This window comes from Pseudorhodoplanes sinuspersici (assembly GCF_002119765.1).
Classification (GTDB): Bacteria; Pseudomonadota; Alphaproteobacteria; order Rhizobiales; family Xanthobacteraceae; genus Pseudorhodoplanes; species Pseudorhodoplanes sinuspersici.
The window spans coordinates 3,627,460-3,685,130 of the sequence record NZ_CP021112.1; the positions used below are offsets into that span (position 1 = coordinate 3,627,460).

Sequence of the window (57,671 nt, forward strand, 5' to 3'; positions counted from 1 at the left end):
GTTCAACACGCATCTGTTCGATGTTGTGCAGGGCTGGATCTATTTCTTCGGCGTGGGTGTGGCTGGGGGCTGGATGCTGAAGCACTCGAAAGACATGGCGGAGCCGGCCACTGCAGCCGATAAAATTCCGGCGGCCTGAGACAGTGCTTCAGCCGCTTGCACTACCATCTCGTCCACGCATTCTGGTGATTGCGCTGCGACGATTGGGCGATGTTCTTCTGACGACGCCATTGATCCGGAGCATGCGGAGGGCATGGCCGGACGCACACCTTGAAGCGATGGTGTTCGAGGACACCGCTTCTATTCTCGAGGGCAATCCGGATCTCGATGCCGTCGTGAAAGCGCCATCGCGAGCGAAGCCTTCGCAAGGGCTGCGTCTCGCGGGTGAGCTATGGCGGCGCTACGATCTTGCGATCAGCACGCAGCCGGGCGACCGCCCGACATCCTTCGCGATCCTTTCGGGCCGCAAAAGCGTCGGCATGATCGATGACAATTTCAATGGCCGGGTGAAGGCGATGCTGCTCGGCCGGTATGCGCGGTCGCGGAGCGATCTGCATCGGGTGGACGAGACTCTCCAACTTGCGGATGTGATCGGAATTCCGCGTGTGCCAGAGATCGTGGCGCCGCGCGCTGCTGCGCCGTCGCCCCTGCAGCCGGACGTGCCCTATGCCGTCGTGCATGCGGCGCCGTTCTTTCGCTACAAGCAATGGCACCGCGATGGGTGGCGGCGGCTGGCGGGGCATTTGCTGGGCAAAGGATTGCGGGTCATCGCAACAGGGGGGCCGGGGGCGGCCGAGCGGGCTTATCTTGATGGTATCTGGGAAGGGCTCGACGTGGTGCGCGCCGACGGAGCGCTGACCTGGCCGGAACTGTCTTCGCTCATGGCCGATGCTCGGGTTTTTGCGGGCCCGGATACCTCCGTGACGCATCTGGCGGCCGCCGTCGGTTGTCCGACCGTGGCGCTGTTCGGTCCGACTGATCCGCGGCGCTGGGGGCCATGGCCTGCCAGCGGGCTTGCGGAGCCCTGGGAAGCGGCTGGGACTATCCAGCGGCGGGGAAACGTCTGGCTGGTCCAGAATCCGCTGCCATGCATGCCCTGCCAGCTGGAGGGGTGCCTGCGCCATGTGCAAAGCCACAGCCTTTGTCTGGATGAAATGCCGGCCGAGCCGGTGCTCCGTGCGGTCGACGAGGTTCTGTCCTCGTCCAAGGGTGGCGCCAGGGGTGGCGTCATGGCAAAAACGCCGCTATTCAAACCGTCTCCATCCATTGCCCCCTGACCGATGTTGCATTTGCGCACCATGACCACCCGCAAGGCCTTGATCGTCTTGCACGATCTCCTGGCCACGGCCGCGGCCCTGCTGGTCGCCTTCTACATCCGCTTCGAGGAGCAGCGGCTGTCGGTGCGCGTCGATCTGCTCTGGATGATGCTGCCGGGGATCATGATCTACGCCGGCATCGTCTATCACTTCTTTCATCTCGACGATGCCAAATGGCGCTTCGCCTCGCTGCCCGACCTCTGGAACATCTTTCGGTCGGCAACGGTGCTCGCGATCACCTTGCTCATCCTCGACTACATCATGGTTGCGCCCAACGTTTACGGCGACTTCTTTTTCGGGAAGGCGACGATCCTGATCTATTGGGTGCTGCAGATGTTCTTTCTGGGCGGCCCGCGGGTCGCCTACCGGTATTTCCGTTATTCCCGCGCACGCATCAAAGCGACCAAGAACGAATCCGCGTTCATTCTTATTCTCGGTCGGGCGGCGGATGCCGAAGTGCTGCTGCGCGCTGTCGAAAGCGGCGCGGTGAAGAAGGTCTGGCCGGTCGGGGTGCTGTCGCAGTCGCCGTCGGATCGCGGACAATCGATCCGTGGCATCCAGGTGCTTGGTAATTTCGACGACCTCGAACGGGCGATCTCGGATCTTGCCGCGCGGGGCACCAACGTCCACCGCGTCGTCCTGACGCCATCGGCTTTCGAGCCGGGGGTTCCGACCGATACACTGCTGATGCGTGCACGCAGGCTTGGATTGTCCACGAGCCGCTTGCCCTCGCTCGATGACAGCGTCGAGGCGTTGCGGCTGGCGCCGGTCAATGTCGAAGACCTGCTGCTGCGGCCCAGCGTAAAGATCGATTACCGGCGGCTGGAGAATTTCATCAAGGGCCGCTCCATCGTCGTCACCGGCGGCGGCGGTTCGATCGGCGCGGAGATCTGCGACCGTGTCGTCACCTTTGGTGCGTCGCGCATTCTGGTGATCGAGAATTCCGAACCCGCATTGCATGCGGTGCTGGAAGCACTGAAGAGCAAGCAGGCGGATGCAGAAATCACCGGCCGCCTTGCCGATATCCGCGATCGTGATCGTATCATGCGCCTCATGTCGGACTTCAAGCCCGACATCGTGTTCCATGCGGCCGCATTGAAGCATGTGCCGCTGCTCGAACGGGATTGGGGTGAGGGCGTCAAGACCAATGTCTTCGGCTCGGTCAATGTCGCCGATGCGGCTGCGGCATCGGGTGCGACGGCGATGGTGATGATTTCCACCGACAAGGCCATCGAGCCTGTTTCGGTGCTCGGTGCGACCAAGCGGTTTGCCGAAATGTATTGTCAGGCACTGGACGGACAATTCGCGCGCAAGGCTGGACCAGGTATGACGCCGATGCGGTTGATCGCAGTTCGCTTCGGTAATGTGCTGGCATCGAACGGGTCGGTGGTGCCGAAGTTCAAGGCACAGATCGAAGCCGGCGGGCCGGTGACGGTCACGCATCCGGACATGGTCCGCTACTTCATGACCATTCGCGAGGCCTGCGATCTCGTCGTCACGTCCGCCACTCATGCGCTCGGACCGGAACGCTCGGATGTTGCCGTCTATGTGCTCAATATGGGTCAGCCGGTGAAGATCGTGGAACTTGCCGAGCGGATCATCCGGCTTTCCGGCCTTGAGCCTGGTCGCGATATCGACGTGACCTTCACTGGCATTCGTCCGGGCGAGCGATTGCACGAAATCCTGTTCGCGCGTGAAGAGCCGACCGCCGAAATTGGCGTCGCCGGCGTTGTTGCGGCACGGCCATTGTCGCCGTCTCTCGAGACGATGCGGGCGTGGCTTGCGACGCTGGAGCAGGGATTGGTGCGCGACGACAAGACCGCGATCTATCGCGTGCTGCGCGATGCTGTTCCCGACTTCAAGGGCGAGGCGGCCTGATCATCGCTGCGAGGGCCTCTGGTGTGTCTACAGGCGTTTTCCAGCCAGCGTCCCGGAGCTTGGCGGCATCGGCGACGAGGCTGCCACCAATCCTGTCCCAGATATCGGCCTTGCCAGCGGCGCGGAGTGCTCTGCCGATCCAATCTGGCGGGATGGAAATCATTCCTGGCGATCGGCCATTCGCCTTGCGCATGATGGAGATCATGTCGGCCACCGATACCGGTGTCTGATCGGCGACCACGTAGGTTTCGCCCGCAGTAGCGGGCTGTTCCAGCACAAACTGGATTGCCGATATCATGTTACCGAGCGCCAGCAGCGAGCGCTTGTTGCTGAACGCGCCAAACGGCAGCGGAAACGGCAGGGACGCGATCTTCATGAGCTGTGCCACGTTGGCGCGCGCTTGCGACCCAAAGATCACGACCGGACGCAAGATGGTCGCCGGCACACCATAACCGCCGACAAAGCTTTCAGCGGCGAGCTTGGAGCGGCCATAGGCATCTGTCGGTGCCGGTGTATCGCTCTCGGTTAGGACATGATCGGCCGAGGGGCCGGTCTGTGCGCGGATGGACGAAATAAACACGAGACGCCGGATGTTCGGCGTCATCGATGCCGCCAGGGCCAGCGATTTGGTCGCGAGCCGGTTGACCTTGTCGTATCGCTCCTCAGTGATCGCGTTCGAAACATGCGCAATGCCGGCGAGATGCACCACGGCATCGACGTCCCGAAGCAGGGGACGCCAGTCGACCGGCTGTGAAAGATCAGGAAGCGGAACCGTTTCGATATTCACGTCGAGCTTGATGGAGGACAGGTTGCGCGCAGCCGCGCGCACGGCATAGCCTGCCTTTGACAGCGCCTGTATCAGTTCGCATCCGACAAAGCCGCTCGCGCCTGTGACAAGGACACGCATCATGTGCGCCTTCGTGAGAAGCGAGCCAGTAGCCATCCCACAATCACAACGCCTGCTGCGAGGGCGGCGATTTCGGCAGTCGGGGTGTTGAACTGCACACAGAGCAGGGCGAGAGCCACCAGCAGAACATTCACGCCAAACACATGTGCGACGACCTGCTTCACGGTGAAACCGTTGTCAGTCGCGCGCTGGTAGAAATGGCTGCGATGCGCCTGCCAGACGCGCTCACCTTTTGCCAGGCGCCGCAGCAACGTGACGGTGGCGTCCATCAGATAGTAGAGCGGCAGCAGCAACGCCGCGGCAAGATGTCCTTTGTTGGCCAGCAGGGCCAGCAGCCACCCGACAATCAGGCCGAGCGGCAGGCTGCCGACGTCGCCGAGAAACAGCCGCGCGACCGGCCGGTTGAACGGAGCAAATCCAAGCAGCGCGCCAAGCAGGGCCAGTGCACAGACGACGGCATAAGGAGGCAGAACATCCAGCGCACCCAACAAAACAAGTCCGCCTGCCACCGGCACCATCTCCGCGACTGTCATCCAGTCGAGGCCATCCATGAAATTGACGAGGTTGACGAACCATATGCCCGCCAGGACCAGCAGAGCGCGCTCCAGCCACCAGGGCAGAAAAGGCGTCATCTGAAAATTGGCTGGCAGGACCGCAATGACGCTTGCTACCGCGATGAATTGAAAGAGCAGGCGAGGAACGACGCCCATCGGCTTGATGTCGTCGACAGCGCCAAGCACCGCGATCAGGATCGTCGCCGCAAAAACTGTGACAATGCTGAACGCGATTTGGTTCGACCATGTACCGGTCGCGGTCATGGCCGCACCTGAAACGACAATCCAGGCGGTGACGATGGCGATGCCGCCGCCCTGCGGAGTCGGTGTCGTGTGCGAAGACCGCGCATTCGGCCGCGCCATCGCATAGCGGATCAGCCACGGTCGCAGCCATACGATCAGGATGGACGTGAATGCGGCCGCGCAAATGACGATCGTCAGCGCAGCCAAAGTCCAATGCCGGAATGGCTCGAGCGCCGCACTCATCGTCTGTACGTTCAGGCGGCGCCGATACGCAGCAAATCGTGCAGATGCACGACACCGACCGGACGATTGCCTTCCACCACAAACATTGCTGTGATTTTCGACGCGTTCAGCACTTCGATGATTTCACTGACGAGTTGGTCCGGCCGGCAGCATTTCGGGCTTGGTGTCATGATTTTGTCGACCGTGGATTCGGTAAGGCCAGGACCCATGTGGCGACGGAGATCGCCGTCGGTGATGATTCCGCTGAGCTGGCCATGCGCATCGACGACGCCGATACAGCCGACGCCTTTCGCCGTCATCTCGATCACGGCCTCCGACATGGGCGAGCCTGAGGTCGCGATCGGTAATGCTTCGCCGGTCCGCATCACATCGCGGGCAAATTTCAACAGCGCGCCGAGTTTGCCACCCGGATGCAGCACATGGAATTGCTGCGCGGAGAAGCCGCGCGCTTCGAGCAGGGCGATGGCGAGAGCATCGCCCAGCGCGAGCTGCATCAGCGAGGAGGTCGTCGGAGCCAGATTATGCGGACAGGCTTCGCGGGCCTGCGGCAGCGCCAGCACCACATCGGCCGCGCGGCCAAGAGTCGAGGCTGCTTCCGACGTCATGCCGATCAGGGAGATCCGGTGCCGCCGCGAATAATCGATGAGGTTTTTTAATTCCGCGGTTTCGCCGGACCACGAGAGGGCCATGATCACATCGTCCTTGGTGATCATGCCCAGATCGCCATGGCTCGCCTCGCTCGGATGCACGAAGAAAGCCGGCGTGCCGGTGGACGCGAAGGTTGCGGCTAGCTTGCGGGCGACGTGGCCCGATTTTCCCATGCCGGTAACAATCAGGCGCCCCTGCGAGGCGCCGATGGTCTCCACCGCTGCGACCAGCGTCCGGCCAAGGCCGTCCCGCAGCGCCGCCGACAAGGCCCCGACACCGCCCGCTGCGGCATCCAGGGTCCGCAGGGCGGAATCGATCAGAAGCGCCTCGCGAGCAGGCTCACTGGCTTCCATTTTCTTTTGAGCTCCACCCACGGCGGCCTCCTTCATCAAATCCCCGAAGTGATGCGGGATTTGCGGCAGTTGTGCATGCACGAAAGGCCAGAAACATGCTAGCCTAGTTAGCACAATTCCACCGCTGAGCAGCGGGATTCAAGAAAATATTCTTATTTTACAAGGGGTTGCCCCGTCCCTCCCCAGAGGAATCCACACGGCTCCCCTTGCTAGGATAGGCTCGAAAGGGCTATGCCGACCCCCGGCAAATCCCCAGCTGTGCGGATCGTCGATGCCATGTCCTTACCGGATTTCAGAAGCGATTTTCCTCACCATTCCAGGTTTCTGCTGTGGTGACCGAAGAATGACGACGGCCGCCACCGAATGCCTCTTGCCGCGAAGCTGCGTGACGAATCGTCGATGATTGACCGCACATGACTGAGCGACATTGGCTCATCATCCCGATCGAAACCAAGGCTCGGGAGCTAGATGCAAAAACCTATCTTGCTTGCGCCGCTGCGGAAGCGGGGTTCCGGGTTCTCCTTGGTGATCAGAATTCTTTGTTGAGGCGGCTGGCCTTGCTTCCGCAGGGCTTCTATCTCGACAAGAGCGTGGCGCGGCTGAAGGTAAAAAGCTTCCAGCGCCTCGAGGATTTGGGTTTCAACATCCTCGCATGGTGCGAGGAAGGGCTCGTTTATCGCGACCGCGACGCCTATCTGCATGAGCGGGTTGCGCCGGCTGCCTTTGAGAAGGTCGATGCGTTCTTTGCATGGGGCAGGGTCCAGCATGACGACATGCGCCTGGCCGTGAATGATGGCGTCCGGAAGATATATGAGACGGGCAATCCCCGGTTCGACTTGCTGCGGCCGGAATTGCAGGGATTGTATCGGGCTCCGGCGGAGGCACTGAAGGCACAGCACGGCAATTTCATTCTGATCAACACGAATTTCGGCCGCTACAATCACTTTTACGGAGCGACCGGAGTGATGGACACTCTTCGCAAGCGCGGATCCATCCGTCATGCGGCTGATCAAGCGTTCTTCGCACAGTGGATCGAATATCTCGGCAAGATCTATCATGCCTTCCAGGACATGGTTCCTGAGCTTGCACAGGCATTCCCGGATCGGACGATTGTGGTGCGCCCGCATCCGTCCGAGGACCATGACAATTGGCGCCACCTGGCTGAAGGGCTGCCGAATGTGAAAGTCATCTATGAGGGCGGTGCCATTCCCTGGCTGCTCGCCGCGGCTGTTTCGATCCATAATAGTTGTACGACCGGCCTTGAAGCGGCGTTGCTCAACCGTCCCGTTATTGCCTACCAGCCGCTGAAATCTGAGACATATGACAGCTTCCTGCCGAATCGAGTCAGTGTCGAGGCGACGACTGCGAACGACCTGATTGATCAGGTCAGGCGTGCGTTTGATGGAAGGTTCGATGCCCCGCTCGCAGTCGACGAAGCGGTGCAGGAAGATGTAAAGCGCTATGTCGCTTCAATAGACGGGCCGCAGGCGACTCATCGCGTTGTTCAGCAGCTGCTGGCATTGAAAGCGAGCGGCACTGCCGTGCGTCGCCGTAAGCTGGTTGCAGTCGTCCGCGATCAGAGTGAGCAGTGGGCTCGGTCTGTTGCGCGCACCGCGCTTACGCCATTGCGACCGACGCAAGCTTATAGCCGGCAGAAGTTTCCAGGGCTCGACCGCGAAGAGCTGGAACGATTGGTGGAAAACTTCCGCGCGCTGACCGGGCGATTTGAGAAGGTGCGCATTCTTCCCAGCGCGAAACATTCCTTTATCGTGACGACCTGAACTGTATCGAAGCCTTGTCGGACGAGCGGGTGATTTACACACCTCTGCCGATGGCTGCGAGGATCGCACGACGTGTCCGCTCGCCGGCGCATCCGTCCACGTTCCCAGTCCAATGTTCGAGCGTGGCCGTCTCGTTGGCTCCCAATTGCGCCGGCACCGGGCGTGGCGATCGCGCATATTTGATCAAGAGATCATGCAGTTCGACCGGACTGTGCACCACGTCGCCAAGTGGCCGCAGGTCGATCACGTATGGATTTACGTCCGCGCGTTCAGCTTCCGCGAACCACGGCAAGACAACCGGCTTTCCGGCGGCAACGGCTTCGAGCAATGCCGTGGAATTGAAGCCGCAGACCACAGATGCCTCTGCTATCAGCGGCAGCACGTCGCCGCTGTGAATGACACGAAGGTTGGAGAGAACGGGCTGCTCGTCATTCAGCCCGAACGGACGAATGCTTTCGACGATATCGCGCTGCCGGCCTTTGGTTTTTACTACGACCTCGATATCCGGGTTCTCGCGCGCGAGTTTCAAAATCGTAAGGCACGTCTCCGTGCAAAGCGTGTCCAGCGAGATCGAGTTTTCGCCTTCTTCGATACCGTCATCTTCGAGATAAACCTCGCCCGTCGTTGCACCCTTTCGCACAATGCGCGGCATGCCTGTCAAAGGGGAGAACAAGAAGAAAAGGATTTTTCGCGGTGCCGTGGTCCCGGTATTGCTGCGGCGCCAGCTATGGATTCTATCGAGGCGCGGCATTCCGATGATTTGAATTTGCGTCGTAGCCGCGACGCCTGCGCGGAGCTGCAGGTCTTTCTCGATCTGATTATAGACGAGAATGCTGTGGCCCGTGAAAGCGCCGCGCCTTTCTTTGTAAATATGTTCAAAAAAGGTTACGCGGCCCGGTGTCTTCAAGTTTTCTTTGTGCAAGGCGATGAAAGGAATGCGCAGCTCGGACATTGCGGTCGCAAGCTCGCGTTCGGCGCGATAACCGAAATTGCCAGTTACGACGGCATCGATCTGCCTAAAATGCGAAAGCGCCTTGAACAGTCTTCGAAGGAAATCCCTATAGCGTAACTTGGCGTGATCAAACGTGCTGCCTGCGGACGCATAATTATTGTCATCAATGGAGTTGGGAAGGAAGGTACGAAAGATCTCCCGCAGGATCAGTCGCGGCATGGCGAGCACTTCGACATCGTCTGCACTGTCGAGGGCGCTCATGACGTCTTGGGTGAAGCCATCTTTCGGCAATATCCAAACAGTGTATCGCTTTTTTGATTCAGCGCGCTTCAGCCGTTTGATGAATGGTAAAACCAGGGCTGCGGAAATCCACGCCAAGCCGAGCCTCGCAGTTCCTCGTAGGGCTGCTAAATAGACGGATTTGACCTTAACGGCGATGGAACTCATGGTCACTCAGCACCCGGTCGACCTCATTGGTATTGATGCGGTCGAGAGCAAACGGCGTATGCTCCGGCTGCACCCATTGTCCGGTTAAAGTCACGCCCACCGAGAAGCCGTGGCGCTTGCAGAACTCGGCCGGATCAGCTGGAAGAGCCCAATCACGGCCATAAGGATATGACACCCAGTTCGGCGGCCGGCCAGTTGCTTCCGCGAGTGTAGCGATATTGAGAGCCATATGCCGGTCTTCGTCATCGCCGAGACGGGTGACCGCGCGATGATCATGCGTGTGTGCACCAATGCAATGTCCACGATCCTCAAGGCTGCGAAGGGTGCGTCCATCCATATAAGTTTCAGCGCAGAAGGCGCGCTCATCGATGCCGCGGTTTTCGAGCATTGTGCTGGTCACCTGATCAAGCACGTCTTCCGGCAGAAGGGAGTTGAGCAGATACTTGATCTCGCCATGCTCCGGCCGGTCGTAGATATAAGTCCGCGCCGCTGACGCGCGCTCTTCCGCCGTCAGTTGCCGGATTCGCCATTCCGGCGGCAGCGCGGCCAATAGTTCGTTGCGAAAGCGGCTAGGCTCGGTCATCGCCCGCAGATAGTGAACCTTGTGGACGGCCAACGCACGGTGTTCCGTCAACGGACGGGAGCAGACGAAAAACACCGCCTTGATACCCATCGGGTCGAGGATATCCATTGCGGTCCTCTCGTGATCGACAAGGCCGTCGTCGAATGTGATCAGCGCGCTCGAACGGGGCAACTCTTTTCCGTGAAGCACATAGGCTTCGGCTTCGTCCGGCGTTGCCATGTGAAGGCAGGAAGCCAATTGCTCCATCTGACGACGGAAGGCGTCAGGCGAAATCGGGTGAATACCGGGATGCGCATACAATCCCGGATCGCGCACATAGTGGAAATTGACGAGCAGCAACCCTTGCGTCATGGCGCGATCAAGCGTCACGCGTATCCGCGACCGCCCGAAGATAAACATCGCCGAAGCCGCGGCTCGCGATGGCTTCCTTGATGTCCGAGAGGTCCTTGTCGGCGAGGATGTTGCGCCAGATGCCGACACGCTGATTTGTCAGCGGCTCCTTCAGCCGCTCGAGCGTCGTCGAGGCTTTGCCGGTCGCATCGCGAACTTTGTCAAAGTCGGCCTCACGGCCGCTGAAGGTGCCGACTTGCGGCTCCCATTCCTCATTCAGGAAGCCGATCACCCGCCGCATCGCTGCGTCAGGCCCGCCGATCAGATCTTCATAGCGGATGACGAGATAAGCCTTGTCGTCCGGTTTGATCTTCGCAATCAGCTCGGATCCCGTTCCGATCGTCGAGCACCAACGGTCGGCGAATTCGTCTGCGGTACTCCACTTTCCGGCCTCGCGCAGCGATGCGAAGACGTCACGCGGATCGCGCATGATATGGATCACTTGTGCGTCCGGCCACGCAGACCAGATGCGGTCGACATGAGCGATATTGCCTGGCGTCTTCTCCGCCCAGCGCCGCTTGCCCATGTCGGCGGCGACCTCATTCATCAACGACCGGAGGAAGGCTTCCGCGCTTTGCGCCGATTGAGCCAGAGTGTTTACGCGCTCAGATGGAAGATCGAAATAGTCCGCCAGCCGCTGCAGATTGCCTTGCATCTTTGCACTGTTGCGCTGCGACCAGTCCCAGTCGAACCAGTAAGTCTCGAGGCCTGATGCGATCGCGCTATGCTGGCCCAGCATGGCCCGGAGAAGGGTCGTGCCCGACTTGAACATTCCGCCGATGAAGATGGGAGCGCTTGTCATGCTTTGCGTTCTCGGTTCAGCAGCCACTCGGTCAATTCGAGTTCGAAAGGATCGTCGATATTCACGACATGGCGGTCTATCACGACGGCCTGTGCATCGCGGTCGATGATGCGGCCATGCCCGACGAGATGAGCGCGGGTGACGGCATAGCACAACCCGTTGCGGTGATAGTAGGCCGGAATGCCCTGACGGAGACTGTGCCGAGCACCGTCGGACAGATAGAAGCCGATGGTACCTTGTTCGTCCACCGTGAGCGTCTTGTGCGGCGTGTAATGCGCCGGTGTGCGTGAGACTGTCGCCGCCGCCGGTGCATTGGTCTGCAACAACGTTTTTACCGTCAGTTCCACGTCCTCCGGCCGGCGCATCGGGCTTGTCGGTTCCAGCAACACCGAAATGTCGAACCGGCGGCCATAGTGTTGTTCGGCGGCGAGCCAGGCGTGCCGCCACATGTCGATCGAGCCGGCAGTGTCTCCGGATAATTCGTCGGGCCGCATGAACGGCGCATCGAGGCCATGCCGGACCGCCTCGTCCCTGATGTCGTGATCGTCCGTCGAAATCAGCGCGGCATCGATCCAGGGCAGAGCGCGGGCTACGCCGGCCGCGCGCCCGACAAGCGAAATGCCGCCGATTTCCTTCAGGTTCTTGCGCGGGATCGATTTCGATCCGCCTCGGGCGGGGACGACCGCAAGAACCGAGCGACCCTCAAGCATCCGCTTTTCCCGTCTGTACGGTGCACCCTTCGGCGCTGCTGGTACGGATCGCCTCTATCAGGTCCATGACCTTGATGCCATCGGCGAGCGTACAGGAGGGCTTGCTGCGTCCGGCAACGACGTCGAGAAATTCGCGTGCAACAGCCACGAACATATCGTTGCGCTCGCACGTGAACGTTTCTTCCTCCCAGACCTGACCGCTCTGCTTGCCGATTGTGATGCGATTGGGATCGGCGGACCAAAAGAGGCTGCCACCTTCGCCGATGAAGCGGATGTACTTCTCGTGCGGCCGCCCGTAGAGATCGAGATGCAACGAGACGCGAAGGCCGTCTGGATACATAGCCAGCGCATCAACGTTGTCGTCAGTCTCGATATCGAGATCGGAGATCTTCTCGACGCGTCCCGACAGTTCTGCCGGCGTGCCGAAGAACCAAGTCATTAGATCGATCCAGTGGCTTTCGTCCAGCAATGCGCCGCCGCCCTGTGCGGCGCTGGCCATGAAGAACTCCTGATAGGGTTCCCATGGATGCCAGTCCGCCAGATGCGCCGACATGTGGAACTGAACGTGACGAAGTTTGCCGATCGTGCCTTCGTTCAAGCGTGAGCGAACCTGCAGCAGAGGCGGCCACCAGCGCCATGTGTAGCCGAGAAGCACCGGCACGCCGGTCCGCTTTTGGGCGTCGTATATCGTGCGCGCTTCAGCCGCCGTTTTGGCGACCGGCTTTTCCAGCAGTACGGGCAGGCCAGCATCCAGGGCCGCGATCGTCTGTGCAGGATGAAATGCGGTTGGCGAGCCGATCACAACCCCATCAAGTCCGCCAGCGGCCAAGGCGGCTTCGATGGTAGGGTGAGAGCCGACAACCGGCGTCTCGGCAGCAAGCTCTTCGCGACGTTCCGCACGCGGATCGACGCAGGAGATGCGACAGCCCAGCGACGCGAGGTTGCGCGCGTGGCGTTTGCCGACGCTACCTGATCCGACAATGAGCATATGAGGAGCGGTCACGGTTCGATGCCTCACCGGATGCCGGCGACCATCGCCTCATAGGGCTCAGGCGCAAAGGGAATTTCGAGAAATGCGGGACCGCTCTGCGGCTGCCATGCGGCCAGAGCGGATTCGACCGCCGTGAGATTTTCGGCACGATGGCTCGGCAGACCCAGCGCCTCGAAGGCGGCGGTCCAGCCCTTGCCGTCCATCGTCAGCGGTTTCTGCGTCAGGCCGTCCTTCAAAGCGCGGGTTCGGATCGAACTGAAGCTGTTGTCGGTCATCAGGACGATCAGAAGTGGAAGGCGATGCTGTGCGGCTAGTCTTGCTTCCGCGAGATGCATGGCGACACCGCCATCACCAAAGACCGCGATGGTCGGTGTCATTGGATCATGCAAGGCAGCGCCGAGTGCCATCGGCAATCCAGTGCCCATGTAGCGGCCTTGACCCGACATCAGGCAAAGGTCGGCCTCGCGTGGGCGAAGCGCATGTTCGCCGATCGTGCAGAAGTACCCCGTGTCAAGCACGAGCCGCGCATGACGGTCGAACCTTCGCTCGATCGCATGGAAAACGGCTCCCGGCAAAAAGCCCTCCTGCATGCGCGCTTGTAAGGCGGCAACGATATGGGCGAGGTCTTCCAAGCCCCAGATGCGTTGCTGAAGCGGCGTCAGGATCTCTGCCACATGCTCGATGTGGACGCGTGCCGTCGGTGCGAAAGCCGCCGTTCCCGGTGTTTCCACCGCCTCGATGGCGAGAAACGGTACAGAGAAAGGTTGGGTTGCGAGCGCCTCGCGCGCCGTCAATCCAATGCCGACGATGAGATCGGCCTGACTGAGCAACTGATATTCAGGCGTCAACTTGAGACCGACGCCGGTGAAGACGCCTGCTGCATTCGCGGCGGTTTCGTCGATGATGCCCTTGGATGCTGCGGTCGAGAAAACCGGGAAGGGAAAGGAGGCCAGAACGTCGCGTAAGCCTGCGCGATGGGCGAGGGTGCCGGCAATGACGATAGGGCGTTCGGCGCTGTTGACCAGCTTCAAGGCCGCTTGCAGGTCGCTTTTGACGGTGGGGGCCTGAACGAAGGCGGGAGGATCCGTATCCACCTTGCCGGCCAGCGTCACGACGCTCGGGCCCGGCTCCTCGGCACGAGCGAAAGCTGCGATCTCAGAAAAGCCCGGACCGGCCTGCGTGAGATAACGCACGTCCTTTACGATCGGGCCGACGAGCGCGGCCTGATCGATGCGCTTGTGCGCCTTGGACAGAGACGCCTTGGGCGGGAAGCCTTCCGTGAAATGCACCAGCGGAAAGCCTTCGAACCAGGCCGCAGCAATGCCGGGAATGGCGTTGGTCAGTCCGGGGCCCTTAATGGACAGCGATACGCCGGCTGCATTGGAAAGGCGCCCGACAGTCGCTGCCATCAGCGCGCCCGCGCCTTCGGAATGCGTCAGGTGAAACGGCACGCCGCGTTTCTCGAGCGCATCGATTAGCGACAGTGTTTCGCCGCTGCCCGGGATGCCGAAGACATGTTTGACACCGTGCTCAGCGATGTCCTCCGACAGTCGGTTGAAGTCCGTCATGGCTCCGCGCCCTGAAGCGTCTTGCGGATCTTGCCGGCCGCGTGCGTGCAAACAAGTCTGACCGCATCCGGGCTGAAGCCGCCGCAATGCGGAGTGATGAGAAGATTGGGATGGGTTCGGGAGAGAATGACCAACGGATGATCCGTTGTGTCCGGTTCGCCCTTGAGCACATCGAGGCCGGCGCCGCCGAGATGGCCTGACTCGATCGCATCGTAGAGTGCGGCTTCGTCGACGATGCCGCCACGCGATGTGTTGATCAGGATCGCGCTGGGCTTCATCTTCTCAACCAGTTCGCGCGAAACGAGGCCTTCGGTTTCCGGCGAGAGATGAACGTGGATCGAGACGAAGTCGCTCGTCGTCACCACCTCTTCGAGGGAGCGTGGGCTGATGGTGTCGGGAAAATTCGCAAGGTGTGGGTCGAAGCCGATCACCTCCATGCCGAAGGCATTCGCATAGCGCGACATCCAGCCGCCGATCCGGCCGCAACCAACGAGACCGAGCCGCTTCCCCTTGAGCATCACGCCCGGAAAGTCCTCGCGCGTCCAACCGCCCCCGGTCACGTGGCTCACGGCAGCCGGCAGCTTGCGCGCGCAGGCCATGAGCAGCGCCCATGAATGCTCGGCGGCCGGCGTGATGTTGCGCAGGACGTTCGGGTCTTCCTTGAGCGTGCGCACCGGAATGCCGCGTGCGTCCAGCGCCGCGCGGGCGATGTGGTCCGAGCCGGTGGTCGCACAGGAGATGATTTTGAGATTGGGTGCGGCAGACACCATGTCGTCGGTGATGCGTGTCTTCATCGACGCGTCGAGCAGTCCGTCGGCAGTGCGAAGCGCGGCGGCGACGTCGGGCTGCTCAGCCGCCACGTGCTGGACCTTCGCCACGCCTTCGAGTGCGGCCTTTGTCGCTTCGTAGCCTTCCGTCGCACCAAGATAGATCACCTGTTTCATACGGGTGATCCCCTTAGTCCTTACGAACCAGCACGGCGTATAGATAGTCGCCGCTACCTTCGAGCTCCAATGCGCGGGCCCAGACCGCATCCAGCAACGGAGCATTGATATTCGGCAGCGGCTTATGGCCGCCAGGCTTCTTGTCCCGCAGCCAGATCAGCGCATTCGAGATGCCAAACCGATGCACGCAGCGCATCTGCTCGACCTCCAGGCCAGCGGATTGCGCGCAACGGGTCAGCGATGCCACATCGAAATACCAGCGGTGGACAGCGCGGTAGAAAAAAGCGGGGTAGGTGTCCGGAAGAAGGCTCATCAGCACATCTGCCCGGTTGGGCGTTGAGATGAGAACGCGGCCACCCGGCTTTACGATCGATCGGATGTCGGCGAGGAAGCTTTTTGGATCGCTGACATGCTCGATCACGCTGAACGAGAACGCCCAGTCGACAGTGCCGGCTTCGCCCATATCGGACGGCGACGCATAGACCTCGAACCCCCGATCCGAAAGCGACTGATGATATGGAATGCACGGCTCGACCGCGATCGCGCGGGCCGGCAGGCCTTTCACATGGTCCAGAAAGCTGCCGGCGGCACAGCCGATATCGGCAATGGTCTTGCCACGCAGCGTTTCGGGCCAGAGCTGCTGCAGGTTCTGCAATTGCAGTCTGTCGTGCTCAGCGAAGAAACCGGCAGCGTCAGTAGCTTCATTGAGCGCGGCCCGGTAGTCGGTGCCCTTGTAGAAATTCTCGTCCTTGGTGGTGTCCTCAGCCAAGCGCTCAACGCCGCAGCTTCCGCAACGCGCGACAACCGTTGGCTTGGTGAGCCGCCCGAACGCGCCGTCGCGAACAGGCCCGCGATAGGTCGCGTGCCAGTCCGACGAGCCGCAGATTTCGCATGCCTGAAATTGGTCAACCGACATAGGAGAGTTTTTTCTGAATGCGGAAATCGGCAACGGCGAGGATGTCGGCGATCTGGTTACCGGCGGTTCCGTTGCCAAACAATGTCGACGGTTCATATGCGCCATGCGCAAGCTGACGACCAATGGCGGCTTCAATCTTTCCAGCTTCGTAGGGCACATCGATGACGTTGGCGCCTCGCTCGCGACCTTGCTGCCGTGTGCCAATGTTGACGCACGGAATGCCCATGAACGCGCCTTCGCGAAGGCCGGACGATGAATTGCCGACCAGGCAGGCGCAGTGCTTGATGAGCCGCAAATAATCTTCGGGTGAGAAGTTTCTGTAGAAATGCAGATAGTCCGGATTGTGATGCTCGCGGAACACCCGCAGTCCTTTCGAAACATCGTCCGAGCCAGCATCCACATTGGGCCACAGCCAGGCAACCTGCATTCCGATCTTCGAAATGGCGTTCAAGGTTTCGCTGATCTGAGTGAAGCCTTGCCCGTATTCCGTAGTGACAGGGTGCTGCAACACTACGAGATATGGACGATCTGGATTGATGTCGGCGCCCACACCGGCGTAGCGCTTGAACAGATCGGGCGGCAAAGTCAGATCGGCGTCGGCAACCAGATCCATGGCCGGACATCCTGTCAGATGCACGGTGTCTTCTTCCTCGCCCATGCGCAGCAGAAATTCATGCGCCCGCTCCGTCGCCGGAAAGTGGATATGCGAAAGCTTGGTGACGGCGTGGCGGACGCTTTCGTCTATCGACCCAGTCACTTCACCGCCCTGCGTATGAGCGACCGGAATATTCATATAACTCGCCGCAATTGCCGTTGCGATCGTTTCGAAACGATCAGCGACTGTCAGCACAACGTCCGGTCGAATGTTCTCAAATTGTGAGGCAAGTTCGAGTACGCCGAGGCCGGTGGACTTGGCCATTGTCGTTGGCGTTTCTCCCTCGACGATCGAATGCACAACCGCGGTGGGTTCAAACCCGTCGTTTCGAATAATATCGATCACGCTGCCAAAGCGGTGCAACAGAGCTGAGGCGCCGACGAGAAGCTGCAGCTCCAGCCGTGGATGCTGCTGAATGGCCCGCATGGCGCTTTTGATGCGTCCGTAATTTGCGCGGCTATTGACAACAACACAGATTTTGCGGCGCTCAGGCATCAACGTCTTCCCAGGAAAGCAGATTTCTTGCGTCTACGGCACGTTTGAGCCGCTTTCCCACCAATTGGTCAATGGCGGCCGCTGGAATGCCGCTGCCGGGCTTTTTTAGTGTCAGCATATCGCGGGTCAACGTTGTTCCTACCGATGCATTACCAACCAGCGCGACGCTCTTGCCGAAAATCTGCCGAGTCGGTCGCAGCGAATTCGCCAGCATGTCCTTGTCGACCGGATGGCTCAGCATCTGGTGGAAGGCATCGCGTGCATCGGCAAGAAGAAGGAACTCATCGGGGGTGAGAGAGGCCGCTGTATCCGGGCCGAACATTCGCCGATCGAAAACGATATGTGCTTCGATCATATTGGCGCCATGAGCCATCGCGGCGAGGGCGGGAAACACGGATCCTGAATGGTCGGAGAGGCCCACGGGACAATTGAAACGCCGTCTGAATTCATCAAGGACGTTTAGGCCGACGTCCTTCAATGCAACGGGATACTGCGATGTGCATTGGAAAAGTGCTACGCTGGTGCCACGTTCGCGCAAGGACGCGACGACTTGTTCGACTTCCGCATAACTGCTCATGCCAGTGCTCAGCAGAACTGGACCACCGGCTTTAGCCATCGCGCCAAGGAGGTCGTTTGATCCAATTTCGCCGGATCCAACTTTCCAGGCGACCATGTTGATGCGAGCCAGCATCTCGACCGCTCGAACCGAAAAAGCAGAACTTAAAAATATCAGCCCCCGCGCGGTCGCGTGTTCGGCGAGCCCGGCCCACTGATCAGGCGTGAACTCCATCCGCTTCCAGTAGGCGTAGCGCGTCTCATCCTGCTTGGAAAATTTGATCCGGAATGGTTCGTCGAGGGTGGATTCGGCGTCGGCAATATGCGTCTGGAATTTGATCGCGTCGGCCTTAGCCTCGGCCGCGGCGTCAATATAGGCGTGCGCAGCACCGAGCGAGCCATCGTGGGCCTGGGCAACTTCGGCGATCAAAAAGGCAGGGTGGCCCGGTCCGATCGGACGGCTTCCTATGCTAATAACCTGGTTCACTGGAGATTGGATCTCTTGTCAAGGCAGATGCCGAACTTTATCTGCGTCCCTTTGCTATTTTCCAGCCGGAAGATTATCTGAGGCGATGGCGATAACGTCTGTCGGCCGACTAAGCCAGTTTTAGGGCTGGCTCATCATTAGTTCCCATCGACCATTTTCACAAGTCTGGGATGCCGGGCGGGGATGCCTATCTTCGAAAATCAAGGAAATTCACCGCGGATCACGCCGGCGAAGGTCTTGGCATATTCCTGGCTTATCGTTTCCAAGGCGTAATTGCGAGAAATCCGGTCGCGCGCAGCGGCGCCCAAGGCAGCGCGTTCTTCCTGAGGCAGCATTAAAATCTCAATTATGGCCTTTGCCAGTTCGTCCGGGGAATCCTTTCGGACGACTCGACCAGTATCGCCGACAATAATGGCGGAATCTCCCACGTCCGTAACAACGCAAGGGATCCCAACCGCCATCGCTTCAGCAACGGTATTTGAAAATCCCTCTGTTCGTGATGAGGAAACGCTCAAGTCAAGGGCTGACAATATGGCAGGCATATCGAGGCGCTCTCCGAGCAGGATGATCTTATCGGCTGGCACCCCCTTGGCCGCAATGGCATTACGGAACCCCGCGCTATCCGTCCCGCGCCCAGCCAACAGAAAGCGGGCCGACGGGACAGTGCTGGCTATCTTGGCGGCAGCGGCAAGAAATGTTTCGTGCCCCTTCATCGGGTCCACTCGCGCAATCAGCCCGACGAGAAGGGACTCTGGGGCGACTTTCAGCTCTTCACGCATATTCATTCTAGCGCGACTATCGGGGTGAAACTTCAGCAGATCAAATCCGTTGGGAATGGTTTGCCAGTAACGGGCGCGGTAGCCATAAGCTTCATGTGCGCGGCGCCCGGCATTTGAGTTTGTGACGATGACAGTTGCGCAGCGAGACAGCTTCGCCAAAATGCGCGGCAAAGTTCTCGTCAGTGCGCTATATTTGGAAAGGTCCATGTCTGCGCAGCGAATGTTCCAGATCAGTGGAGCGCGCACGGTAGACAAGTTTGCAAGGGTGCCGAGAAAGTCAGCATGGTAAAGCCATGTCACGATCAAATCGGGGCGTTTGGTCCTGAAAAGGCGTGCAAGTTGTACAAAGGCATTCCCGAAATCTCGTGCTCCGTTCAAACCAATCGTTGTGACAGGGATACCGTTTGCCCGGATCTCGTCCTCAAGCTTGCCGCCGCTTTTCAACGAAATGACTTGGTGTTGCATGGGAAGTGACGATGGGTTTGAAACAAGCCGCATGAGCGCCATTTCCGCTCCGCCGACATCGAGATCGGTAATGATATGAAATATTTTCAGTGCGCGATTGGTCATAATATCGATGCGGTTTCGAGCCATGCTTGACGGATTAGTGGGCCATTCCAGCGCGGCTGAAATCGGCTGGATCCAATTCCTCAGCTTTAGCGTTTTCGATTCGATAAATAGTCTTCGCTCCAAGAATGATGTCCTGTCTGTGCGAAATAACGACCACTGGATGTGTCAGTGAGAGCTGATTAATGAGGTCGTTGATTATCGTCTCGCTGTCTCGATCCAGCGCGCTAGTCGGTTCGTCAAAGATATAAAGGTCCGGATTGCGGAGTAATTCACGGGCAAGCGCAAGTCGTTGCCGTTGCCCACCGGAGAGCAAATGTCCAGCCCGCCCGAGTTCGGTCGAGTAGCCATTTTCCATAGTCGAGACGAAATCGTCGACGTGGGCCAGACGCGCGACATCGAGCATTTCTGCTTCGGTCGCATCAGGTCGTCCCATCATCAAATTCTCCGCAACCGTCCCATCAAAAAGCTGCGGTTCCTGTGACAAGTAGCCGACGCGTGCGCGCAAAGACCGTACGTCAAACTCGTTGACATCCCGTCCACTAACCAGAACACGACCATGATCAGCTTTTCGCAGCCGGACGATAAGATCGACCAACGTCGTTTTACCGCTGCCGGAGGGGCCGATGATCGCGGTTAGTCCGACAGCCGGAATTCGCATGTTAAGATGATCGAAGATGATGTGACGGCCTACCGGTTGAAGCGAGACGTTGTCGAACACAATCTCTCCGCTGAAGCCGGGGAATGGCACCGATCCAGGCAGTTGTTCAGTTGCAATCCCCATCGCTTCATTTACGGCTTGCAGCGGTGCCAAGGAACTTGCGATTTGCAATCGCTTTGAAAACAGCTGTGTGGCGCTGGCTGCAAGGCGCAGGAAAACCAGGCCGAACAGGGCAGTGGTTGGCAGCACGTCTTCGATTTTCATCTTCAGGGCCGCTGTCATAAAGAGAATGACAGCCGCGCCAACTATTACGGCAATGAGATCGATCATGTTGCCCGGCAAGCCGCTCGCGACTTCAAATTTGGTATCGACCGAGCGGTAATGCAGAAGCATCTGACGCAGCCCTTTCGCGCGTCGCGTGGCGAGATCGAGTAGCTTGATCGTACGCAGCCCCGTGATCGTCTCGCTGACAAGTTTGCTCGCGTCGCGCCGAAGTTCCCGTCTCGCCTGTCCTGCCTCAAGTGAAAAACGTTGCGCGCCTTTCCAGGATAGAGCGGACGCCAGCCCCCCCAAGATCAAGACAAAGACAGTTGTCTGCCAATTGGTGAGCAGCAACAAGAGCAAGAGCACGCCGGCCTGAATACATCGGGCGGAAAAATCTACGAGCAAAAGTACCCCACGCGCCGCTAGCTCGGTTTCTCCGATGATTGTCTGTATGACTTCTCCGTGAGGGCGAGACGCTGAGATTGAGTATGGACCCTTAAGGTAAGCCAGCAAACTTCGCGTAGTCCAATCCATCCGCAACGTATTGATAAACCATCGCGTCATCCCGGACGACGCGATGAGGCTGATGCTTTTCACCAAAAAAACGAACGCAAGCATACCGAGTAGGCCCGGAACGCGCCATTCTTGCGGCACTGATTGGCTGATTTGTGAGAATGTCAATTGAAGAAAATTGTCGCTGTTCGCAGGCGGGTTAGATGACAACAAGGTTTGCAGTAACGGGACCACGAGGGAGAAGCCGATACCCTCGACGATCGCTGTAAAGAGGAATGCAAAAAACAGCGCAACGATCTGATGCCAATGCCCTTTGAGCATTGGTGGCAACAGTTGCTTGATCGGGAGTTGCTCAGAGGCGCCGGTTGAAAATTGTTTCACCGAGTCCTCAGCAGAACGCGTATGCTTCTGTTTCTTCATGCCACGGCTGCAGTGTTGCGCGCTTCTGACGCTGAGACCTCTTGTTGGATGATAGCCGAAACTCGTTCACTTGCTTTGCCATCAGCATTGCCAGCCCATCGATCGAGACAGTCGATGGAATGCGGGTCAAGTTCCGGTAAAACGAATGGCGGCGGTCCGTTCGTAATGTCGGATAGCCGAGTCACAAGAGCATCCGGAGTTCTAGCCAGTTCGACAGCCCGTCCAAAGTCCGCTATCCACGGCGACATTGCTGGATCGGCTGCTTCGGCAAAACCGGGCGATAGGACAATCTTGCCCATCGCCAGTGCCTCAAGCAACGCCGTAGAGTTCATCCCAACCACGACCCAGGCTTCCTTGAGTAACTCGAGAGGATCGCCGCCTTCGACGAAACGTATGTTCGCTGGCACCTCACCCTCGGCAATTTGGTGGAAACTGGTCAGGTGTCCTGCGGCGCGCTTTGATTTCAGGATCACAGTCACATGCTGATTTTCTCTTGCGAAGCGCAGCATTGCTTCGATCGTCAACTGTGCGGTTTTTTGCCAGCTAAGCTTATCGAAAGCAGGCAATGCTTCGGTCATCTCTCCATTGCCGAATTTTCTTCGCAACACCGGCAAGCCCGTCTTGGCGCCGAAAGTAAAAAACAGCACCAAGGGTTTATGGGGGAGCGGCTTTCGAGCCTCGCTCCGCCGCCAGGCGTGTGCCCGATCAAGTCGTGGCATGCCGCAGATACTGATCCTGTCCGCAGATGCGATGCCGGCGGCAATCTGCACTTCACGCTCGAAGGAATTGTACACGATTATGCGCCGTCCGCTGAATGGGCCGCGCCGCCGACGGTAGTGATCCTCGTAGTACGACAAGCGAGCGGCGCTTTTGAGGTTCTCTTTGTGCAAAATGATGAAAGGGACATCAATCTCCTCCGACGCGCCATGTAATTCCCGCTCCGCAAAATAAGCGAAATTACCGCTGATGATCACATCAATCCTGGAAAGCATCAGCAAGTGGCGCAATGTCTTGCGTAAGAATTCGCGATAAATGCGTTTTGCTGCCTCTTCTTCGGTGGACAGGTTGGCGTAATTATTGTCGTCGATCGTGCTCGGTAGGAACCCGATCGAGATTGCCTTCATGATGCCGCTTGGAGCCGTCAGAAGATCGATGTCTCGCCCTGTGCTCAGTGCCGCCTGGGCGTCCTCTGTCAGGCCAGGACGCGGTAATATAAGCGCTCGGAGGCGTCGCGAAGGAGCGTTCGGGCGACGTCGCGAGATTTGCTGCAAGGACGCCCACAGGAGCAAGGCCACAACGCGGGGAGACCTGAGATATGAGCGACGGCAGACAAAAGCGAGAGCCGCCCGTATAACCGTTTCCATTTTGTTCGCTCGCCTTCCTTGAGGTGATTTTGATGTCACCGCTAAGACGGGTCTATAAGGAGGGGGGCTATGGCTGGCAATGGATCTTCTAGGGCAGCGTCCGACCATGGCAGGATGTTGACTTGTCGTCGCTGAGGCGGGCAAACGGTTTCGCCGGACCGCTGGCAAGGTCGAATTTGGCGATCTCAATCCGGCCCGAATATCGGGCTGCGTCGGGGCATAATTGTAAACGGAAATGAGATGAAAAGGCTGCTGTTACACGTTGGCTATCCGAAATCCGCAAGCACAAGTTTGCAGAACGGCCTTTTTCTGGGTTTGCATAAGGCGGGCGCTATCAATTTTCTGGGGCGGGCTTTTGAGAGTGACTTCTACGGCGAAAAGCAAAGTAAGGGCCTGTACAAGATTTGGTTTGATCATGTCTTGGCAAGCGGTCCTTACCAGGCCAACCCGATTGGAGAATTATCGAAATGTCTCCCCAATGTGTTGTCGGAGGGCCTCTTCATGATGAACGAGCGACGCCACGAGCGTATTATCGGGCCCGCCGTTCTGCACAAATACTTTACCCCGCACGCCGATAAGGTTGGTGTATTGATCGTTATAAGAAAACAGCAGGATTTGATCCCCTCCTATTATGTCCAGAATTACCGAAGGTTCGAAAATGTTTTCAGCGATTTTCTGACGCGTCACAAAAGCGAAGATTGGAAGGGCGAGACCAAAATTTTTAATTTTCACGAGGTCGCAAAGGCATATGCAGCGGTCTTTGGGAAAGATGACGTCCATATCGTCTTTTTCGAAGACTTCGTTCGGAACAGAAGCAGATTTAGCGAGCAGTTGGGATGTGCGATGGGTGTCGATCCGGCTGTCGTTCAATCGCATCTTGGTGATGGCCATTTGAACGAGGCGCCAAAAAAGGCGAACGCTGTCATGGTTCGCAAGCCGTCCAAATTTTCAGGGCGTCTGACCAAGATTTCCGAGAAACTAGGTCTCGGTCTTGCGGATTTCTTCCAGGTTCCTTTGCCTCCCATTGCCGACAAGGAAAGGGCTTTCATCCAGGAGAGCTTCCGAGATAGCAATCTTCGTTTGGCAGAGGATTTTGCGCTGGATAAGCAGACAATGCAGAGCCACGGGTATTTTTGATACGCTTTGAGACGTCTAAATACGAATAATTCAGCAGCTATTGTTTGGCCCAAAACCATTTCCGCGTGCTGCTTCAGACATGACGATGCTGACGAGCTAACTTGTCATCCTGGTGCCGCTTCTGTCTTCATTCTGCTCGCGATATGCTATCTTTAGACAACAACGGCTTAAGTCGTTCGCCCACGATCTTTTCCCCGCAAACACTAAAGTGATCCCCGTCTCTGTAAGTGAAACAGTTTCCGACTAACAGAAAGCTCGGGTCAATTTTAAGTGCATCAACGAGAGAAAAATATTGGAATCGTATTTTTTGATGTTTCAGGATTTTATGAATTTCCAGATCCAGCGTAACGAAAGTTCTTATGGCGTGCTCGCCAATTTTCAGACCATTAAAAACCAGATCGTCGATATTCCGGAAGTCCACTCTCGCCTCGGGCTGCGGACCGATCCATACGACGTCAATGAGCTGCGATAGGCCATTCAGATAATCTGTTGTTATGCGGATATTGTCTTCCCGAATTGAAAATGCGGTTGTGGGATTCATCAAAGGGCTGCCGGATTGATGAAATAGCACCTTCGAAATATTAAGCCGATTTTCTTTTACGAAAGCAGGCAAGTCATCGTACTGGCAACGTGCGAGGTTGCGATGGGGCCTGCAGCCCGGCTGGACCAGTCCAATCAGAAATTTGGAATATTTAGCCCGATACAGAGCATTATACAGGTTCATTCCATGGGAATCACCAAGAACCAGGACGGCTTTGCCGTGTTGTTCTGCGCACGCTCTGAATCGAGAGTGAGATAGCGAATTGGGGTGTCCTGACCAAAAATTGCATGCTCCGTCATCGCCCATTTCGGAACGGAGATCGCCTTTTGTGTGGGACTTAACCAGCGAATAAATAGCTTTTTGAGGCTCCGACAATCGATTTGCGTAGTAGTAGCTTTCGAAACCATCGGTGTTCCGGCCGGCTAAACCGAAAGCCAACAGAACGACTGCGGCGGAGCCAGAGGCGACAAACGTCGCCCGTGCCGAAAGTCGCGGTCTTCGGAACGGCGTTTCGATGAACCGCCAACTCAGTACAGAGAGGAAAAGAGTCGCTGCGATCACAGACGCCAAGATGTGGCTGGGCAATTCGCTGCCATATCGAATTCTCGTGAATGCGAGTAGTGGCTGATGCCAGAGGTAGAGGCTGTAGCTGATGAGGCCGACCCACACGAGGATGCGGGTGCTGAGAAACCTTCCGACAAGTGTGTCTTGGTTCGCGCACATGATGATGAGAGCGGCCCCGAGTGTTGGCACCAGCGCCCAAAGACCGGGAACTGAAGTCTCCTGATCGAAGCGAGAAACCGCGTACAAAATCATGGCTAGCCCGCAGATGGCGCCAAGATTCATTACAGTCGAGGGGAGGGGAAGACGCTTCTTCCGTGTCAGGAAAAATGCCAGCAGACTGCCCAAGATCAGTTCCCATCCGCGCGTCTGCAGATAGAAGAAAGTCGAAACGGGATGATCGGTGATCCTGACCTGTGCAGCGACGAGGCTGCCGATTCCTAACAACGCGATAGCGGCGATGATCGTGGTGTATCCGCGTTTCCACAACAGCAGAAGGAATGCGGGGAACAAGAGATAAAACTGCTCTTCGACTCCCAGGCTCCAGGTATGCAGTAGTGGCCTCAACTCACCCGATGGGTCGAAGTACCCACTCGTCTTCCTGAAGTAGATGTTCGATACAGAAGCTGTTGCGCTCGCCAAGCTGCTGGAAAAGTCCCGCATCTCGGTTGGACGAAGCAGGACCCACGCGGCCAGCGCCGACGCGCCTAGCACAAAAAACAGAGCCGGCAGGATCCGCCTCATCCTCCGCTCGTAAAAACCGAGCAAAGAGAAGCGGCCGGCTTCCTGATCGGTGATTATGATTGTTGTGATTAGATACCCGCTAATTACGAAAAAGATGTCGACGCCGACATATCCGCCAGAGAATACGCCCAGCCCCAAGTGAAAAAGGATGACGGAGCAAACTGCGATCGCACGAAGTCCATCGATCTCAGGTCTATAAGTCAGGGTGCTCCTCCTGACGTCCTAAGTGAATGTTCGGCAATGGTAATGAGAATGGCGTGCTCGGACTGCGTGTATTTGCAGTCTCTTAGAATTTCAAGGGTGAAAACATGATGCGATTTTCTGGCCGCGCATTTCAGCGCGATATTCGCTCTTTTGCCGTAATATATTCCTACCACGCTAGTCCATTCTGGTGAAAGATGTGGGAGTTCCGAATGGCGAGCGGAGCGAAAACCATCGGCCGGCCACCTTTCTTTTTCTTTGTAGCAGAGAGTTTTCAGCAGGGTGTGTAATTTAGCGAATGACGGCCGCTGCAACGATGCCCACGCCGAAGTTCGTTTTTGTTGGCATGTCATCGGATGAGTAGATCGGTTTGAGATGATATCTACTACATTGATGAATCAGACTACTGGCGTTCAGCGACGCGCTCGCGGCGTCGTGGATCTTGATTCCAGTTCGCCAAGTCCCTGAGGGGGAGCGGCGAGAACCGCACAAGCTCTGGAGGAAATTCAGGGTGCGCCTTCAGGGCGAGTGCGGCTTCGTATTGCTGTGTCAGTTCGATGCCCGTAAAGCGGGTTTCCGGAAACAGGGCGGCGAGCATCATGAGATTTTGTCCCATTCCCGAGCCTATTTCGAGAACGCGATTTGGCATGAGCGCTTCGATGATGCGCATCAAATAAAGTAGTTGAACGCGTTTTGTGCCCTTGCCATGTGCAAAAAACTGGCGGTTGCGCCACACGAGTGGGATTGATTTTCCTTGCGATGGGTCAAGCCGTGCAAGCGCGTCCTGGCTAGACCATCTTTCTCCATAAATATCCTCAACCGCGCTTTCGCTGCGTGGACTGAAGTAGTTTCTCAAGGCCTTAAGGGGTGAGAGCCGCGATTTTTTTTCTGCCGGAGTGTTCGCCTTTACCCAGTCAGGATTGTCGACTGTGACCTCTTGCCGAATGGCGGGTGCGAACGCGCTTTCGAGTTCGGCGTCTGTGATTCGAATGTCCACCGCGACAGCTCCGATTATTTTGCTAACTGGATATATTTAGTCCGATCGAATGCGCCTCTTCAATCCCCAGAAGAAAGACCGATCGGGCCTGGAAAGTCGAGAGAGGGTCATCTGAAAATCAGGGTCACGGTGGGTTCAGAAAAAATATTGGCTCGTTTGGAAGCCGATGATTGGACGAAAGTGGAACGAACGGGCAAAGTTCGCTAGGTCTTAAAGCGTGCTGCGCGCAGCAATTCCGGCTTGGCTTGCCAGCTGTTTGGCTCTACGAATGCGCGAGTTGTTTTGCTATACCTCTACAGCCTCCGAGATCTCCAACGAAAACGGGATAGTGAGATGAAACTCTCTATGCGCAGCCTGGATCTGCGGGTTCTTCAGTTGTCTGAAAGGCTCGGATTGCCGACGGATCCGATTTTTCGGTTGATCCGCGCTCGGCGTGTGATCGGGGGTGTGAAAGACTGGCGCGAACGAAGAAAAAAGGCCGATGCAATTCGACTTTCTTCGCCTTATGCCAAAACGATTGATCGGACAAAAGGCTATTTTGTCTTCAATAAGGATTTTCTTCCTGAGATATCGAAGGCCGTTGAGGAGGCCGCGCGGCTTTACGAGGCCAAACAACATGGGATTTCGGTAAGCGACGCGAAGAAGCGTTTCTTCATGAATATCATGACTGCTGCCGATCTAGATAATTGCGCGAAGATCGCGGCTTTGGCCAATCATCCCACTATGTACGAGGCGGCCGCGGCATATCTTGGAACCTTCCCAAAGTTGCGCTCTGTTGGGGTGTATGTCAGTGAGGCGAATACCTCACAAATTTCCAGTCAGATGTTTCATTACGATACCAATGATCTCACTCAGGTGAAGTGCTTCATCAATGTGAACGATGTTGGTCCAGAGAATGGTCCTTTCACTTTTTTATCGGCAGAGATTAGTAAAGGAATTGGATCGCGCAAAATGGGTGGCCGAGTTGACGACAAGGAAGTATTTTCCCGGATTAATGAGGACGACCTTGTGTCTCTAATTGGTCCCGCTGGAACAGGGGCCTTTGTAGATACGTCGAAATGTTTGCACTATGGCAGTCGGTGCAGATCGGGGCGACGGATCGTTATCATGATCCAATACACACCTCACCCCGATCTTTCGATGAAGATGGAAAAATATTCTCGCAAGGGCACGCCGCTTCTCATTTCCGACGGACATTGAAGGTGCTGCACGGCACCATTGTCATCGGATGCTTTAGATGGCGACTTAGAGATGCTGTCGCGGTCCCCAGCAACGCGACATCGTAATTGCCCAATTCCTTTCGATTGTCTCCTTGGGATGATGGCGAGCTGCCAAGAGCAGGCGTGGCTGCGGCGGCCGATCGGAGTCCAATGCAGCCTCCGTCAGATTATGCCGGACGTTAGTGATCGTCAGATGCAAGAGAACATAACGCTTGAAGGGCGCATTCTGCGAGGGTTGGCTCGTGCTTCATATTGGACACACTCGTAAACTTGTTTGCGCCTAGGGTTATCACGGATGTGCGGCATTGTAGGATCGGTCAATTTCCGTGGCTTTGACTTGGAGCTGGCTCACCGCCGGCTCGATGCTGCCTTAATGAGGCTTTCCATGCGTGGCCCGGATGGCGAAGGCTGTTGGCACGACGATCGATGTTTGTTTGGTCACCGTCGTTTGGCGATTGTTGATCTGTCGGATAGCGGCCGCCAGCCTATGACCCGAAGGTCGTTGGTCATCACCTACAACGGGATGATCTACAATTACCGCGAATTGCGCGCTGAACTTGAGATGCGCGGAGAACGGTTCGCGAGTGATTGCGACACGGAGGTTCTGCTTGCTGGATGGCAGGTTTTCGGACCGGGGCTGCTGCCGCGATTGAACGGTATGTTCGCCTTTGCACTCTGGGATGCAGAAGCGGGACGTCTGTGGCTTGTTCGTGATCGCTTCGGCAAGAAGCCACTCGTTTGGCGTCCGACAACAGATGGTGCTTATTTCGCGTCTGATCTGCGCGCACTTCAACTCATGCAAGGTGAGGCCGGGACGGTCAGTCAGTCTGCGCTCGCAGCTTACCTTTCGCTCAAGTATGTGCCGGAGCCGCTCTCGATACTGGAAGGCTGCTCGAAAGTGGCGCCGGGCCATTTGGTTTGCGTCGATCGCAGCGGCGTAAAGGAGGAGCGCTGGTATTTTCCCGAACCGGATCCGGTTGCAGCGGCTTTGGCTCCCGCCGAACGGAGCCCCTATATTCGTCATCTCGTGGAAAAGGCGACACGCGAACGCCTTGTCGCCGACGTGCCACTTGCGGCTTTCCTCTCCGGCGGCATCGATTCCGCAGTCGTCGTCGCTGCGGCGGGAAGGGATGTGAAGACCTACACAGTAGGGTTCAATTCGCAATCCGAGTATTATGAGGAACGTCCACAAGCTCGGGCGACCGCGCGTCATCTAGGCAATGAGCACCTCGAAGTCGCGCTAGATAGTGATGCTGCTCTAGCATCGCTCGATGCTGTATTCGATGCTCTGGATGAGCCTTTTGGCGATAGTTCTGCCGTACCGTCCTTCGCCGTGGCAAGGGCGGTGCGTCAATACGCGACTGTCGCGTTGTCTGGCGATGGAGGCGACGAGGTGTTCGGCGGCTACCGGCGTCATCAAGGCGAATATGCAGCCAACGCTTACCTATATTTACCGTGGTTTCTGCGACAAGGACTCATCGAACCGTTATCGCGCGCGCTGCCGGAAAGTAAGAACACCTGGTTGTTGGAGCGGTTTCGCCGCGCCCGACGCTTCGTATCAGCGGCGGCGTTTCCGCATGCGGAGCGGCAGGCCGCGTGGATTCGCGCGCTGGATGCGGCCGAGGTCTGCGCGCTGACCGGTGACCAAGGTTTCGACGTCACCGCGTTGGTTGAAGAAGCGCACAGCCAATCAGTTTCCACACACGCAATTGATCGCACGCTTTACGCCGATCTGGCGATTGTGCTTCCGGGTGATATGCTGGTGAAGGTGGACCGCATGAGTATGGCGAATGCGCTGGAGGTCCGTTCCCCCTTGCTGGATCACAAGGTGGTGGAGGCGGCGCTGGCGTTCCCGCCAGGTGCCAAGGTTGCCCCTCGTCGCGGCAAGGCTGTCCTCCGGGATGCCTTTGCCGACCGATTGCCAACGGAAGTACTTGGCCGTCCTAAGAAAGGATTTGAGCTGCCCGTAGCCAATTGGCTGATCGGGCCGTTGCGGGAACTTGCCGAAAATGCGACCTCGAAGCATGTGCTTGGGGAGATGGGATTGGAACCGGTAGATTTACCCGGTCGCTGGCGTGACGAACTGGTCACGAACCGGCGTGATACGGCAGAGCGCATCTGGACGCTCGTCGCACTGAAACAGTGGACAGACCGCCAGCGCGCGGTTGCTAATCGGCTACGACCATAAGGGGCCTTGTCTGGTCTCTGTCTCAAGAGCTCGACCAATGCAACCCGCCCGTCCATTGCTCCTCTATCTCGTCACCGAGGACTGGTATTTCCTGTCGCACCGCCTGCCCATGGCGCTGGCGGCCCAGCAAGCCGGCTATCAGGTGCACGTGGCGACGCGGGTCGCGAAGGGGGCAGCGGACATCGAACGGTATGGTTTCACGCTGCATCCGTTGGCCTGGAGGCGGGGCAGCACAAACCCGTTTGATGTTCTTGCCAATATCCGGCAAGTGCGGACGCTTTACCGGACGTTGAAACCGGACCTCGCACATCACGTCGGGCTGCAGCCATCCATTGTCGGATCGCTTGCCGCTGTTGGTCTGCCGATTGCCCTCCTGAACGCGCTGACCGGGCTTGGCTTTGCTTTCACCTCCCGTAACGTCAAGGCTTCGGTGCTTCGGCCGTTCATGTCACTGTTGTTGCGGTTCCTGATGAAGCGGAACAGCGTCAGCGCGCTGGTGCAAAATCCTGACGATAAGGCCGCGCTCAAACGCTTTGGTGTGCCGGATGAAAAAATCGAGCTCATTCCCGGCTCCGGCGTCGATACGCATGCGCTGAAGCCGCTACCTGAACCGGCGGGTGAGGTCAGTGTCGCTTTTGTCGGTCGTCTGCTTGACGATAAGGGCCTACGCCCGCTCGTCGCGGCGCACGAATTGATGACAAAGGAGGGCCAACGGGTCCGCTTGCTGATCGCCGGCGATCCGGACGCTGCCAATCCGGCATCGATCCCGGCGGCCGAGGTCGAGCGCTGGCGACATCTGCCGTCTGTGGAGGTCCTCGGGCATGTGAACGACATCGAGGGCGTCTGGGCGCGGTCTCACATTGCGGTCCTGCCGTCCCGGCGGGAAGGGCTGCCGAAGAGCCTTCTGGAGGCGGCCGCCTATGGCCGGCCGATCGTGGCCACGGATGTCCCAGGCTGCCGGGAGATCGCCCGGCATGGCGTCAATGCGTTTCTGGTGCCTGCGGACGATCCAGGGCCGCTCGCGGGCGCCCTGACAGTATTGGCGCGCGATCCGGCCTTGCGGCAGCGGCTGGGCTCGGCGGGGCGCCAAATCGTCGAAAACGAGTTTTCCAGCATCCGGATTGGCCAGGAGATTGTGGACCTTTATGGCAGGCTGCTGGCCCGAAAGGCCACGCTATTGCCCGCCGCATAAGCTTCCGGCTATGACCCGCTCTCGAAATTCAAGGAAGCGCCGTGTCCCATAACAGAAAGATCGCCGTTATCGGCCTGGGTTACGTTGGCCTGCCGGTCGCGGTCGCGTTTGCGCGCTCGGGCGTCAAGGTCGTCGGTTTTGATATCGATCAGGGGCGCATCGATGAGCTCCAGTCCGGTGTGGACCGGACACGAGAAATCGAAGGCGCCGATCTACATCTGCCGACGCTGGTTTACACCGCCGATACCGGAAAGCTCGCGGACGTGGATTTTTTCATTGTCACGGTCCCAACTCCGATCGATGGTGCCAATCGGCCGGATCTTCGACCGTTGCTCGGCGCTTCTGACACGGTCGGCCGCGCGATGAAGAAGGGTTCGATCGTCGTTTACGAATCGACGGTCTATCCCGGCTGCATCGAGGAGGACTGTGCTCCGGTGCTGGAACGCGTATCCGGGCTGAAGGCAGGGAAAGATTTCACCGTCGGCTATTCCCCCGAGCGGATCAACCCGGGTGATAAGAAGCATCGGTTCGAGACCATCACCAAAGTTGTTGCTGGTCAGGACGCGGCGACGCTCGATGTCGTCGCCGATGTGTATGGCTCGGTGGTGACCGCCGGTATTCACCGTGCACCGTCGATCAAGGTCGCTGAGGCAGCGAAGGTGATCGAGAATACACAACGCGATCTCAACATCGCGTTCATGAACGAATTGTCGGCGATCTGTCATCGGCTTGGCATCGACACCGGCGACGTGCTTGCGGCCGCCGGCACCAAATGGAATTTTCAGAGATTCTATCCCGGACTTGTCGGCGGACACTGCATTGGCGTCGATCCCTATTATCTAACCTATCGTGCCGAACGCGCGGGATATCATCCGCAGGTGATCCTTGCGGGGCGGCGGATCAACGACAATGTCGGACAGCGCGTTGCGCTGGCCTGCGTGCAGAGCCTGTTCAAACGCCATCGGACGCACGCCGTCGTCACCGTATTGGGCGTGACGTTCAAGGAAAATGTGCCGGATACGCGCAATTCCAAGGTCGCGGATATTGTCAATGAATTGCAATCCTCGGGCGTGACCGTTCAGGTGCACGACCCGATGGCTTTGGCTTCGGAAGCCAAGCACGAATACGGCATTACGCTCGTGGCGCGTGACGCCTTGAAACCCGCCGACGCCGTGGTGCTCGCTGTCGCGCACGATGAATATGTGAGCGAAGGTTGGAGCCTTATTTCGAGTCTGCTGCGCGACCAAAACGGCGCTGTATTCGACGTCAAAGGCATTCTTGATCGGGCCTCGAAGCCCGCAGCGATCGAGTTGTGGCGACTTTGACTAGCGCCCCCATCCTCGTCACCGGCGCTGCCGGCTTCATCGGCTTTCATGTGACGCGCCGTTTGCTGTCGCAAGGCCACCATGTTGTCGGCGTCGACAGCATGACAACCTACTACGATCCGAGGTTGAAGGAAGCGCGTTGCGCCGAACTTTCAACGTCAAATCATTTCGAGTTCATCAAGCTCGATCTTGCGGATCGCGAGCCGACGGCTGCTTTGTTCAGCCAGCGCAAATTCCAGCATGTGGTTCATCTCGCGGCGCAGGCGGGTGTCCGACATTCGATCACGCATCCGCACGCTTATGTCGATGCGAATGTGCAGGGCTTCATCAATGTCCTTGAAGGCTGCCGCCACAACGGCTGTCGACATCTCGTCTTTGCATCGTCGTCGTCCGTGTACGGCGCGAACACGCGCCTGCCGTTTCGCGTCAGCGACAACGTCGATCATCCGATCAGCATGTATGCCGCGAGCAAAAAATCCAACGAATTGATGGCGCATGCCTATGCGCATCTGTTCCGGCTGCCGGTGACGGGTCTGCGCTTCTTTACGGTGTATGGTCCGTGGGGGCGGCCGGACATGGCGATGTGGCTGTTTGCCGAAGCCATTCTCGCGGGCCGTCCCATCAAGCTGTTCAACCATGGCGATATGCGCCGCGACTTCACCTATGTCGATGATGTGGTGGAATCCATCGTGCGGCTGATTGATCGGCCTGCCAGCCCCGATCCGCAATGGTCTGGAAACAATCCGGATCCGGCAACGAGTTCCGCGCCGTACCGCATCTACAATATCGGCAATAACAAGCCGGCTGAATTGCTCCATATCGTCAGCGAACTGGAGAAATGTCTCGGAAAGACGGCGCAACGCGAATTGTTGCCGATGCAACCAGGCGATGTGCCCGAAACCTACGCCGATGTTGACGACCTGATGCGCGATGTCGGGTTCCGTCCATCGACGCCGGTAGAAACTGGCATCCGCAATTTCGTCGATTGGTATCGCAGATACACGGGAACTTAAGGCCTCCGTGCTTTAAGCGGGCTGGGACCTCGTAAACGCATACGATTCAGCTTTCATGAACCAAACAGCCCAATCAGACCGTATTGTTCCGCTCGTCATGTGCGGCGGCGCCGGCACGCGCCTCTGGCCATCATCGCGCGAAGGACGGCCGAAGCAGTTCCTGCCATTGCTTGGCTCGCGCTCCACATTTCAGGAAACGATGCTGCGGGTGGCGGATGCTGCCGTTTTTGCGCGTTCGATCATCATCACCAACACGCAATATCGTTTTATCGTGAAAGATCAGTTGAGCGAGATCGGTGTCGAGGCCGATATCATGCTTGAACCGATGCGCCGCGATTCAGGTCCGGCCATTGCTGCGGGGGCCGTCTTCGCCTCGCGTCGGGACGGCAATCCGGTGATGGTGGCGCTCGCTGCCGATCATGTCGTTACCGATAAGTCGGCGTTCGTCACAGCCTGCCGTGAAGCGTCGGGTGCGGCGCGCGAAGGTCGTATCGTTACGTTCGGTGTAAAGCCGGATCGGTCGGCGACGGAATACGGTTATATCTGCCCTGGTGCGAAGCTGCACGGCGACATTTTTACGGTCGAGCGCTTTGTCGAAAAGCCGGACGCAAAGACAGCTCAGAGCTACATCGAACAAGGGTATCTGTGGAATTCCGGCAATTTTGTTTTTGCTGCCGAAGATCTTCTCGCCGAATACAGCGCCTTTGAAGCGGCAACCGTAACAGCAGCAAAAGCAGCCGTTGATGCTGCGGGCAACGATCTCGGCTTCATCACGATCGATCCTGAAGGATTCGGCCGCGCGAAACCAACGTCCATCGATTATGCTGTGATGGAAAAGACCAAACGCGCCGCAGTGATACCGGTCTCCTATGGCTGGTCGGATGTCGGCTCGTGGCATGCGGTGTGGGAGTTGTCGCAGCGGGATGAGAACGGAAATGCCGCGCAAGGCAACGCGGTGTTTGTCGATACAAAGAATTCTTTCGCGTCATCGGAGAAGCCGCTGATTGCCTTGTTCGGCGTGCAGGATCTCGTGGTGGTCGCGAGTGAGGATGCGGTCCTGATCGCCGACCGCAAAAATACCGCCGAGATGAAGCGGCTAGTGCAGACGCTGAAAGAGGTGGCGCCGGCAGTCACCGAAGACCACATTCGCGTCCATCGGCCGTGGGGCAATTATCAGTCGCTCGACAATGGCGATCGCTATCAGGTCAAGCGCATCGTCGTAAAAAAGGGCGGGCGGCTTTCGTTGCAATATCATAATCACCGTGCCGAGCATTGGGTGGTGGTGCGTGGCACGGCCCGCGTCACGATCGGCGACCAGGTCACGACGCTGCATGAGAACCAGTCGATCTATATTCCTCTGGGCCAGCCGCACCGGCTGGAAAACCCCGGCAAGATCGATCTGGAACTGATCGAGGTCCAGACCGGCAGCTATCTCGGCGAGGACGATATCGTCCGTATCGAGGACGATTACCGGCGCTCTTAAATCCGCCGCCGCTTTTGTGCTACAGTCGATCCGTAAGTGAACCGGCATGTTGGAAGCATGCAGTGCACAAAGGTTGGCGTCATGGCGATCAAACTCGACGATCTGAAGATCAAGCTGTTCACGGACGGGGCTGACAAGACCCAGATCGTAGAGATGGCGAAGAACAGATGGATTGCCGGATTTACGACCAACCCGTCGCTGCTGAAGAAGGCGGGCGTCAGCGATTATGAGGCCTATGCGCGCGATCTGGTCACCGCAGTGCCGGACCGGCACATCTCGTTCGAGGTTTTCTCCGACGATATCCCGGAAATGGTGGCGCAGGGCCGCGTGATCGCCTCTTGGGGCCAGAACGTCTATGTCAAGCTGCCGGTGATGACGACGCGCAAGGAGCCGCTTTACGAAGCGGTCCGCGCCTTGTCTTCCGACGGGGTGAAGATCAATCTCACAGCCATCTTCACGGCCGAGCAGGTGGCCAAGGCCATCGATGCGCTGCGCGGCGGCGCGCCGGCCTGTGTTTCCGTGTTTGCTGGGCGTTTGGCGGATTTCGGCATCGAATACGCCCCGTTGATGCGCGATTCGATCGCGCAGGCCCGTGCTACACCAAATGTCGCGATCATCTGGGCTTCCACACGTGAGGCTTACAATGTCATCGAAGCCGACCAGATGGGCTGCCACATCATCACGGCACCGGCCGACGTGTTGAAAAAAATGCCAGCATTGGGGACCAAAACGGGTGAAGACCTGTCGCTCGATGCCGTGAAGGCTTTCCGGGAGGATGCTTTGTCAGCCGGGTTGCGGCTTGATCTTGGGGGACGGGCTGCGGCTGAGTAAGCTCTGCAATTCTTAGGTGCTTTAATACCTTGTGCGTGACGCATCCCGGCGGCACCGGCCTGGGTCAACCGTAACGCTTTGACTCAAAAGGTGTTTGAATAGGGTAAACGAAATTATGACGCAGCCGCGAACGGCATGCTAGTCAGGTTTCGGTTTTCTGGCCGCTTCGGCGGGGGGTATTTCTAGATGGTTCGTGCAGTTGAGAGCAGCGCCAAGGGGCCGCTGCGTGTCGGCGTCATTGGTGTCGGCATCATGGGGGCTAACCACGCCCGTGTTTTTGCGGGCTTGCCCGATGTGACACTGGTCGGCGTTGCGGACCCGAGCGAGCAGCAGCGGGAGCTGGTGACCCGGATTCTGGGCGTTCCGGCGGTCGAACATGTCGACGATCTGCTTGGGCCCGGTCTCGATGCCGTCACCATCGCCGCACCGACCCATTTGCACCATGAGATGGCATTGAAGTGCATCGAGCGCGGCATTCATGTGCTGGTTGAAAAGCCGATCGCATCGAACGTGGATGAGGGCCGCGAGATCATCGCTGCTGCGAAGCGTCGCGGTGTGAAGCTGATGGTCGGCCATGTCGAGCGCTTCAATCCGGCCGTGCAGGCGATCAAGGATGCGATCAAGGACGAGGATATCCTCTCGATCGGCATCACGCGCGTCGGGCCGTTTCCGCCGCGCATGTCGAATGTCGGCGTGGTGATCGATCTTGCCGTGCACGATATCGATCTCATTCGCTGGTTCACCGATTCTGAAATCGTCGAGGTGCAGCCGCAATTGTCGAGCGCGATTGCCGAGCGTGAGGACATTGCGCTGCTGCAATTCCGCACCGCCTCCGGCGTGCTCGCCCATATCAACACCAATTGGCTAACACCGTTCAAGGCGCGCACCGTGCATGTCGCAACGCGCAAGAAATACCTCATCGGCGATCTTTTGACCCGTCAGGTCAGCGAGTGCTTCGGCTTCCAACCGGATGGCAGCTATTCGATGCGACATCTTTCGGTCGGTCATTCTGAACCACTCCGCGCCGAACTTCAGTCCTTCGTCAGTGCGGTGCGTGACGACAAGACGCCGCCTGTCACTGGCGAAGAAGGCGTCGAAAGCCTTGATGTCGCAATGCGTTGTCTCGAAGATCGCCAGCCGTCCAAGGCGGCGTCGCGTCGTCCTGAGCCGCGCCGCGCCGCTGGCTGAACATTCACCGCATCAGAGCTGCCGAGTACAATGAACCAGCATACCCGTATCGACCAGCGACCGATCCCTTTCATTGACGTTGTGGCGCAGCGTCGGCGGCTCGGTAGTGTGATCGATGAGGCAACGACGCGCGTCCTGAATCACTGCCAGTTTCTGATGGGGCCGGAAGTCACGGCGTTCGAGCAACAGCTCGCGGCCTTTTGTGGCGCCAAGCATGCCTTGTCCTGTTCGAGCGGGACCGATGCATTGGTCATGACGTTGATGGCGAAAAATATCGGTCCTGGTGACGCGGTATTCTGCCCGACCTTTACCTTCTGCGCGACGGCGGAAAGTGCGGCCTTGATCGGCGCCACGCCGGTTTTCGTCGACGTTCATGCCGATACGTTCAATATCGATGTCGAGAGCCTGAAATCGGCGATCAACACAGCCAAGGCGCAGGGGCTGAAGCCAAAGGCGGTTATCCCGGTCGATCTGTTCGGATTGCCGGCGGATCATGATGCAATTGCGGAAATCGCGGATGCCGAAAAGCTTTTCATCCTCGACGACGCTGCGCAGGGTTTCGGCGGAACATACAAGGGGAGGGATATCGGCACTCTTGGCCACGCGACCGCGACCAGCTTTTTCCCGGCCAAGCCGCTCGGCTGCTATGGCGATGGCGGCGCGGTGCTGACCGATGATGACGAATTGCTGAGCATTCTGAAAAGCGTGCGTATTCACGGGCAGGGCGCTGACAAATACGACAATGTGCGCCTTGGATTGACCGGACGGCTGGACACGATTCAGGCCGCGGTGCTGATCGAAAAGCTCAAGATTTTCCGCGACGAGATCGTAACGCGCAATCGGGTCGCGCAGCGCTATTCAAAAGAGCTGAAGGATATCGCAACTGTTCCTGTCGTGCCGGAAGACTATGAGTCGGTCTGGGCGCAATACACGATCCGGCTAGCACCAGGAAAACGTGACATGCTGGCCAAGGCTTTGCAGACTGAAGGCATCCCGACCGCGATCTATTACGCTAGGCCACTGCATCGCCAGACCGCTTATCGCCAATTCCCGGTTGCTGGGAATGGGCTTCCCGTCAGCGAGCAACTGGCCGACGAAGTGATCAGCCTGCCGATGCATGCCTACTTGGACGAGCCGACTCAGGATCGCATCATCGATGCGGTGCGTCGGGCATTGCGTTAGAGAATGCGATGTCTGATTCAACGTTGTTGAATCGGGCGCTGGCCAAGTGAGGAGGCCGCGGCCATCATGCTGCGGCCCGGTGTGCCGGGCCTACGATCGGTTCGGACATCCGTTGTGATCAAACGCATCTTCACAGTTGGCGGCTTCACGCTGCTCTCGCGCATCACCGGCTTCATGCGTGATATCATGCTGGCCGCCATCCTTGGCGCTGGCCCTGTCGCTGACGCATTCTTCGTCGCGCTGCGTCTTCCCAATCATTTCCGGGCGATCTTTGCGGAAGGAGCGTTCAACGCCGCATTCGTGCCCGCCTACGCCCGCATCCGCCAGCAGGATGGACCCGATCCTGCGAAGCTGTTCGCGGATCGCATCTTCACGCTGCTGCTGGGAAGTCAAGTCATTCTGCTTGTCATTGCGCTGGCGTTTACACCCGATGTGATTGCGCTGCTGGCGCCGGGCTTCAACGAAGATCCTGGCCGCTTTGCACTCGCCACCGAGCTGACCCGCATCACCTTTCCCTATCTACTGCTTGTGTCGCTGGTGACGCTGTACGGCGGCATCCTGAATTCGATCCATCATTTTGCGACGCCAGCTGCTGCCCCGATCCTGCTCAATCTCTCGATGATGGTGACGATGGCTCTGGCAGCGTTTTTTCCGACGGCCGGTCATGCCGCGGCGTGGGGCGTGCTGATCGCCGGTATTCTCGAATTGCTGCTGGTGATGGGGGACGCCGGCCGGGCGCAGGTGTTAGCGCGGTTTCGCAGGCCACGGCTCGATCAGGATGTGCGGAAATTCTTCCGGGCGCTTGGTCCAGCAACCGTTGGCTCCGCGGGAGTGCAGCTTGCGATGTTTGCTGACACGATCATTGCAAGCTTTCTCGCGGCCGGCGCGATTTCGGCGCTGTATTACGCAGACCGCATCAACCAGCTTCCCATTGGTGTGATTGGTATTGCCGTCGGTACAGTGCTGCTGCCGGAGATGTCGCGCCGTCTTGCCTCTGGAGATGATGCCGGTGCGCGACACGCGCAAAACCGTGCGATCGAATTAACGCTCCTGCTGACAATCCCGTGTCTGGTCGCGTTCCTTATCGTTCCTGAGCTGATCATGCGGGCGCTGTTTTTGCGCGGGAAATTCACCGGTGGCGATGCATCGGCCGCGGCCGCAACGCTGGCCGCCTACGCGCTCGGTCTCATTCCCTACGTGCTGATCCGCAGCATGACAGCGCCATTCTTTGCGCGAGGCGACACCGCGACACCAGTGAAGGCTTCGTTGACGGCTGTCGCGATCAATATCCTGTTCAAGATCGTGCTGATGGGACCACTGGCGCAGGTCGGTCTTGCCATGGCCACCGCCATCGGAGCCTGGGTGAATGTCGGTCTCATGGTGTGGTTCGCAGCGAGGGCCGGGATCATCACCATGGATGCGCGGCTGCGGCGGTCAATGATCATGCTGGCGGTCAGCGGTTGCGTGCTTGGGGTTGTTATTTTTCTCACCTCAAAAGCAATGCCTTTTTTGCTTACAAATCTGCCAGCCTTCCGCGATGAGGCTGCGCTGGCGATGCTTGCGGTCATCGCAACCGTGACCTACGCAGCCCTTATCGGGCTGTTGCTTGGGCGCAACTGGTTCCGTGGTTTTGCAGCGGATCGGGCCGCGTCCGCTAATGTCGCGAAGTCCGGTGAGCCCCAAAATTTTTGTTAAGCCATTGTGTAGACTGGATAATTTTGTTTTTCGCCGTTAACCGGCGGGAATGTTCGGTATTTGAACTTCCGGCCGAATGGCCTATGTGTCCGCCGGGGATTGTTGAAATTCGGCTACGAGCGCTTTTGAGCCAGTAATGATTAGACAAAAGTATCGGTCGTTTGGCGCCGCGTTGCCGGTGGTCCTTCTCGCATTTCTGCTTGCTGGTTGTGGCCAAGGCCAACAACAGCAAAAGGCCGCGCCGCCGCCTCCGGCGGTGACCGTCGCCGAGCCGATCAAGCGCAACGTTATCGATCAGGACGAATATGTCGGCCGCTTTGTGGCCGTCGATTCGGTGGAAATCCGCGCGCGTGTTTCCGGTTATCTTGAGAAAATCCACTTCAAGGACGGCCAGATGGTAAAGGAGGGGGAGCTTCTTTTTACCATCGACAAACGCCCGTTCCAGAACACGCTTGCGCAGGCTCGCGCCAATCTGGCGCAGGCTCGCGCCAATCTTGCCTATGCCGAGGCCGATTTGTTGCGTGGTCAGCAACTCGTAAAAGACAAGACGATCACCGAGCAGACCTATGAACAGCGTCTGCAAGCCCAGCGCATTGCTGTTGCGACCGTTGCCGCCAATGAGGCGTCGGTCAAACAGGCTGAGCTCGATCTGGAATTCACTGAATTGCGTTCTCCGCTCACCGGACGCATCGGCGACCGCCGTGTCTCGGTTGGGAATCTTGTCACGGGCGGCACGTCGGGCAACACGACGTTGCTTGCGACCATTGTGTCGACCGATCCGATCCGCTTCGAATTCACTTTCGATGAAGCTTCGTATCTTCGCTACGAGCGGCTGGCCCTGAGCGGCGGCAAGAAAGCAAAAAAGGACGACATCGCTGCGCGCGGCGGCTCAACGCTCGTGCGTTTGAAACTGATCGACGAAAAAGACTTCATCCATGTCGGGCGCATGGACTTTCTCGATAACGTCATCGATCGCAGTACCGGCACGATCCGTGGCCGCGCGACCTTCGCAAATGCGGCTGGTGTCTTTACGCCTGGCATGTTCGCACGGTTACAGGTCCCGGCTTCGCCGCCTTATCAGGCGCTGCTGATTCCGGATTCGGCCATCGGGAGCGAACAGGCGCGGAAGTTCGTTTATGTCGTTCGCCCGGATAATTCTATCGCACAGAAATACGTCGTGCTGGGCCAGCTTTCCGACGGCGATCGTGTGATCAAGAGCGGTATTGAAGCCGATGACCGGGTCGTCGTCGATGGTCTGATGCGCGTGCGTCCCGGCGTAAAAGTCGATCCGCAGGTTGGTGCTGCACCTCCGCCGGCCGCTGGCACGGCGCAGAAATAGGGCCGGCCATGAAGATTTCTCATTTCTTCATCGACCGGCCGATTTTCGCCGCGGTCGTCTCGATTGTTTTCATCATTCTCGGCGCGGTGGCGTTCGTGCGCTTGCCGATCGCGCAATATCCGGAAATTGCGCCGCCGGTGATCAACATTACCGGTCAATATCCTGGTGCCAGCTCCGAGACTGTTGCCGATACGGTGGTCGCGCCGATCGAACAACAGGTCAACGGCGTCGAAGGGATGATCTACATCTCGTCGAACTCGACCGCCGATGGTCGTTTTTCGATTTCGGTGACGTTCGATCTCGGCACCAATCTCGATATCGCTCAAGTCCAGGTGCAGAATCGTGTCGCGATAGCACAGCCGCGCTTGCCGCTGCCCGTCCAGCAGATTGGCGTCGTGGTCGCAAAGAGTTCGCCCGACATCCTGATGGTGGTGAATCTATTTTCGCCTGATGGATCACGCGATCCGATTTTTCTGACCAACTACGCTAACCTGCAGATCAAGGACGTATTGACACGCCTTGACGGCGTCGGTTCGATCACGGTGTTCGGTGCGCGCGATTTCGCCATGCAGGTCTGGCTTGATCCCAATCGCCTGCAATCGCTGAACCTTACGGCACAGGATGTGACGAACGCGCTGCAGGGACAGAATGTTCAGGTCGCGGGTGGCGTTCTCAATTCGCCACCGGTGCCGCATCAGCTCTCGTTTCAGGTGGCCGTCCGCACGCTGGGCCGTCTTTCGGACCCAACGGAATTCGGCAACATCATCGTGAAGCAGACCGAAGATGCAGTCGTGCGCATCAAGGACGTCGCTCGCGTGGAGTTGACCGGGCAGGATTATTCGTCGTCGTCCTATCTCGGCCGCAATCCGTCCGTGGCGCTCGCCGTGTTCCAGCGGCCAGGATCCAATGCGCTTGCGACGGGCAATAGCATCCGTAGGACGACGGCCGAGCTCGCCAAGGCTTTCCCCGAGGGGATGCAATACACGATCATCTATGACCCGACGCAGTTCATTCAACAGTCGGTGAATGCGGTGATCGAGACAATCTTCGAGGCCGTCGTTCTCGTCGTGCTGGTGATCATGCTGTTCCTGCAGACCTGGCGGGCGGCAGTGATTCCGATCGTGGCCATTCCGGTGTCGCTGATCGGGACCTTCTTCATGATGAGCGTGTTCGGCTTCACGCTCAACAACCTGTCGCTGTTCGGACTGGTGTTGGCGATCGGTATCGTGGTCGACGACGCCATCGTCGTCGTCGAAAACGTCGAGCGCAATATCGGGCAGGGGCTCAGTCCGCGCGAAGCGGCGATCCGCTCCATGGATGAAGTGGGCGGCGCGCTGGTTGCCATCGCGCTTGTGCTCTCAGCCGTGTTCATTCCGGCTGCGTTCATTACCGGTATTTCCGGTCAGTTCTATCGTCAGTTCGCGTTGACCATTGCCGGCGCGACGGCGATCTCGCTGATCGTATCCCTGACACTATCGCCGGCGATGTGCGCGTTATTGCTCAAGCCGCACAGCCAGAGCCATGAAGACAGATGGTGGGAAAAGCCGATCCACGGCTTTTTCCGATATTTTAATGCCGGGTTTAACTGGCTGTCGTCACGCTATGGTTGGCTGACGGGGCGTCTGATCCGGCGCTCGGCGTTGATGCTGGCTCTTTATGCCGTCATCATTGGCGTCGGATTGAACGAATTCCGTAAAGCCCCACAAGGCTTTATTCCACAGCAGGATCTCGGCTACCTGATCGTTGCCGCGCAATTGCCGCCTGGTGCGTCTCTTGAGCGCACCGATGCGGTGATGAAGCGTGCGACCGAATTGGCGCTTGAAACGCCCGGCGTCATGAATGCGATCAATATCGTCGGCTTCTCGGGTGCAACCTTTACCAATGCTCCGAATGCCGGCGCGATCTTCGTGATCCTCGATCCGTTCGACAAGCGTGCCGGTAATCCGGCACAATCGGCGGCCGGCATCCAGGGCGCGCTGTTCGGCAAATACGCGGCGATCAAGGAAGCTCTTCTGCTCGTCGTTCAGCCGCCACCCGTGCAGGGCATCGGTAACGCCGGTGGTTTCCGCATGATGGTGGAGGACCGTGCTGGCCGTGGACCGGAGGCGTTGCAACAGGCCGTCGGCGCCATGATGGGGCGCGCAGCGCAGACGCCTGGGCTGATGCAGGTCTATTCGTTGTTTGAGGTGTCGACGCCACAGCTTTATCTCGATATCGATCGCACCAAGGCGCAACTACTCGGCATCAATCTGCCAGACGTATTTAACACGCTGCAGACCAATATCGGCTCGTCCTATGTGAACGACTTCAACCTGTTTGGACGTACCTTCCGCGTCCAGGCGCAGGCCGAGGCGCCGTATCGGCTACAGCCGAAGGACATCCTTGATCTGCGGGTGCGCAATTCCAATGGCGATACCGTCCCGATCGGTGCCTTCACCACTGTTCGGGATATCACCGGTCCGTATCGCGTGCCGAGATACAACATCTATCCGGCGGCGGAACTCGACGGTTCGGCAGCGCCTGGCTTTTCGCAGGGACAGGCCATTCAGATCATGGAGAAGCTTGCGGCAGAGACGCTGCCGGACGGTTTCGCCTATGAGTGGACCACGCTCGCCTACCAGCAGATCCGCGCTGGCAGCACGGCGATGTTTGCCTTCATATTAGCGGTGGTGTTCGTGTTCCTCGTGCTGGCCGCGCAATATGAGAGTCTGACATTGCCGCTGGCGGTCATTCTGATCGTGCCGATGTGTTTGATCGCCTCGATCTTCGGTGTGGTCTGGCGTGGGCAGGATAATAACATTCTGACGCAGGTCGGCTTCATCGTGCTCATAGGACTTGCGGCCAAGAACGCGATCCTGATCGTCGAATTTGCCAAGCAACTGGAAGAACAGGGGCGCGACAGGTTCCAGGCGGCAATGGAGGCGGCAGAGCTGCGGTTGCGTCCGATTCTGATGACATCGCTTGCCTTCATTCTGGGCGTGGTGCCGCTCGCAATTGCGATGGGCGCCGGCGCGGAGTTGCGGCAGGCGCTGGGGACCGCGGTTGTATCCGGCATGATTGGCGTGACGGTCTTCGGTCTGATCTTTACCCCGGTCTTTTATGTCGTGGTACGCTGGCTTGAGGATCTGTTCATGCGGCGGAGAGCTGCTCCGCAGCAGGCACAAACCGAACCGAACGCCTGATACAAAGCAGGACCGTATGAAATTTGGCGTCGGACAGGCACTGACGCGAAAGGAAGATGACCCGCTCATTCGCGGGGCGGGTCATTATGTGGCCGATCTCGCACCAGCCGACGTTGGCCATGCGGTGGTCGTGCGCTCGCCGCACGCGCATGCCTGTTTCAGCATTGCGGATGTTCGTCGGGCACGCGACATGCCCGGTATCCGCGCGATCCTGACCTTCGAAGATATCGCGGATCTTGGTCTGATGCCCTGTGTGGTCGGGGTGCCGGGCCAGAAGATGATCGTGCCGCCATGTCCGGTGCTTGCGCATGACGAGGTTTTCCATGTTGGCGATGCCGTCGCCTTCGTGGTCGCCGATACGCTCGACCAGGCGCGCGATGCCGCGGAAGCGATTGCGATCGAATGGGAACCGCGCCCGCACGTGATCGGGGCCGAAGCCGCGTTTGCGGAAGGAGCGCCGCTGGTATGGCCGGATCGGCCAGGCAATCTTGCTTTCGAAGTCACTTTCGGTGAGAGCGACGACACCAAAGCCGCATTTGCGAGCGCTGCGCATGTTACGACGCTGAAGCTCGTCAATCAGCGTCTCGTCACCAATTATCTCGATACACGGGGCGTGATTGCCGAGCACGACGCAGCGCGGGATCATTACACACTGACGCTTGGCAGTCAGGGCAGCCACGCCATTCGCGATATCATCGGCAAGCAGGTGCTCAAAATTGCGCCCGATAAGATGCGCGTGATCACGCCCGATGTTGGCGGTGGATTCGGAACGAAATTGTTTGCCTATCGCGAATATGCGCTCGCCGCTGTCGCGGCGAAGAAGACCGGTAAGCCGGTCAAATGGATCGCTGATCGTACCGAGCATTTTCTGGGTGACACACAGGGCCGCGACAATATTACGACGGCACGCCTTGCGCTGGATTCCGGCGGCCGCTTTCTCGCGCTCGATGTCGATACCATCGCTGATATGGGCGCGTATCTGTCCACCTATGCGCCGTACATTCCCTATATCGGTGCGGCAATGCTGCCGGGGGTCTATGACATTCCGGCCTGCTTCATCCGCGTGCGAGCCGCGTATACCAACACTGTGCCGGTCGATGCCTATCGCGGGGCGGGCCGGCCGGAAGCATCCTATGTGATCGAGCGGCTGGTCGATGCCGCCGCGCGCCAGATCAGTGTTGCGCCGGATGAATTGCGGCGGCGGAATTTCATCCGCCCGGATCAGATGCCGTACCGGACGCCGACCGGAAAAACCTACGACACCGGCGAATTCGCCGAACAGATGCTGCGGGCGCAGGACGTTGCCGGCTGGGGTGGTTTCGAAGGGCGTGCCGCTGCCGCACGCGAGCATGGCCGTCTGCGCGGCATCGGCATTGCGACCTATATCGAAGCCTGCGGCGGTAATGGGCCGGACACCGCAACGATATCTCTCGAAAAGGATGGCCGGATAAAGCTGCATGTCGGCACACAGACGACCGGGCAGGGCCATGACACGGCTTATTCGCAGATCATTGCCGATCACCTCTCTGTCCCGCCGGAGAGCGTGCGTATGCTCCAGGGCGATACTGCGCAGATCGCAACCGGCACGGGAACGGGTGGCTCAAGCTCCATTCCGGCCGGCGGCAACTCCGTCGCGATGGCCGCAACACAGCTTGCGGATCAGTTGAAAGATATCGCAGCCGATGCGCTGGAAGCATCGCCGCGCGATCTTGAATTTGCCGATGGCATGCTTCGCGTCGCCGGAACCGACCGGGCCATCTCGTTTGCCGATCTCGCCGCGCATCCCAAGGCGACGCCTGACAAATTGCGGGCAGCCGACGCCTTCACGCCGACGGCGCCGACCTATCCAAACGGCACACATATTGCCGAGATCGAGGTCGACGAGGGAACCGGCCATACGACACTCGTCAATTATGTTGTGATCGATGACTTCGGTGTTTCGTTAAATCCGCTTTTGATCGAGGGACAGGTGCATGGCGGGGCAGTGCAGGGCATCGGTCAGGCGCTGATGGAAAACACAGTTTATGATTCGGATTCCGGGCAGCTCCTGACTGCGAGCCTCATGGATTATGCCCTGCCAAGAGCCGCAGATATGCCCAGCTTCGTATTCGAGACGCGGAATGTGCCATGCAAGGTCAATCCGCTGGGTGTCAAAGGCGCGGGCGAAGCCGGCGCCATCGGCTCATGCCCCGCGGTCATCAATGCGATTATTGATGCATTATGGCGTGCTTATGGGATCGACCGTATCGATATGCCGGCAACACCGGAACGGGTCTGGTGCGCCATCGATTCAGCAAAACGCGGAAAGATCACGTGTTCGTGATGGTAATTGGGAATGGCGTTCCTGTTACTTTTTAGGAATAACAAAGTGCAGTCCGGGGTTGCCTCGGATACCGCCTGCCATCCGATCGATTTCCAGAAATGGGGTTAGACATATGATATTCCGCACCGCTTGCGTTGTGCTCGCCGTTGCGCTTGGCGCCACCGCCGTTGTCGCTCAATCCAACGCGATCGCCGAACGCAAGCAAATCATGAAAGGTGTGGGTGCCGCTGCCAAGACCGGTGCGGCGCTAGCGAAGGGCGCTGAGCCTTACGACAACGCCAAGGCTGTGGCGGTCTTTGTGACCTATGCCAATGCTGCCGGCAAGATGCCGAGCCTGTTCCCGGACGATTCAAAGACCGGGGGCGAAACCACCGCAGCTCCGAAAATCTGGTCGGACATGGCGGGCTTCAAAGCGGCCATGGCGAAATTCGAAGCCGATTCGAAGGCGGCGCAGACATCGGTGAAGGATCTCGACAGCTTCAAGGTCGCGTTCAGCGCCATGGGCAAGAATTGCGGCGGTTGCCACGAATCCTACCGTATCTCCAAATAACGAATACCCGGCGGGAGCCGGATCGCGGAGGGCGGCCCGTCGATTGACGCGCCGCCCTTTGGCTTTCCAAGGCTTGGCTTTTCCGTGTCGTTTCCATTGCCTAACATGCCGCTCGAAACCGGGGAGAACCGCATGGTTCGGAAGCTTGTCCTGCTGGCGATCGTGGCTACCGTCGTGGGTCTTGCGATCTTCTGGTTCGTGACCATACCAGGGACCGTGCCTGCGAGCGCGCTTGGCGCCTATCAGGCCAATATCGATAACGGTCGGGCGATGTTCTATGCTGGCGGTTGTGCGTCATGCCATGCCACGCCCGGCCAGGACGACAAGCTTCAACTCGGCGGCGGGCTCGCCCTGCATTCTCCGTTCGGCACCTTCCATGCACCGAATATCTCGCCCGATCCGAAGGCCGGTATCGGCTCCTGGACGGAACAGCATTTCGTCAATGCGATGTTGAAAGGTACGTCCCCTGGCGGCTCGCATTATTTCCCAGCCTTTCCTTACACATCCTATCGCATGATGACGCTGGCCGATGTCCGCGATCTTTTCGCATATATGAAAACGCTGCCGGCAGTGCAGACAGCATCCCGCGCCCATGACGTGCCGTTTCCGTTCAACGTTCGCAGATCGCTGGGTGGCTGGAAAATGCTGTTTTTCCACGATGAGCCGTTCAAGCCGGACCCGACCAAGTCCGAGCAATGGAACCGGGGGGCCTATCTGGTGAATGGTCCTGGCCATTGCGTCGAATGTCACTCGCCGCGCAATTTCATCGGCGGCATCAAGGCCGGCCAGCACTTCGCGGGAGGACCAAATCCGGAAGGGAAGGGTTGGGTGCCCAACATTACCCAAGCCCGGCTCAAGGATTGGTCGGAGGCCGACTTCGAAAGTCTCCTTGAAAGCGGGATGACGCCGGAGGGCGACTCGGTTGGCTCCAACATGGCTCCCGTTGTTCGCAACACCTCGCAGCTTTCGCCGGAAGATCGCGCGGCGATGGCGGTTTATCTGAAATCGCTGGCGCCTGTTGAGGGGCCAAAACGCCCCGAGACGAAATAGTCGCCCTGCATCCTTGGCATGCGGCGCAGGGGGGTTGTCCGCGCCGTGCCTTTCAGCGACAGAGAGACGCGCCGCATAAAGCGGTCGATTTCCTGTCGCCAGCGCCTGCCGGGGCGCATTTCTTTCAATGAACCCCTACAAGGCCATTCTGTTCACGCTGATCTCGTCGATGCTGTTTGCATCGATGTCGTCGCTTGTGCGCTTTCTGGGCGAGACATTCCCCGTGGGGCAAATGGTGTTCTTCCGCGCATCATTTGCGGTCATACCGGTGCTGCTGTTGCTTGCTTTCCGGAAGGAAGTCTCGCAGGCTTTGCGGACGCGCCGGCCTTTCGGCCATGTTGGCCGCGGTTTTTTCGCTGTGGGCGGCATGTTCCTCAATTTTGCGTCTTTAGCGCGTTTGCCAATCATCGATGCGACCGCGATCTCGTTCACATCGCCGTTGATCACGGTGGTATTTTCGGCCGTCTTCCTCAAGGAGAAGGTGCGCCTCTATCGCTGGTCCGCGGTGGTCATCGGCTTTGTTGGTGTTGTGGTGATGCTGTGGCAGCAGTTCGATCTGTCACGTTACGCCAACATGGCGACGGTGACTGCGACGGCAACGGCGGTCGGCGCGATCTGCGGGTTGTTGGCGGCTACGTTCAATGCCGGTGCGGTGATCCAGACGCGGCGTCTGACCGACAGTGAGACGACATCGTCGATCGTGTTCTATTTTTCGATTATCTGTGCGCTGGCTGGTCTTGCCACGCTGCCATTTGGCTGGGTAGCACCGACGCCCATCCAACTCACGGCCCTGATCGCGACCGGCCTGATCGGCGGGCTCTCGCACATCTTCCTCACTGAAAGCTACCGCCATGCGCCGCAATCGGTGGTCGCGCCGTTCAATTATTCGACGATGATTTGGGCCGTGATTTTCGGTTACGTCTTTCTCGGCGAGGTGCCGACGACACTGGTGCTGACTGGCGCCGCTATCGTCGCTGCGGCAGGGCTGTTCGTCGTGTATCGCGAGCGCCAGCTCGGCAAGCGGCAGATCGATGTGCCGCCAGCACCGTAATCCTGCGCAATCTCAGAAGGCCTTGAAGGTAATGATGGTCAGCGTGTCCTGGATGCCGGGGATCACCTGAACTTTCTCGTTGACGAAGTGGCCGATATCGACCGACGGGTCGAGATAGAACTTGACGAGCAGATCGTAATGCCCCGCCGTCGAATAGATTTCCGACGCGATTTCGGCGTCCGCAAGGGCATTGGCAACCTGATAGGATTTGCCCATGTGGCATTTGATCTGAACGAAGAAGGGGACCATTTTAAGCCTCCGGAACAGCGCGACATCAATACGATCCGACGGATGACACGCTTATTGAGCGGCCTGCAATCCAGCAAAAACCTCATCAGTTGGCAAGGACATCCGTCGGCTTAAGCGGTCCATCGCAGGGCCAGTACCATAATGGCGCTGGCCGCGATCCATGAACCGAGAATGCGGGTGCCGATGCGCCGCCAGACCTGAGGTCCGGAGGCAGACAGAAAGGTTATGACCACGAGAAGCAATGCTGCTGCGAGAATAGTCCCGACCAGAGACAAGATCGTATCCTGCGACGACAGCACGGCGGGAACGGAATCGAACGTCAAAGCCGCGGCGACGCATATGGCCAACACGATGATCATGGCCAATGGCACCGGCACGGCCGCGGCCAGCAGCAATCCCGCAAAGCCCGCAAGTGACAGGACGATCAATTCGGCATTCACGGCGCTGAAGGCCATCGTCACCAGCACGACGGAAAGGACGGCAACCGCGACGAACATGGCGATTACAACCAGGCGCGCGCGGAAATTCAATGCGCCGGTGAGGCAGCCCAGCGCGACAAGGGCGAGCACATGCGCAGGCACCAGAAGGGGATGCATGACGCCGCCCGAAAACCCGCCGATGCCTTCGACGATCGTGTGGGCTTGCGCAAAACCTGCTGACAGCGACAGCAGAACGGCGGCTCTTGCCGCCGCGCGGGCCTTCATATCAGGCGGCCAAGAAAGACGACGCCGGCCAGCGCAATGACACCACCTGCTGCGCGCACCGCATAGCGTCCGGCCGGCCATTGCGCGAGCAGGCCGAAGGCGATGCCGGCGAGATGGAGAAGGCCGGTGGCGATGACGAAGCCTAGCGAATAGGCCACGGCATCTGCGCCATCCGGCAACTCGGCGCCATGCGCATAGCCGTGGAAGATCGCAAAGGCGCCGACGAGCAAGGCCGCGATGAAAAGATGCGGCTTGGCTGCCAGCGCGACCATCAGGCCCAGCACCACGGCCGAAGCCGCGATACCGAATTCGATGCCCGGCAACGGAATGCCGAGGATACCGAGCGCACCGCCAAATGCCATCACCAGCGGAAAGACGACCGGCAAAATCCAGATCGCCGGCGTGCCCAGAAACGCCCCCCATAATCCGACCGCCAGCATCGCGGCGACATGATCGAGGCCGAGCAGGGGGTGCATGAAGCCGCCCGTAAAGCCGCCGGTCAGGCCTTCGCCGGTATGGGCGAAGGCGGGCGCTGTCATCATCAGGACGGCGGCGACAATTGCGATGCGTTTCATGCGTCTGGATCTTACGGGAGAACCGGCATCCTCACGCTATGCGGCCTTGCGAATAGCAGTAACGCTCGCGCCGCGAATGAGATCGATCAGCGCCATCGGATCGGGGGGCAACGTGTCGCCTCGCCATGCGATGTGCTGATCCGGTCGCACCAGTGCGAGCTTGTGCCGATAGAGGTCACCGGCCAGGTCCTGCGGCACGTCAACAACGGTCAGCGGCACGCCGCGTTTTGCAGCAGCCTCTACCAGCCCTGTCACATCGACAGCTTGATCGAAGCGCAGGACCGAATAATCCGGCCCGAGCGCGTCGTAGAGTGAGCGCCCATCCGGCAGGAACACATGCGGCGCCCGGCAGCCGGGCACAGTCGACGGCGTGAAGTCGTACATGGTGTAAGCTGGATGCTGGCCGTCGTCATAAGCGATGACCGGCGACTGCGAATAGAAATAGCCGAAGTTCAATCCGCCGCAGCAATATTGGTTCACGTTGAGGTCATAGGCTTCTTGGCCGACGCGGGCACGTGCCGCATCGCCTTCCGGCCCTTCCATTTCTACTTCCGGGGGCGTTGATTTGCGCTGACGCATATTCTTCAGCGCCATGTCCATCGCGAATTGCGACACCTGCTCGGTGATCGGCTGGCGCTCGCGCTCATAGGCATCGAGCAAGGATTCAGGAGCCCAGCCGTTCAGCACGGCCGCCAGCATCCATGACAGATCCATCGCATCGGCGATGCCGGCATTCATGCCGTAACCGGCATAGGGAATCCACAGATGCGCAGCGTCGCCAGCGATGAAGGCGCGACGATCGCGGAATTTATCGGCCACGAGGCGCCGCCCGACCCAGTCTTCCTTGGATAGAACTTCGTATTCGAAATCGGGACCGACGCCGAGAATGGTGCGTAACGCCCAGTCGCGATCGATGGAATCGAAATCCGGTTCGCCATCGTAGAGATGATTGTGCAGAAGCCATGTTTCCTTGCCGTCGATGGCGACCAGCGTGCCCGTGCGGCGTGGGTTAAGCGACAGATACATCCATGCGCGTTCGCCAGGCATCATCGACAGAAGCTTGGGAGCGCGAAAATAAGTCGACTGCACGCGCTGGATCACCGGCGTTCCCGACAATTGTGCGCCAATCTTGCGGCGGATGGTCGAACGTCCGCCGTCGCAGCCGACCAGATACGCGCCTGTGATCGTGAAGGTCTCGCCACTGTCAAGGTCTCGCGCGGTCGCGACGACACCCGTCTCGTCCTGCACGAAATCTTCGATCTCGGTCCGGTTCAGAATGCGAATGTTTGGCTGCGCCGCGGCATGTTCGAACAGGACAGGCTCGAGATAGATCTGGTTGATCCGGTGCGGCGGCTCTGCCGTCGGCCACCAGGTATCTGGCCCACCTTTGGCCGTGTAGCGTTCGTTGCGCGCGGGGATGGGAATACGCGCCATCTCGATCCCGGTCGATGTCGTACGATACGATGCATCATTCGGGTAGTCGGCGGGCAGGCCTGCATTGCGCACTTTCTCCACGAGTCCGAGACGGCGGAACACTTCCATGGTCCGCGCTGAGACGTGGTTGCATTTCACGCTTGGTGGTTCGCCCGGGTAACGTGTCTCGGCGACAATGACGTCGATGCCGCGCCAGGCCAGATCCATGGCGAGTGTCATTCCAACGGGGCCGGCGCCGACAATGATGACACGGGCCTGAAGTTTGCTGTGCTGCATGGGCTCTTACGCTATGTTTCCTCGAGCATGATTGTTGTTTTTTACCTGAATATCAGGCTGATTTCATTCTTGCAGATTTAGTTGTGATGCACAACAATAGCGTTCTGCAATCGTAATGCAGGCACATAAGCGAATAACAAGAATGATGGTGGGAGGAAGATGATGGGCAGACTCGCGCAATTGTTTGTCGTGGCTGCGATTGCTCAAATGAGCATAATTGGCGTCGCGCAGTCTCAGGCGAATTATCCCAACCGGCCGATCCGGCTCGTTGTCACTTTCCCGCCGGGCGGCAGCACCGACACCCTTGCCCGCGCCATGCAGCCGCATCTGGAAAAGAGTTTGGGGCAGCCGATCGTCATCGACAACAGGCCCGGGGCGGGCGGTGACATTGGCGTCGATGCCGTCGCCAAGGCGGCACCCGATGGCCACACCATCGGCATCGGTGCGGCGGGCGCGCTCTCGGTGAATATCAGCCTCAAGGACAAGATGCCCTACGATCCGCAAAAGGATCTGGCGCCGATCACGCTGCTGACGGCCATCCCCTTTGTGATGGTGGCTGGCCCGGGCTTTCAGGGCAAGTCGCTGGCCGATGTTGTGAAGATGGCAAAGGCGGGCGAGGGGAAACTTGCGATTGGCCATGGTGGCAACGGCACGGCCATGCATCTGTCGTCCGAACTGTTCAATCATCTGACTGCAGCAAAAATCCCGCTCGTGCCTTACAAGGGCTCTGGTCCGGCAACCCAGGATGTCGTGGCCGGTCACATCCCGCTGGCCATCGTCGATGTGCCGTCCTCCCAGGCGATGATCAAGGAGGGGAAGATCCGGGTGCTCGGCGTGACCAGTCTCAAGCGCGACAGCCATCTGCCGGATGCGCCGACCTTCATCGAAGGCGGTATCAAGGACTATGAATCGATCGGCTGGTTCGGTCTGATCGCGCCGGCCGGCACACCGCCCGACATCATCAAGAAGCTGAATGAGGCGTTCGTTGCCGCCATGAACGATCCCGTGGTGAAGGAGCGCATCTATCAGGGCGGGGCGGAGGCGCGGCCGACGACGCCGCAGGAATTCGGGGCCTTCATCAAGAGCGAAACCGACAAATGGGGCGCCATCATCAAGGCCGCCGGCGTCAAGCTTTCGAACTGATCCAGCCATGATATGCGCAGCTTGCATTGGAGGATTTAGCGGCTAAAGATCGTGCGATCTCATGGGGTGCGCGGCGGATCGGCCGCCGTGCTGAGAGGCCATCCGGCCAACCCATCGAACCTGATCCGGGTCATGCCGGCGGAGGGAGTGAGAGATGCACGCGCCACAGAGCGACCTGCCCGACATTGCTGCCGATACGTTGGAGCGTTTGCGCGCGTGGGCAAAGGTTTCCTCATGACGCCGATTGCCGTCACCATTGCAGGGTCGGATTCCGGGGGCGGCGCCGGCATTCAGGCCGACCTGAAAACCTTCTCGGCGCTCGGCGTCTATGGTGCTTCCGTCATTGCTGCCTTGACGGCGCAGAACACCAGGGGCGTGACGGGCATTCATGACGTGCCACCGGATTTCGTCACGGCGCAGATCGATGCGGTGTTCTCCGATCTCGATGTCGGTGCGGTCAAGATCGGCATGCTGTCCAATCCTGGCGTGATCCATGCCGTTGCTGACGGGCTTGTCCGATTCGCACAGGAGAAGGTGGTACTCGATCCGGTGATGATCGCGGCGTCCGGCGATCGCTTGCTGGCGGGAGAGGCGATCCAGGTGTTGCGCGAGGTGCTGATCCCGAAGGCAATGGTGATCACGCCCAATCTGCCGGAAGCTGCGGCCTTGCTTGAAGCACCGATGGCGCAGAACGAAAGCGAGATGCGCGAGCAGGGCGAAAAGCTGTTGGCCATGGGCGCGCGTGCTGTGCTGATGAAGGGTGGCCACGCCTCGGGGCCGGAGAGCGTCGATCTCTTGATCGAGCCAACTTCTGTCGCGCGTCTTGCCGCCGAGCGGTTCGAGACGCAGAACACACATGGCACCGGCTGCACCTTGTCGTCGGCAATTGCGGCAGGGCTTGCCAAGGGTTTGCCGCTCGCTGACGCCGTGCGCGAGGCCAAGGCCTATATCACCGCCGCGATCAAGGCGTCCGATCAGCTCACCATCGGCCATGGCCACGGACCGGTGCATCATTTTCATGCGTGGTGGTGAAACCTCTCCCCGCTGAAGCGGGGAGAGGCGAAGGAAGCGCGCCGCTTACTTCTTCAATTCCACCAGCTTCTGCTTCTGTTCGCCAAGCCCTTCGATGCCGAGCGTGACGACATCGCCGGCCTGCAGGAATTTCGGCTCCGGCTTCATGCCGAGCGCGACGCCGGGCGGGGTGCCGGTGACGATAATGTCGCCGGGCTCCATGACGAAGAATTGCGAGCAATACCAGACAAGGTGTTCGACACCGAAGATCATCGTTTTGGTGTTGCCGGTCTGGCGGCGTTCGCCATTGACGTCGAGCCACATGTCGAGGTTCTGCGGGTCCTTGATCTCGTCTTTGGTCACGAACCACGGGCCGATCGGGCCGAAGGTCTCACAGCCCTTGCCCTTGTTCCACTGGCCGCCGGAGCGGTCGATCTGGAAAGAGCGCTCCGACACGTCGTTGGACACGAAATAGCCCGCGACAGCGCTCATCGCCTTGCCCTTGTCGAGATAGCGCGCGCGCTTGCCGATGACGATGCCGAGCTCGACCTCGTAATCCATCTTGGTGGATTCTTTCGGGATCACGGTGTTGTCGTTCGGTCCGCAGATCGAGGTCGGCGCCTTGTTGAAGATGATCGGCTCCTTCGGGATCGGCATGCCGGCTTCGGCGGCGTGATCGGAATAGTTCAGGCCGATGGCGATGAAGTTGCGCACATGGCCGATGCAGGCGCCGAGCCGCGGCTTGCCGGGCACAACCTTGAGCCGGTTGATATTCGCCTTCTTGATCTTGGCGAGGCCGCCGTCGGCCAGCATGGCGCCGTCGATGTCAGGCACGATGCGCGACAGGTCGCGGATTTTACCCTCGGCATCGATGATGCCGGGTTTCTCGCGGCCCGCCGGGCCGTAACGCACGAGCTTCATGTTTCCCCCAAAAGGTTTGAATGCGCGGACTATGCGTCGGGAGAGGGGCGAGGAGCAAGACGTTAGACATGCGTCATCGCCCCTGTTGTTTAGCGGCGCGGGGTACGCCGTCGTCCAAACCGCCGCTTGATGCCCTTCAAATGAAGGGCGCGCGGAACGCCGGGCTCTCAGCCTGCCCGCGGCCCCATGCGCAAGTGTGAGTAAAGCGCATGAGATTGGTCGCACCACGAACCGCCGAAAAGCTTCGGCGTTCCGCGCGCGGTGTTTGAGGCTTACTCTGCGACAACCCCGGAGGACAGACACCGTGGACCGGACGACACCGGGCGGCTCTTCTTGTTATCCTCCGCTGGTGACCCACGGCCGGTGAGCCGGATCATCGCAGCTTGGGCCTCCGCTGCATGCGATACGTCCTTCGCACCCAACGGCCACCGCACCGCGTCTCACGACGCTCATGAAACGCCCCTTCAGCGGGACAGGATTTAGGAAAAAAATCATATACTGGGGAGGATGTCAAGTGTTAATCCGGCCCCATCCTTCGAGACGCATTGCTTCGCAATGCTCCTCAGGATGAGGCCGGTAAATAGCTGTCGTCCCCGCGAAAGCGGGGATCCATACGCCGTGACATTTCGATCGTGGTTGCTCTTCGTCACAACCAATAAGCAGAGGTGGTTATAGGTCCCCGCCTGCGCGGCGACGACAGAGCTATTGTGTGGAGCTTGCCGAGCTACGCCGTGTCACGGCTCATCGGTGAGTTCGAGATACTTTTTGTAAAAAGGCATGCCCTTGCTGTCGTCGCGATCTGAATCCCATCTCACAAAGCAGATGTCGCCGTATTCCTTGATCACGGTTCCGGCATCGTTCTTCGACTTTGGAAATGCCGCATTCTTCCGCACGCGCGCCCCGATGCGGATTCGAGGATCATGGAGGGAGGGAGCCGGCTTCGGCTTTGACGGCGGTCGAGCCTCCGCGGCCTTTCGGTCAAGCTCCTTCTGACGCTTGGCAAGAAGTCGTCTTAGTCTTTCATTGATCGTAAAGCACGGCATCGCTCAGGACACATTGCTGATGAGGTTGCTGCAGCACGTGCTTCTACACACCTGAGTTGTTCTTGCTTCTACACAGATGCGTTATTTTTGGTCTTGCTTCTACACAGCTGCGTTATTTTCGGCTCGTGGCGCCGCCGATGAAGCGGCGCAGCCGGGGCGGCTGGATGGCCACCCCGCTCTCAATTCGGCTGATATAAACCCAGCCTAACGGATCACCTCGATGACGCGGCGTTCTGCCGGGTCGACCAGGAAGATGTCGCGATCGCGAACGATGTACCGGTAGCTGCGAATTTCCGGCACCTCGGTATAGACCGTGTCAGGGAAGCTTTCGATCTC

Annotated in this window: 48 protein-coding genes and 1 riboswitch (2 of these 49 only partly in view); of the genes, 23 read left to right on the top strand and 25 right to left on the bottom strand. The window is 58.7% G+C overall.

Annotation, left to right across the window (positions count from 1 at the left end; genetic code table 11):
* The 3 genes from CAK95_RS17625 to CAK95_RS17635 all read left to right on the top strand — a co-directional run.
* Positions 1-139: the 3' portion of an O-antigen ligase family protein gene (locus tag CAK95_RS17625; RefSeq protein WP_086089090.1), read on the top strand. The gene continues 1,103 nt to the left of window position 1, outside the view; 139 of the gene's 1,242 nt are visible here — the last part of the coding sequence; its start codon lies beyond the left edge, outside the window; its stop codon occupies positions 137-139.
* Between the two features lie 103 nt (positions 140-242).
* Complete coding sequence (locus CAK95_RS17630) at positions 243-1,277, top strand: glycosyltransferase family 9 protein (RefSeq protein WP_147413426.1); 1,035 nt, start codon at positions 243-245, stop codon at positions 1,275-1,277.
* Positions 1,278-1,280: 3 nt separating this feature from the next.
* On the top strand, positions 1,281-3,194 hold the full coding sequence (locus tag CAK95_RS17635) for a nucleoside-diphosphate sugar epimerase/dehydratase (protein ID WP_086089092.1): 1,914 nt from the start codon (positions 1,281-1,283) through the stop codon (positions 3,192-3,194).
* Here CAK95_RS17635 and CAK95_RS17640 read toward each other — a convergent pair.
* Genes CAK95_RS17640 through CAK95_RS17650 form a run of 3 tightly spaced genes read right to left on the bottom strand, consistent with a single transcriptional unit; the run spans position 3,175 to position 6,142 of the window.
* On the bottom strand, positions 3,175-4,104 hold the full coding sequence (locus CAK95_RS17640; protein WP_157699659.1) for an NAD-dependent epimerase/dehydratase family protein: 930 nt from the start codon (positions 4,102-4,104) through the stop codon (positions 3,175-3,177). The genes CAK95_RS17635 and CAK95_RS17640 overlap by 20 nt on opposite strands.
* Positions 4,101-5,141 carry an MraY family glycosyltransferase gene (locus tag CAK95_RS17645; protein ID WP_086089094.1) on the bottom strand — a complete coding sequence of 347 codons (1,041 nt, stop codon included), beginning with the start codon at positions 5,139-5,141 and terminating at the stop codon, positions 4,101-4,103. The genes CAK95_RS17640 and CAK95_RS17645 overlap by 4 nt, the downstream gene beginning before the upstream one ends.
* An 11-nt stretch (positions 5,142-5,152) precedes the next feature.
* The gene (locus tag CAK95_RS17650; protein WP_086089095.1) at positions 5,153-6,142 is read right to left on the bottom strand and encodes a KpsF/GutQ family sugar-phosphate isomerase; all 990 of its coding nucleotides are present in this window, start codon (positions 6,140-6,142) and stop codon (positions 5,153-5,155) included.
* Between the two features lie 413 nt (positions 6,143-6,555).
* Here CAK95_RS17650 and CAK95_RS17655 point away from each other — a divergent pair, with 413 nt between their 5' ends.
* Positions 6,556-7,923, top strand: a complete 1,368-nt coding sequence (locus CAK95_RS17655; protein ID WP_086089096.1) for a surface carbohydrate biosynthesis protein — start codon at positions 6,556-6,558, stop codon at positions 7,921-7,923.
* Positions 7,924-7,957: 34 nt separating this feature from the next.
* On the opposite strand, the gene CAK95_RS17660 is transcribed toward CAK95_RS17655, so the two are convergent.
* The 13 genes from CAK95_RS17660 to CAK95_RS17720 all read right to left on the bottom strand — a co-directional run bounded on the left by CAK95_RS17660 (position 7,958) and on the right by CAK95_RS17720 (position 22,746).
* Positions 7,958-9,322 (bottom strand): glycosyltransferase family protein, encoded by a 1,365-nt coding sequence (locus tag CAK95_RS17660; RefSeq protein WP_147413428.1) that lies wholly within the window; start codon positions 9,320-9,322, stop codon positions 7,958-7,960.
* Positions 9,303-10,274, bottom strand: a complete 972-nt coding sequence (locus CAK95_RS17665) for a polysaccharide deacetylase family protein (RefSeq protein ID WP_198343733.1) — start codon at positions 10,272-10,274, stop codon at positions 9,303-9,305. Before CAK95_RS17665 ends, CAK95_RS17660 begins: the two co-directional genes overlap by 20 nt.
* On the bottom strand, positions 10,264-11,097 hold the full coding sequence (locus tag CAK95_RS17670; protein ID WP_086089099.1) for a sulfotransferase family protein: 834 nt from the start codon (positions 11,095-11,097) through the stop codon (positions 10,264-10,266). The genes CAK95_RS17665 and CAK95_RS17670 overlap by 11 nt, the downstream gene beginning before the upstream one ends.
* Positions 11,094-11,807 carry an acylneuraminate cytidylyltransferase family protein gene (locus CAK95_RS17675; RefSeq protein ID WP_086089100.1) on the bottom strand — a complete coding sequence of 238 codons (714 nt, stop codon included), beginning with the start codon at positions 11,805-11,807 and terminating at the stop codon, positions 11,094-11,096. Before CAK95_RS17675 ends, CAK95_RS17670 begins: the two co-directional genes overlap by 4 nt.
* Positions 11,800-12,810, bottom strand: coding sequence for a Gfo/Idh/MocA family protein (locus tag CAK95_RS17680; protein WP_086089101.1), 1,011 nt, complete (start codon positions 12,808-12,810; stop codon positions 11,800-11,802). Before CAK95_RS17680 ends, CAK95_RS17675 begins: the two co-directional genes overlap by 8 nt.
* A gap of 11 nt (positions 12,811-12,821) precedes the next feature.
* Positions 12,822-14,366 (bottom strand): thiamine pyrophosphate-binding protein, encoded by a 1,545-nt coding sequence (locus tag CAK95_RS17685; protein ID WP_086089102.1) that lies wholly within the window; start codon positions 14,364-14,366, stop codon positions 12,822-12,824.
* Positions 14,363-15,310: an NAD(P)-dependent oxidoreductase gene (locus tag CAK95_RS17690; RefSeq protein ID WP_157699661.1), complete on the bottom strand. Its 948-nt coding sequence runs from the start codon at positions 15,308-15,310 to the stop codon at positions 14,363-14,365. The genes CAK95_RS17685 and CAK95_RS17690 overlap by 4 nt, the downstream gene beginning before the upstream one ends.
* A 13-nt stretch (positions 15,311-15,323) precedes the next feature.
* Entirely contained in the window at positions 15,324-16,226 is a 903-nt protein-coding gene (locus CAK95_RS17695; RefSeq protein ID WP_157699662.1) for a class I SAM-dependent methyltransferase, read from the bottom strand.
* Positions 16,216-17,376: a UDP-N-acetylglucosamine 2-epimerase gene (gene neuC / locus CAK95_RS17700; RefSeq protein WP_086089105.1), complete on the bottom strand. Its 1,161-nt coding sequence runs from the start codon at positions 17,374-17,376 to the stop codon at positions 16,216-16,218. Before neuC ends, CAK95_RS17695 begins: the two co-directional genes overlap by 11 nt.
* Positions 17,369-18,418, bottom strand: coding sequence for an N-acetylneuraminate synthase family protein (locus CAK95_RS17705; RefSeq protein WP_245303445.1), 1,050 nt, complete (start codon positions 18,416-18,418; stop codon positions 17,369-17,371). The genes neuC and CAK95_RS17705 overlap by 8 nt, the downstream gene beginning before the upstream one ends.
* Positions 18,419-18,618: 200 nt before the next feature.
* The gene (locus tag CAK95_RS17710) at positions 18,619-19,767 is read right to left on the bottom strand and encodes a glycosyltransferase (RefSeq protein ID WP_183044146.1); all 1,149 of its coding nucleotides are present in this window, start codon (positions 19,765-19,767) and stop codon (positions 18,619-18,621) included.
* A 34-nt stretch (positions 19,768-19,801) separates the two neighbouring features.
* The gene (locus tag CAK95_RS17715) at positions 19,802-21,622 is read right to left on the bottom strand and encodes an ABC transporter ATP-binding protein (protein WP_086089108.1); all 1,821 of its coding nucleotides are present in this window, start codon (positions 21,620-21,622) and stop codon (positions 19,802-19,804) included.
* A complete protein-coding gene (locus CAK95_RS17720; protein WP_086089109.1) occupies positions 21,619-22,746 on the bottom strand; it encodes a hypothetical protein in 1,128 nt (375 codons plus the stop codon). Before CAK95_RS17720 ends, CAK95_RS17715 begins: the two co-directional genes overlap by 4 nt.
* Positions 22,747-23,226: 480 nt before the next feature.
* Between CAK95_RS17720 and CAK95_RS17725 the strand changes: the two genes are divergently transcribed.
* Positions 23,227-24,123, top strand: coding sequence for a sulfotransferase domain-containing protein (locus CAK95_RS17725; RefSeq protein ID WP_086089110.1), 897 nt, complete (start codon positions 23,227-23,229; stop codon positions 24,121-24,123).
* A 127-nt stretch (positions 24,124-24,250) separates the two neighbouring features.
* Here CAK95_RS17725 and CAK95_RS17730 read toward each other — a convergent pair whose 3' ends face one another.
* Together CAK95_RS17730 and CAK95_RS29285 are read right to left on the bottom strand one after the other, a co-directional pair.
* Complete coding sequence (locus CAK95_RS17730; RefSeq protein WP_086089111.1) at positions 24,251-26,173, bottom strand: acyltransferase family protein; 1,923 nt, start codon at positions 26,171-26,173, stop codon at positions 24,251-24,253.
* 400 nt (positions 26,174-26,573) lie between these two features.
* Complete coding sequence (locus CAK95_RS29285) at positions 26,574-27,167, bottom strand: class I SAM-dependent methyltransferase (protein WP_147413430.1); 594 nt, start codon at positions 27,165-27,167, stop codon at positions 26,574-26,576.
* A gap of 333 nt (positions 27,168-27,500) precedes the next feature.
* On the opposite strand from CAK95_RS29285, the gene CAK95_RS17740 reads away from it, so the two are divergent.
* The 16 genes from CAK95_RS17740 to CAK95_RS17815 all read left to right on the top strand — a co-directional run bounded on the left by CAK95_RS17740 (position 27,501) and on the right by CAK95_RS17815 (position 49,979).
* Positions 27,501-28,367, top strand: a complete 867-nt coding sequence (locus CAK95_RS17740; protein WP_086089113.1) for a phytanoyl-CoA dioxygenase family protein — start codon at positions 27,501-27,503, stop codon at positions 28,365-28,367.
* 315 nt (positions 28,368-28,682) lie between these two features.
* The gene (asnB, locus tag CAK95_RS17745) at positions 28,683-30,575 is read left to right on the top strand and encodes an asparagine synthase (glutamine-hydrolyzing) (protein WP_086089114.1); all 1,893 of its coding nucleotides are present in this window, start codon (positions 28,683-28,685) and stop codon (positions 30,573-30,575) included.
* 37 nt (positions 30,576-30,612) lie between these two features.
* Positions 30,613-31,767, top strand: a complete 1,155-nt coding sequence (locus CAK95_RS17750) for a glycosyltransferase family 4 protein (protein ID WP_086089115.1) — start codon at positions 30,613-30,615, stop codon at positions 31,765-31,767.
* Positions 31,768-31,808: 41 nt separating this feature from the next.
* Positions 31,809-33,092 carry a nucleotide sugar dehydrogenase gene (locus tag CAK95_RS17755; protein WP_086089116.1) on the top strand — a complete coding sequence of 428 codons (1,284 nt, stop codon included), beginning with the start codon at positions 31,809-31,811 and terminating at the stop codon, positions 33,090-33,092.
* Positions 33,089-34,105: an NAD-dependent epimerase gene (locus tag CAK95_RS17760; RefSeq protein ID WP_086091494.1), complete on the top strand. Its 1,017-nt coding sequence runs from the start codon at positions 33,089-33,091 to the stop codon at positions 34,103-34,105. The genes CAK95_RS17755 and CAK95_RS17760 overlap by 4 nt, the downstream gene beginning before the upstream one ends.
* Before the next feature lie 55 nt (positions 34,106-34,160).
* The gene (locus tag CAK95_RS17765; RefSeq protein ID WP_086089117.1) at positions 34,161-35,588 is read left to right on the top strand and encodes a mannose-1-phosphate guanylyltransferase/mannose-6-phosphate isomerase; all 1,428 of its coding nucleotides are present in this window, start codon (positions 34,161-34,163) and stop codon (positions 35,586-35,588) included.
* Positions 35,589-35,669: 81 nt separating this feature from the next.
* The gene (locus CAK95_RS17770) at positions 35,670-36,419 is read left to right on the top strand and encodes a transaldolase family protein (protein ID WP_086089118.1); all 750 of its coding nucleotides are present in this window, start codon (positions 35,670-35,672) and stop codon (positions 36,417-36,419) included.
* Positions 36,420-36,605: 186 nt separating this feature from the next.
* A complete protein-coding gene (locus CAK95_RS17775; protein WP_086089119.1) occupies positions 36,606-37,607 on the top strand; it encodes a Gfo/Idh/MocA family protein in 1,002 nt (333 codons plus the stop codon).
* Between the two features lie 30 nt (positions 37,608-37,637).
* Positions 37,638-38,789, top strand: coding sequence for a DegT/DnrJ/EryC1/StrS family aminotransferase (locus CAK95_RS17780; RefSeq protein ID WP_086089120.1), 1,152 nt, complete (start codon positions 37,638-37,640; stop codon positions 38,787-38,789).
* Positions 38,790-38,903: 114 nt separating this feature from the next.
* Positions 38,904-40,484 (top strand): murein biosynthesis integral membrane protein MurJ, encoded by a 1,581-nt coding sequence (gene murJ / locus CAK95_RS17785; RefSeq protein ID WP_086091495.1) that lies wholly within the window; start codon positions 38,904-38,906, stop codon positions 40,482-40,484.
* 136 nt (positions 40,485-40,620) lie between these two features.
* Positions 40,621-41,823 carry an efflux RND transporter periplasmic adaptor subunit gene (locus tag CAK95_RS17790; protein WP_086089121.1) on the top strand — a complete coding sequence of 401 codons (1,203 nt, stop codon included), beginning with the start codon at positions 40,621-40,623 and terminating at the stop codon, positions 41,821-41,823.
* An 8-nt stretch (positions 41,824-41,831) separates the two neighbouring features.
* Positions 41,832-45,005 (top strand): efflux RND transporter permease subunit, encoded by a 3,174-nt coding sequence (locus tag CAK95_RS17795; RefSeq protein ID WP_086089122.1) that lies wholly within the window; start codon positions 41,832-41,834, stop codon positions 45,003-45,005.
* A gap of 16 nt (positions 45,006-45,021) precedes the next feature.
* Positions 45,022-47,328 carry a xanthine dehydrogenase family protein molybdopterin-binding subunit gene (locus tag CAK95_RS17800; protein WP_086089123.1) on the top strand — a complete coding sequence of 769 codons (2,307 nt, stop codon included), beginning with the start codon at positions 45,022-45,024 and terminating at the stop codon, positions 47,326-47,328.
* A gap of 112 nt (positions 47,329-47,440) precedes the next feature.
* The gene (locus CAK95_RS29290) at positions 47,441-47,878 is read left to right on the top strand and encodes a c-type cytochrome (protein ID WP_157699663.1); all 438 of its coding nucleotides are present in this window, start codon (positions 47,441-47,443) and stop codon (positions 47,876-47,878) included.
* A 132-nt stretch (positions 47,879-48,010) separates the two neighbouring features.
* Positions 48,011-48,928 carry a cytochrome c gene (locus CAK95_RS17810; protein ID WP_086089125.1) on the top strand — a complete coding sequence of 306 codons (918 nt, stop codon included), beginning with the start codon at positions 48,011-48,013 and terminating at the stop codon, positions 48,926-48,928.
* Between the two features lie 127 nt (positions 48,929-49,055).
* Positions 49,056-49,979 (top strand): DMT family transporter, encoded by a 924-nt coding sequence (locus CAK95_RS17815; protein ID WP_086089126.1) that lies wholly within the window; start codon positions 49,056-49,058, stop codon positions 49,977-49,979.
* Positions 49,980-49,991: 12 nt separating this feature from the next.
* On the opposite strand, the gene CAK95_RS17820 is transcribed toward CAK95_RS17815, so the two are convergent.
* The 4 genes from CAK95_RS17820 to CAK95_RS17835 form a co-directional block, all read right to left on the bottom strand.
* On the bottom strand, positions 49,992-50,228 hold the full coding sequence (locus CAK95_RS17820; protein ID WP_086089127.1) for an Lrp/AsnC family transcriptional regulator: 237 nt from the start codon (positions 50,226-50,228) through the stop codon (positions 49,992-49,994).
* Positions 50,229-50,338: 110 nt separating this feature from the next.
* Positions 50,339-50,932, bottom strand: coding sequence for a HupE/UreJ family protein (locus CAK95_RS17825; protein ID WP_157699664.1), 594 nt, complete (start codon positions 50,930-50,932; stop codon positions 50,339-50,341).
* Positions 50,929-51,507, bottom strand: coding sequence for a HupE/UreJ family protein (locus CAK95_RS17830; RefSeq protein WP_086089129.1), 579 nt, complete (start codon positions 51,505-51,507; stop codon positions 50,929-50,931). The genes CAK95_RS17825 and CAK95_RS17830 overlap by 4 nt, the downstream gene beginning before the upstream one ends.
* A 36-nt stretch (positions 51,508-51,543) precedes the next feature.
* The gene (locus CAK95_RS17835; RefSeq protein WP_086089130.1) at positions 51,544-53,217 is read right to left on the bottom strand and encodes an FAD-dependent oxidoreductase; all 1,674 of its coding nucleotides are present in this window, start codon (positions 53,215-53,217) and stop codon (positions 51,544-51,546) included.
* A 159-nt stretch (positions 53,218-53,376) separates the two neighbouring features.
* On the opposite strand from CAK95_RS17835, the gene CAK95_RS17840 reads away from it, so the two are divergent.
* Together CAK95_RS17840 and thiD are read left to right on the top strand one after the other, a co-directional pair.
* Positions 53,377-54,360, top strand: coding sequence for a Bug family tripartite tricarboxylate transporter substrate binding protein (locus CAK95_RS17840; protein ID WP_245303447.1), 984 nt, complete (start codon positions 53,377-53,379; stop codon positions 54,358-54,360).
* 52 nt (positions 54,361-54,412) lie between these two features.
* Positions 54,413-54,525: riboswitch (TPP riboswitch) on the top strand.
* Between the two features lie 69 nt (positions 54,526-54,594).
* Complete coding sequence (thiD, locus tag CAK95_RS17845; protein WP_086089132.1) at positions 54,595-55,392, top strand: bifunctional hydroxymethylpyrimidine kinase/phosphomethylpyrimidine kinase; 798 nt, start codon at positions 54,595-54,597, stop codon at positions 55,390-55,392.
* A gap of 45 nt (positions 55,393-55,437) precedes the next feature.
* Here the strand turns inward: thiD and CAK95_RS17850 are convergent, their stop codons facing one another.
* The 3 genes from CAK95_RS17850 to CAK95_RS17860 form a co-directional block, all read right to left on the bottom strand.
* A complete protein-coding gene (locus tag CAK95_RS17850; RefSeq protein ID WP_086089133.1) occupies positions 55,438-56,292 on the bottom strand; it encodes a fumarylacetoacetate hydrolase family protein in 855 nt (284 codons plus the stop codon).
* A gap of 734 nt (positions 56,293-57,026) precedes the next feature.
* Positions 57,027-57,185: a hypothetical protein gene (locus CAK95_RS29295; RefSeq protein ID WP_157699665.1), complete on the bottom strand. Its 159-nt coding sequence runs from the start codon at positions 57,183-57,185 to the stop codon at positions 57,027-57,029.
* Between the two features lie 354 nt (positions 57,186-57,539).
* Positions 57,540-57,671 carry the 3' end of a DUF1236 domain-containing protein gene (locus tag CAK95_RS17860; RefSeq protein ID WP_086089135.1) on the bottom strand. 1,023 nt of this gene lie beyond the right edge of the window, so only the last 132 of its 1,155 coding nucleotides appear in the window; its start codon lies off the right edge, out of view; it ends in the stop codon at positions 57,540-57,542.

What these genes read in the sequence shown, in the direction of transcription:
- CAK95_RS17635 (WP_086089092.1), top strand. Translation starts at nt 1,281, where the DNA reads ATGTTGCATTTGCGCACCATGACCACCCGCAAGGCCTTGATCGTCTTG.
- CAK95_RS17685 (WP_086089102.1), bottom strand. Translation starts at nt 14,366, where the DNA reads ATGACGGACTTCAACCGACTGTCGGAGGACATCGCTGAGCACGGTGTC.
- CAK95_RS17650 (WP_086089095.1), bottom strand. Translation starts at nt 6,142, where the DNA reads ATGGAAGCCAGTGAGCCTGCTCGCGAGGCGCTTCTGATCGATTCCGCC.
- neuC (WP_086089105.1), bottom strand. Translation starts at nt 17,376, where the DNA reads ATGCCTGAGCGCCGCAAAATCTGTGTTGTTGTCAATAGCCGCGCAAAT.
- CAK95_RS17645 (WP_086089094.1), bottom strand. Translation starts at nt 5,141, where the DNA reads ATGAGTGCGGCGCTCGAGCCATTCCGGCATTGGACTTTGGCTGCGCTG.
- CAK95_RS17720 (WP_086089109.1), bottom strand. Translation starts at nt 22,746, where the DNA reads ATGAAGGCAATCTCGATCGGGTTCCTACCGAGCACGATCGACGACAAT.
- CAK95_RS17640 (WP_157699659.1), bottom strand. Translation starts at nt 4,104, where the DNA reads ATGATGCGTGTCCTTGTCACAGGCGCGAGCGGCTTTGTCGGATGCGAA.
- CAK95_RS17660 (WP_147413428.1), bottom strand. Translation starts at nt 9,322, where the DNA reads ATGAGTTCCATCGCCGTTAAGGTCAAATCCGTCTATTTAGCAGCCCTA.
- CAK95_RS17770 (WP_086089118.1), top strand. Translation starts at nt 35,670, where the DNA reads ATGGCGATCAAACTCGACGATCTGAAGATCAAGCTGTTCACGGACGGG.
- asnB (WP_086089114.1), top strand. Translation starts at nt 28,683, where the DNA reads ATGTGCGGCATTGTAGGATCGGTCAATTTCCGTGGCTTTGACTTGGAG.
- CAK95_RS17820 (WP_086089127.1), bottom strand. Translation starts at nt 50,228, where the DNA reads ATGGTCCCCTTCTTCGTTCAGATCAAATGCCACATGGGCAAATCCTAT.
- CAK95_RS17835 (WP_086089130.1), bottom strand. Translation starts at nt 53,217, where the DNA reads ATGCAGCACAGCAAACTTCAGGCCCGTGTCATCATTGTCGGCGCCGGC.
- CAK95_RS29290 (WP_157699663.1), top strand. Translation starts at nt 47,441, where the DNA reads ATGATATTCCGCACCGCTTGCGTTGTGCTCGCCGTTGCGCTTGGCGCC.
- CAK95_RS17740 (WP_086089113.1), top strand. Translation starts at nt 27,501, where the DNA reads ATGAAACTCTCTATGCGCAGCCTGGATCTGCGGGTTCTTCAGTTGTCT.
- CAK95_RS17670 (WP_086089099.1), bottom strand. Translation starts at nt 11,097, where the DNA reads ATGACAAGCGCTCCCATCTTCATCGGCGGAATGTTCAAGTCGGGCACG.
- CAK95_RS17690 (WP_157699661.1), bottom strand. Translation starts at nt 15,310, where the DNA reads ATGAAACAGGTGATCTATCTTGGTGCGACGGAAGGCTACGAAGCGACA.
- CAK95_RS17810 (WP_086089125.1), top strand. Translation starts at nt 48,011, where the DNA reads ATGGTTCGGAAGCTTGTCCTGCTGGCGATCGTGGCTACCGTCGTGGGT.
- CAK95_RS17715 (WP_086089108.1), bottom strand. Translation starts at nt 21,622, where the DNA reads ATGAAGAAACAGAAGCATACGCGTTCTGCTGAGGACTCGGTGAAACAA.
- CAK95_RS17775 (WP_086089119.1), top strand. Translation starts at nt 36,606, where the DNA reads ATGGTTCGTGCAGTTGAGAGCAGCGCCAAGGGGCCGCTGCGTGTCGGC.
- CAK95_RS17675 (WP_086089100.1), bottom strand. Translation starts at nt 11,807, where the DNA reads ATGCTTGAGGGTCGCTCGGTTCTTGCGGTCGTCCCCGCCCGAGGCGGA.
- CAK95_RS17750 (WP_086089115.1), top strand. Translation starts at nt 30,613, where the DNA reads ATGCAACCCGCCCGTCCATTGCTCCTCTATCTCGTCACCGAGGACTGG.
- CAK95_RS17815 (WP_086089126.1), top strand. Translation starts at nt 49,056, where the DNA reads ATGAACCCCTACAAGGCCATTCTGTTCACGCTGATCTCGTCGATGCTG.
- CAK95_RS17795 (WP_086089122.1), top strand. Translation starts at nt 41,832, where the DNA reads ATGAAGATTTCTCATTTCTTCATCGACCGGCCGATTTTCGCCGCGGTC.
- CAK95_RS17695 (WP_157699662.1), bottom strand. Translation starts at nt 16,226, where the DNA reads ATGTCGGTTGACCAATTTCAGGCATGCGAAATCTGCGGCTCGTCGGAC.
- CAK95_RS17830 (WP_086089129.1), bottom strand. Translation starts at nt 51,507, where the DNA reads ATGAAACGCATCGCAATTGTCGCCGCCGTCCTGATGATGACAGCGCCC.
- CAK95_RS17765 (WP_086089117.1), top strand. Translation starts at nt 34,161, where the DNA reads ATGAACCAAACAGCCCAATCAGACCGTATTGTTCCGCTCGTCATGTGC.
- CAK95_RS17630 (WP_147413426.1), top strand. Translation starts at nt 243, where the DNA reads ATGCGGAGGGCATGGCCGGACGCACACCTTGAAGCGATGGTGTTCGAG.
- CAK95_RS17790 (WP_086089121.1), top strand. Translation starts at nt 40,621, where the DNA reads ATGATTAGACAAAAGTATCGGTCGTTTGGCGCCGCGTTGCCGGTGGTC.
- CAK95_RS17850 (WP_086089133.1), bottom strand. Translation starts at nt 56,292, where the DNA reads ATGAAGCTCGTGCGTTACGGCCCGGCGGGCCGCGAGAAACCCGGCATC.
- CAK95_RS17710 (WP_183044146.1), bottom strand. Translation starts at nt 19,767, where the DNA reads ATGACCAATCGCGCACTGAAAATATTTCATATCATTACCGATCTCGAT.
- CAK95_RS17655 (WP_086089096.1), top strand. Translation starts at nt 6,556, where the DNA reads ATGACTGAGCGACATTGGCTCATCATCCCGATCGAAACCAAGGCTCGG.
- CAK95_RS17825 (WP_157699664.1), bottom strand. Translation starts at nt 50,932, where the DNA reads ATGAAGGCCCGCGCGGCGGCAAGAGCCGCCGTTCTGCTGTCGCTGTCA.
- thiD (WP_086089132.1), top strand. Translation starts at nt 54,595, where the DNA reads ATGACGCCGATTGCCGTCACCATTGCAGGGTCGGATTCCGGGGGCGGC.
- CAK95_RS17780 (WP_086089120.1), top strand. Translation starts at nt 37,638, where the DNA reads ATGAACCAGCATACCCGTATCGACCAGCGACCGATCCCTTTCATTGAC.
- CAK95_RS17840 (WP_245303447.1), top strand. Translation starts at nt 53,377, where the DNA reads ATGATGGGCAGACTCGCGCAATTGTTTGTCGTGGCTGCGATTGCTCAA.
- CAK95_RS17800 (WP_086089123.1), top strand. Translation starts at nt 45,022, where the DNA reads ATGAAATTTGGCGTCGGACAGGCACTGACGCGAAAGGAAGATGACCCG.
- CAK95_RS17725 (WP_086089110.1), top strand. Translation starts at nt 23,227, where the DNA reads ATGAAAAGGCTGCTGTTACACGTTGGCTATCCGAAATCCGCAAGCACA.